This window comes from Roseivirga ehrenbergii, assembly GCF_001593005.1.
GTDB lineage: Bacteria > Bacteroidota > Bacteroidia > Cytophagales > Cyclobacteriaceae > Roseivirga > Roseivirga ehrenbergii.
The window spans coordinates 865073-922743 of the sequence record NZ_LQZQ01000045.1; the positions used below are offsets into that span (position 1 = coordinate 865073).

Sequence of the window (57671 nt, forward strand, 5' to 3'; positions counted from 1 at the left end):
ATGAAATTCTGTATCTACAACCAAAAGTAAAAATAGAAGTCAGTGCTAGATCATTAATAGAACCTTACCAAGACGTTGAAATCCAATCTTGGATAAACGAGCAATACCCAAGTGCCTTATTCTCAGATGGTGGATTTTCTGTAAGTGCCACCGATCCTCAAAAGACATTTTTGGAAAAACTGATGTTACTACATGAAGAGTTTCAAAAACCAACGGAAAAAATCAGACACTTTAGAATGTCTAGACATTTTTATGATATTGGACAAATTCTAAAAACAGAGCATGGAAAATTGGCATTGGAAAATCACGAACTTTTCGAAAGCATCCTTGCCCATAGAAAAGTATTAACGCCAATGAAAACAACCAACTACGACACGCTTACTTTAGAATCCATTAACATTGTTCCTCCAAAAGAACACTTGGCTAACTTTAAAGCAGATTATAAAGAAATGATGGCTACCATGATTCAAGGGGAATCTGAAGAATTTGAGGCGTTATTGAATAAGATATTAAAGAAATTGAACGGTTAATCAAATGACTAAAGAGGAGCGATGAATGCCGATGCATTCCGTGATTATATGCGTTCATTTTTGTTTCTCAGATACTTATCTCATAACTACGAGGAATCAGCGAAAAAAGAATTGGGTAGAGACTATCCTAAAAGTCCTTCAAAAGATGATAGGCCTGACTTTGTAGTTCCTCCACCATTAGAAATATGGTTTCAAAAAAAACGAAGGTGATATCGTTGAATTCGAGAAGCAAATGCGAAAAAAGTGCATTACGTAATCAACCAACTCCTACTCGATTGTATCGAGTAGGAACTACAAATCGGTTTCCAACCGATAGCTCCGTACTTAGTGAAAAACACCTTCAGGGCATAGAACCAAAAAAGGCTCATCCGCAATTGCGAATGAGCCCTTTTAATAAGTTTACACTCTGTTTACCTTAAACCACTTGGGTCAACTCTTGTTGGCGTTTGTGCGCCAGAGATCATTCCTTCTGCAGCTTTAGCAATGGCTTTGATGGTGTTGGTCATATGTGCCATATCCAAAGTACTTACTTCATCAGTAGCTTTGTGATAGTCCTGATCAATATCGATTTGCGTAGTACTGATTGAGTGTGCAGGAACGCCTAATCTAGCCAATGTAGCATTGTCAGATCTGTAGAATAAGTTCTGAGTTGGGTAAGGATCTGGGTAGAAAGTATATTCCGTTCCTTCCACCGCATCTTGTAATAATTTACCAAAGCTAGACTTCTCAAACCCCGTAATCCAAGCGGTGTTTGGTCCTTCTTTCGCTCCTTTTCCAATCATTTCAATATTGAACATGGCTACAATTTCATCTGGATTCAATTGCTCAGAGAAATGTCTTGAACCGTATCCGCCACTTTCTTCAGCTGTAAAGGCTACAAAAACAATGGTTCTTTCTGGCTTCTTGCCCGATGCGGCAAAGTATTTCGCCAATTCAATTACTGCTGTAGTTCCAGAAGCATCGTCATTAGCACCGTTGAAAAGGTTATCGCCTTCCATACCTTCACGAACACCTAAGTGATCATAATGTGCTCCAAAAAGAACGATTTCGTTGGCCCTGTTCCCTGTAATTTTTCCTGTTACGTTAGAAAGACTTTGTGCGGTTACCGCATTTTGCACTTCAATATCAACAGCTGTCACTGCTGTTAAATCAGATATTACCATTACCGTAGCATTGTCTGGGTCTAAAGCAACCACTCTGCTTCCACGTGATGAAAAGCCTTTGTAACGATTGAATAAATCTTTGTGTGCAGGATTTACCAATACCAAATTCTTGCCTGTTCCTCTTCTAATTTCATTGTAAGCGCTCTGAAAATTATCATCAGCACCGATAGTTCTTACATTCAGGTCGGCAACATTTGTCCAATCAAAGCCTTCTGAATTCGACATGGCCATCATATCTGCTGCGTCAACAGCTTTTCCATTCAATGTAGCCGCCATGCTTTCAGGAGCAATCGAGTAAATATTAAACTGCTGATTGTAGCTGTCCATTCCTTCCAAGTACTCTAAACCTGCCTTTTTAAATTCTTCCTGAATAAATTGAGAGGCTTTTTCAATTCCTGGGGTAAAAATCATTCGACCTTCCATTTCATCGGAAGCCAAGGTGGTAACAACTCTTGTCACTTCATCCTGAGTGATCTCATAAGGCGTTTGGCAACTCGTAAAGCTTAGCGAGGAAACGATAAAAAATGTGATAAGCGATAAAATGGGCTTTTTCATGGTGTAATAATCAATTTGTTTACGGGGTGAATTTAGGATAATTTTCATCAATCCTTGCTACCGCTGATGTCATTCAAAGCTTTTGCTTCAAAGGGTTTTAAGCTAAATAAAAGCAGCTTAATTTTGTTCACTCAACTCATCTAAAACTAATCAAGCTTTGTCATTCGATCCGCATTCCGTTCAGCTTCCAGTTACCGAAATTATTGAGGATGTGCGCCAGCACCTGAGCAAAGGAAATACGCTGATCGTAAATGCACCTCCGGGAGCTGGAAAAAGCACGCTTCTTCCCCTCGCCTTGCTGAATGAGCCGTGGCTAGAAGGAAAGAAGATATTGATGCTGGAACCTCGAAGATTGGCGGCTAGAACCATTGCAGAACGCCTCTCCTATTTTTTAGAAGAGCCTGTCGGAAAAACAGTCGGTTTTCGAATTCGGTTTGAAAACAGAACTTCTGAACACACTAAAATAGAAGTACTTACGGAAGGAATTCTCACCCGAATGATCCAAAGTGATAATGCTTTGGAGAATGTGGGCTTGGTTATTTTTGATGAATTTCACGAACGCAGCATCCATGCAGATGTAGCCTTGGCACTCTGCCGCGAAGCCCAACAAGTTTTGCGTAGCGATTTGAGGATTATGGTCATGTCGGCCACGCTGAATATGCCGCAATTAACTTCGCTATTGAAAGCTCCTGCCATAGTCAGTAAAGGCAAGCAATATCCAGTTGAAGTGCGTTACGAAAACGATATTGATGAATTTTCAATGGCCGAGCTTTGTGCCAGAACAGTAATTAAAGCCGCAAAAGCCCATGAAGGTGACATTCTGGTTTTCTTGCCCGGCCAGCGGGAAATCCATACCGCCAACGAAATTTTAAGGAGAGAACTACGTGGATTTTCTATTCACATGCTCTACGGTTCGCTGCCCCAAAGGCAACAAGCCGCAGCCATTTTACCAGATAGAAATGGAAATCGAAAAGTAGTTTTAGCCACTTCCATTGCCGAAACCAGTTTGACCATTGAAGGTATTAAAGTAGTGGTCGATAGCGGTTTTGGACGCACCTCTAAATTCGACCCTAACTCTGGCTTGTCTCGACTAGAAACGGTTCGTATTTCAAGAGATTCAGCCGACCAACGGGCAGGAAGAGCTGGCCGATTAAGTTCAGGCGTTTGTTATCGCATGTGGTCTACGGTAACCCAACAACGATTAACCGAGCACATTACCCCCGAAATTCTTGAAGCGGACTTGGCCTCTTTGGTACTTGACATGTCGCAATGGGGCATAACGGATGTGCAGCAAATGACTTGGCTTACGCCTCCTCCGAAAGGCCCTTTAGCGCAAGCCACCGATTTGTTGCATCAATTAGAAGCATTAGAAAACGGCAGAATCACAGCGCATGGCAAGAAGATGCTCCGTTTGCCTTGTCATCCACGAATTGCGCACATGCTGCTGATGGCTGAAGAAGATGATCAATTGGAATTAGCCACTGACATTGCCGCTTTATTAGAGGAAAGAGATCCGCTGGGTCGAGAGGCAGGCATTGACATCAACACCCGAATTGAGGCGCTGAGAATCCACAGGCGAGAACAACGAGACAATCGTAAAATGGGGAGGATTGAGAAAATTGCGGAGCAGTATCGTAGTCTTTTCAATATTGAACCCGACAATAGCAGTGTTGATCCATTTGAAACGGGCGTACTCATTACCCGTGCTTACCCCGAAAGAATCGCCTTTGCGCGCCCTGGCAACAATGCCCAATTCCAACTTTCCAACGGCCGCTATGCCATGGCAGGCCACCGAGAAGACTTGGCAAATGAACCTTGGTTGGCCATTTGCCATATTGACGCCCGTGAAGGTATGGGCAAAATTTTTATGGCTTCACCTTTGAACCCACGCGATTTATCGCCTTTGGTAAAAGAAACGGAAGTTATTACTTGGGATACCAGTGAAGGTGGCCTAATTGCCACCAAAGATTTACGCATTGGCAGCATAGTATTGCAAAGCAAACCTCTGCCATCACCAGATGAAAGTCATAAAGTAGCTGCCATTTCCGAAGCATTAAAAAAGGAAGGTGAACAACTTTTAGATTTTAACGAAGATGTTCAGCAATGGCAAAATAGAATTCTTAGTTTGAGGAAGTGGAATCCGCAAGAACAATGGCCAGAAGTAAGTGCATCTAGCCTCTTGCAAACCAATGCAGAATGGTTGAGTCCTTACTTGGCCAATGTAAAAAGGCCAGAGGATTTAAAGAAAATCAACTTAAAAGAAGTGTTGCAACACAGCCTCACTTTTGAACAACAACAAAAATTAGATAAGCAGGCTCCAACGCATTTGACCGTACCGAGTGGTTCTAAAATTAAGCTGATGTACCGCGACAATGCTGAGCCGCCTGTATTGGCCGTTCGCATTCAGGAAGTATTTGGTTTGGCGGAAACACCAAAGGTGAATGAAGGCAAGCAGTCTATTTTACTGCACCTGCTGTCCCCCGGCTTTAAGCCTGTTCAAATCACTTCGGATCTAAAAAGCTTTTGGTCAGATGCTTATTTTGAAGTGAAGAAAGAACTGAAAAGACGTTACCCTAAACACGTTTGGCCCGATGACCCTTGGAACGAACCTGCGATTAAGGGAGTAAAAAGGAAAAAATAAACGTCCAATGTTTATTCACTCCTCTCCTACTATCCATTTAATCTGTATTAGTGATTTTTTCACCCGACAACTCAGCCAATGGCTTTAAAGGCTCTATTTCCTTAATAACAATACGCGCCATGGCTGCTAAAGGCAAGAACAAGATCATTCCGGCTAAACCCCAAATGTAATTTCCAATAACCAAAGCCATAAGCGAAGCCAATGGGTTTAACTTCATGCTTCCTCCAACAATTTTAGGAGTCAGGAAATTACCCTCTAAGCTCTGAATGAGGACTATACAACCTATAAGACCTAAAGCGATATAGTGATTATCGTAAGTAATATAGGCGTAAATTACTGGTAACGAAGCGCCAAGTGTAGTACCTATATAAGGAATGATAGCCAGCGTAGCTGCCACAAAAGCAAACACGAGTGAATATTTGAGCCCAAAGGCATAGAAAGCAATTGTATATAGAGTAGTTAGAATCACAATCAGTAACCCAAGACCCGACATATATTGCTGTCCTGTTTTGGTCAGCCTTAAAAGCAATTCGGTATGTTCCTTGGCATTGGCCTTACTCCCCAAATGAGTGATTATATCTGCTATACCTTTTCGGTACAGTAAAATAAGAAATGTAAATACAAGAGCTAAAATACCATTACTCACTACCCAACCGGTAGCCTTAAAAGTTCCTCCGATTAACGGCATGCCCAAATTACCCAGCATATTCTTCATACTTTCAGAAACTTCCTCCTTATCCACCGACATCATTCCATCTGGCACTTTGTCGTTGAAGAACTCAGCAATTTTACCAGATGCATTATCAATATTAACATCAGAATCCATTGACTTAGCCACACCTACGATTTGTGAAACCATAAAGTAGCCAGCAAAAAAAATAATGATACTACCTGTAACCAAAGGGGTGAAAATAGACCAAAAGGAGTTGAACCCTTTTGATTCTAACCATTGTACAGGTTTTAAGTAAAAAGACACACCAATAAAGGCAAAAGCCAATGGGATAAACAAGAAGCCACCTTGCTTTAAAATAAGTACACCAAGTACAATGATTATAAGGGCATATGCTGTTTTTGAGAGAGAGAGTTTCATGAATAACGTATTTCTAAAATCTTGCCATGATCAAAAGCTGTAGAAAATACTCTAAAACCCACTTCTGATAAAGCAACATAGCGTAATTTCTCCACACATGGGTATTTTTATCAACCTAAAACAAAGATATCTAATCTATCGGCTAAAAATACAGTAGCCTTTATTTCAAGCAGATAGCGCTTTTGGTTGCTCTATGCCCATATAATGCTCAGTCCGATTTCTTGCTAATATTCATTTAATAAAGAAATCACAATTATTAATTGGGAATCCTTACCTTTGCGCCTTCAATTTTAAGCTGTCATGCAAAGCATAAGAAACATCGCGATTATCGCACACGTTGACCACGGTAAGACAACCTTGGTAGATAAAATCATCCACGCTTCTCAGATTTTCAGAGAGAATCAAGAAACAGGTGACTTAATACTGGATAACAACGACTTAGAGCGTGAAAGAGGAATCACCATTCTTTCTAAAAACGTATCTGTTGTTTATAAAGGCGTTAAGATTAACATTATTGACACTCCTGGTCACGCAGATTTTGGTGGTGAGGTAGAACGTGTTTTAAGAATGGCCGATGGTGTTCTTTTGCTTGTTGATGCTTTTGAAGGTGCAATGCCTCAAACTCGATTCGTATTGGGTAAAGCGCTTGAGCTTGGCCTTACACCAATCGTTGTGGTTAACAAAGTCGATAAAGAAAACTGTAGACCTGACGAAGTTCATGAGCAAGTTTTTGACTTAATGTTCAACCTTGACGCTACAGAAGAGCAATTAGATTTCCATACCATTTATGGTTCTTCTAAGCAGGGATGGATGAGTACAGATTGGCAAAAGCCAACAGAAGACATCTTCCCTCTTCTAGATAAAATATTGGAAGTAATTCCTGAAGCACCTTCACCAGAAGGTATTCCTCAGTTCCAAGTAACTTCTCTCGACTACTCTTCTTTTGTAGGTAGAATTGCTATTGGTAGAGTTTACCAAGGCAAACTGGAAGAAGGAAAAGCGATGGGCTTAACCAAAGCTGACGGTACGGTTAAAAGAGTTAGAATTAAAGAATTACAGGTGTTTGAAGGCTTGGGTAGAGCTAAAGTAACCGAAGTAAAAGCCGGTGACCTTTGCGCTATTGTAGGCCTAGAAGGTTTTGAAATTGGTGATACACTTACCGATTTTGATAATCCACAGCCATTAAAAAGGTTAAAGATTGATGAGCCAACAATGAACATGTTGTTTACCATCAACAACTCTCCTGGCTTTGGTAGCGAAGGTAAATTTGTTACTTCAAGACACTTAAGAGAAAGGCTTTATAAGGAAATTGAAAAGAATCTTGCACTAAAAATTCAAGACACTGATTCTGAGGATAAATTCTTGGTTTTTGGCCGTGGTATCCTTCACCTTTCTGTATTGATCGAAACCATGCGTAGAGAAGGTTACGAGCTTATGGTAGGTCAGCCGCAAGTGATTTACAAAGAAATTGATGGTAAGAAATGCGAACCAATCGAAACATTGGTAGTAGATGTGCCAGATAACGTTGCAGGTAAAGTAATTGAATTGGCTACCCAAAGAAAAGGTGAGCTTAAGATTATGGAGCCAAAAGGCGACCAACAACATTTAGAGTTCGAAATTCCTTCAAGAGGATTAATTGGTTTAAGAAACAACGTGCTTACCGCCACTGCTGGTGAAGCCGTAATGAACCACAGATTTAAAGAGTATCAACCAATGAAAGGTGAAATAAAAGGTCGTGCAAATGGCTCTCTAATTTCAATGGAAAACGGACCTGGTACAGCCTACTCTATTGATAAACTACAAGACAGAGGTGTATTCTTCGTTGCTCCTGGAGAAGAACTTTACACAGGTCAGGTAATTGGCGAACATAGCCGTGAAAATGACTTGGTAGTGAACATTCAAAAAGGAAAAAAACTGACCAACATGCGTGCGTCAGGCTCTGACGACAACTCTAAAATTGTTCCTCCGCGCAGATTCTCTTTAGAAGAAGCCATGGAATACATCCAAAAGGATGAATACTTAGAAATCACTCCTCAATCGATAAGAATGAGAAAAATATGGTTAGACGAGAGCACTCGTTTAAGAATGGCAAAAAAGGACTAATTCCTTTTTAACCACTAAAATTCAAAACTCCTGAAATCAATTTCAGGAGTTTTTTTTGTTTATACCTTTAGCACTCAAATAAGCATAAGGAAACCCTCCAAAAGTTAAGCTTAAACAAACATCTAAATCGAGATGAATTCGCATAACTTTATAATAACAACTTTTGGAGGGTTCTTTCATCTTGAAATGATTCATAAAGAAATAGCATGAAAAAGATACTAGTACTTACTGGAGGTGGCGACTGCCCTGGCCTAAATGCCGTAATCAGAGCTATTGTTAAAAGGGCCGATCATGAAGGCGATGTAGAAGTATATGGTAGTATCGAAGCTTATAATGGTGTACTTCGTGCTCCACAAGAAATCATTAAGCTCACTAATAAAACCGTAGCAGGTATTCATGTAAAGGGCGGTACCATTCTAGGTACTACTACTAAATCAGACCCTTTTAACTTCACCATTGCTAAAGAAAATGGAGAAGTTGAAACCATAGATCGTTCAGACGAAATGGTGCACATGATAAAGGAAATGGGTTTTGATTGTGTAATTAGCATTGGAGGCGATGGTTCTCAGCGTATCAGTAAAGCCTTGTTCGATAAAGGGATGCCTGTTGTGGGTGTTCCGAAAACCATAGACAACGACCTTTCTGCTACCGATTACACTTTCGGATTTCAAACTGCGGTGCAAGAAGCAACAGACTCAGTAGACAAACTGGTTTCAACTGCTGAAAGTCATCACCGAGTAATTATTCTTGAAGTGATGGGACGTTCTGCAGGTTGGATTGCACTGCATTCTGCCATAGCTGGTGGAGCTGAAATCTGCCTAATTCCAGAAATTCCTTATGATATTCAAGCCGTAAAAGAAAGAATTGAATCGCGATACAATAACGGTAGAGGATTTGTAAACATCGTAATAGCAGAAGGGGCAAAACCAAAAGACGGAAGCGTTACGGCTAGAAAAAGCGATGAGGCAGGCTATCAAAACTTACGTTTGGGAGGTGTAGCTTATCAGCTTACCCAACAGCTGAAAGATGTAGGCTGTCAGGCAGATATCCGCGAAATGGTGCTTGGCCATTTACAAAGGGGCGGCAGTCCAAATGCCTTCGATAGAGTTTTAGCAACCCAATATGGGGTGAAAGCCATGGAAATGGCTTTAGCAGGTGACTTCGGAAAAATGGTCACCTTCAAAAACAATGAGATCAGTTTAGTATCATTAGAAGCCGCTACCGAAGCCTATAATAATGTAGATCCACTCTCCTATTTGGTGCATGCTGCCAAAGGAATTGGGATTTCATTTGGTGACTAATTTATTCCACCGCTATACCCGAACTACAAATTTGAACACGCTAATCAATTCATAAATTGGTGAGAGGTAGAACTCTTTTCAAGCAATGTCCTTATCTTCTCATCAAAATCGACCTAATGAAAAAACTAGCCTTACTCTTCTTACTCTGTGTTTCAATTTATTCATGCAATGAAAACACAGCACTTAAAACCAACCTAAAACCTGAAAGTGTTGGTGTTTCTACTGATAAATTATCAGAAATAGATGGTCTCATCATGAAAGCCATTGATGAAAAAAGACTTCCTGGAGGAACCTTCCTATTAGCAAAAAATGGTCAAGTAGTTTATAATAAAAGCTTTGGTTACAGAACTTCTAAAAAAGAAAACGCTTACCAAAACGATGATATTTACCGAATTGCTTCCATGACCAAAGCCATAACTTCAGTTGGTATTATGCAGCTGTATGAACAAGGGAAAATTGACTTGGATGATCCCGTTTATAAATATATCCCTTCATTTAAAGATCAAGTAGTACTCGACACTTTCGAGCCTTCCGACTCAAGTTTTACAACAGTACCTGTAGAAAAACCCGTGACCATCCGCAACCTCCTAACCCACACTTCGGGTATTGTTTACGGAAGCTTTAACCCTGGAAAGTTGATGGCGGTTTACGAGAAATATAATATGAACGTAGGTTTCTCTCACCCTACTTGGAGCACAGAAGAGTGGATTGACAAACTGGCCAAAGTACCATTAGCACATCAGCCAGGTGCAAAATTTTCTTATGGCCTTAGCATGGATGTTTTGGGCAGGGTAATTGAAGTGGTTTCAAATCAGCCTTTAGACGAATACTTCAAGCAACACATTTTCGATAAGGTTGGAATGACAGACACCTATTTCTATTTGCCCAAAGAAAAATTCGATCGTTTAGTGCCCGTTTACACCAAAGCGCAAGGCCAACTCATTACTTTAGATGAAATGGGAATTGCTGCTCAAGCCAGTTATCCAATGGAAGGCCCCAGAAATATTTTCGCAGGAGGCGGTGGCCTTACTTCTACCGCTATGGATTACGCCAAATTCATTAATACGTTGGTATTGGGCGGTGGCGATATTTTAGGCGCAGAAGTCCTGAAAGAAATGTCGAGTGACCAAATGCCGAATGTAATTACAGACTACAAAGAGAATAACACAGGCCAATCCTTCGGGTTGGGCTTCACTGTCTACTTAGATAGCGAAAACAAAAGAAGCCCTAAATCGGCTGGCACTTACGAATGGAGTGGATACTTCAATACCAAGTTCTTTATTGACCCTAAAGAAGAAATGGTGTTCGTAGGTATGACTCAGGTTGTGCCTTTTAATGACAATGCCTTTTGGAATGATATGTACAAACTAATTTATGAAGCCATAGAAGAGTAAAAGAACTTCTGCTTAATCATCTGAATTCAAAATCAAAGTGAAGTACAACATTGAGGGAACTATTCATAGCCTCAAATTCTTTGTCATCTAAATCATAAGAATGAAAAACGTATTGGTCTTATTTGCTCATCCTAAATTCGAACATTCAAAAACGAATAAGGCTCTTGTGGATAAAATACAGAATCGTGAGGGTGTCACCTTTCATGATCTTTATGAGCGATACCCAGATTTCAATATTGATTTACCTAAGGAGAAAGAGCTTCTGAATACGCACGATGTGATTATATGGCACCACCCATTTTACTGGTACAATTGTCCTCCACTTATGAAGCAATGGATAGATGTTGTATTAGAGTTTAATTGGGCTTACGGTCCAAAAGGAAACGCACTTCAAGATAAGAAATGCTTAAATGTAATTACCACGGGTGGTACTCGAGAAGTATATTGTTCGAGCGGAAACAACCATTATTCTGTGAATGAGTTTTTAAGACCTTTTGAACAAACGGCACGCCTGTGTGGCATGGAATACCTACCTCCATTTACAGTGATGGGCACACATAATCTATCGAAAGAAGATCTAGAAACTCATGTAAATCAATACGATCGACTCATTAGTGCATTGCAAGAAGACAAAACATTTAAAATCACCAAGGAATGTGAGTTTTTAAACGATACACTTTTACTCAAAAACAAACAAGAATGAACGGTAGTATTCTCTTCAATGCAATTGTTCTTTTAGCGGGTGCAGTCATTTGTGTGCCTATTGCTAAAAGACTCGGGTTAAGTTCTGTACTTGGCTATCTGTTAGCAGGCATCCTAATTGGGCCGTACGTTTTGGGCTTTATTGGCAACGAAGGTGAAGACATCATGCATTTTGCAGAATTTGGCGTTGTAATGATGCTCTTTTTGATTGGCCTAGAAATAGAACCTAAAAATTTTTGGCAGATGCGCAAAACCATTGTAGGCATGGGAGGTGCTCAAGTTATATTGACGATGCTTCTCTCCTACTTTATCTTGATTTTGCTCGGTGTAAACTGGCAAGTGGCACTTACCATCTCCATGGCCATAGCTTTGTCTTCTACAGCCATAGCGCTTCAAACGCTAAAGGAAAAGGGCTTAATGGACACTACTTATGGTGCTTCTTCTTTTTCTATCTTACTTTTTCAAGATATTATTGTCATCGTTATGTTGGCGGTTATTCCTCTACTCGCCAAAACTGACGAAATTCCTCCTGCTGCAACGTCAGTTACAACTGAAGCTCACGGATCATTATTCGATAGTTTACCAATTGGATTACAAGCACTTGCTGTTTTCTCTTCAGTTATTCTAGTGGTAATTCTGGGGCGTTATGTAATAGTGCCAATGCTCAGATTAGTTGCTAAAGCAAGAGTAAGAGAGTTACTTACTGCATCTTCACTACTGATCGTAGTAAGTATTTCTTTCCTAATGGAATTAGTTGGTCTTAGCCCAGCATTAGGCGCCTTCTTAGCGGGAGTAGTCTTGGCTACCAGTGAGTTCAAACATGAATTGGAAAGCACCCTAGAGCCCTTTAAAGGATTATTACTAGGCTTATTTTTTATGGCAGTTGGTGCGTCTATTAACTTTGTGGTGTTAAGCGCTTACCCACTTACTATTACAGGCCTGCTTCTTGGTACTATTCTCTTAAAAGCTATTGTCCTGTTTATTGTCGGCTCTATTTTTAATCTCAAACTTGATCAAAAACTATTACTCACCGTTGGCTTGGCACAAGTTGGGGAATTCGCTTTTGTGCTGCTCTCCTTTGCCTTCGACTTAAATATTTTGAATACTGAACAGCTTGATATGATGCTGGTAGTTACCGCCTTAAGCATGACCATAGCCCCTATTTTAGGTATTATAAACGAGCGATTAATTTTACCTAAGGTAGGAACTAAGGAAACCGAAAAAAGACCTATTGATCATATTGCCAAGACCCATAAAGTGATTCTGGTTGGTTTTGGCCATTTCGGAAGTACTGTTGGCCGTTTTCTAAGGGCTTCAGGAGTTGAAGCTACTATCCTAGATCATGACTCAAACCGGGTAGATTTATTGAGAAAAATGGGGTTTGAGGTTTATTATGGCGATGCCACTCGAATAGACCTGCTTGAATCGGCTGGAATTACAGAAGCTAAAATTTTAATTTGCTCAATTGATAACCCCGATGTTGCTATTCCTTTTGCTAAAACGTTAATTAAGAAATACCCGCATTTAAAACTGATGTTTAGAGCGAAGAATCGTTACGATGCTTATGAACTTCTGGAACTTGGAATTCAAAATGTATATCGCGAATCGCTTGATACTTCCGTGAAAATGGCTGCTGATGTATTGACTAATATGGGGCATAGGAAATATACGGTACATCGTCAATCTCAAAAATTCATTCAGTACGATGAGGAAATGCTTAGAAAACTAACGGAAAAGCCTAAGGACACAAAGGAATATATTTTCAAAGTGCGTGAAGAAATTAAAAAACAAGAAGAACAACTAGAAGAAGATTTAAAGCGCGGTATTATTGATGATAGCCGCCAGTGGAATAGCGAAGAAATGAAATTGGCCGCCAAGAAAAATGAGAATGCTTGAGGCCCTCTCCTTTAATATGACTACAATATGATTCACTAAGCCATTTCCAGAACTTAGGTAATCGTCTCAAAATTCATCACGCCAATCAATTCTCACTCAGTAATTTGCATCGTAATAGAGTGTTTTTTTTTGATAAAAAGACTACTTCACCATCTGAATTAAGCGATTTATGGCGTGAATATTGCTCAAATGCCATTGAACGTTCATTATTGAATTATTCTATTTATTCATCTAAAATTAATTAAAATGAGGAGATCATTACTTTTACTTTTATCGCTTTTTATGTCCTATTGTTTAATGGCGCAAGAGCCTGTTAAACAACAAGAAGCAGGACTCACATTCTACAACATAGATGGTTTCGGGTTAACCTACAGAACAGGAACAGAGCGATCACTTTGGAGGTTTAACACTTTAATCATATCTGGAAACAACAGTGACAATAGCACGGGCACTACCATAAGTAAAGACATAAACACAGGCTTTAATTTTAAAGTGGGAAAAGAATACAGAAAAGAATTAGCTGATAAATTAGAGTTGCGGTATGGCGGAGATATTTCTTTCTCTTACAGACAAGTGAAAACTCAGTATGAGAATAAGTTAGTACCTAACGATTTTAGGTCAAGTAACAGAACAATTTATGAACCAGGTGTCAATATAGTGGTTGGTTTTAATTATATGCTGAAAGAAAACCTCATTCTTGGTGCTGAAATCTTACCTAGCTTTAATTATTTCTCTGTAACGTTAACTGAAAAAGACTCTAATACCAACAACGGAATTGAAATGAAGGCAGATACTTCAGGCTACAATTATGGTTTATCAAATGGATCAGCTCTGCTTTCGATAGCATTTAGGTTCTAAGTCGTAATACAAGAAAGGCTGCAACGCCCACAAAAAAATCCCGACTCTTGCGAATCGGGATTTTTGTTTTATCTGAAACTGGTATTGATTACGCTAAGTTATCCAATACATTCATTACTTCTTTTACGTGACCTTCTGAAACTTTCAATAGCTCCATCTCTTCAGCGTTCAAATCAAGCTCAATTACTTTTTCGATACCGTTTTTACCCAAAATTACTGGTACACCTAAATAGCAATCTTTAATTCCGTATTCACCTTCTAGCTTAACGCAAACTGGGAATACTCTTCTTTGATCTCTTGCAATCGCCTCAACCATTTGAGCAGCTGCCGAACCTGGCGCATACCAAGCTGAAGTACCCATAAGTTTTACCAATTCGCCACCACCAGTTTTAGTTCTTTCGATGATTGCGTCTAGCTCTTCCTTACCGATCAACTCTGTTACAGGAATACCACCAACAGTAGTGTAACGCGGAAGTGGCACCATAGTGTCACCATGCCCACCCATCAATACTGCTTGAATGTCTTTTGGAGATACGTTTAAGGCCTCAGCTAAAAACGCTCTGTATCTTGCGGTATCTAAAATACCAGCCATACCCATTACTCTAGTTCTTGGAAATTTAGAGGTAATGTGTGCTTGGTAAGTCATTACGTCCAAAGGATTTGAAACGATAATGATAATTGCGTTTGGAGAATGTTTTACAACATTTTCAGTTACACTTTTAACAATACCAGCGTTGGTTTGAATTAAATCATCTCTGGTCATACCCGGTTTTCTTGGTAAACCCGAAGTGATAACTACAACATCAGAATCTGCTGTTTTAGCATAATCGTTGGTAGAACCAACTGTTCTTGTGTCGTAAAGATTGATAGGAGCTTTCTGCCAAATATCTAGTGCTTTTCCTTCTGCAACACCTTCTTTAATGTCTAAAAGCACTACTTCGTTGGCAATTTCTCTATAGGCCAAAACGTCTGCGCAGGTTGCGCCTACATTTCCGGCACCGACTACTGTAACTTTCATAGGGTATACTGGATTTGATTTAAATTAATTAGATGAACAAAGATAACAAGCGAAACGTCTAAATGAAACTTAGAGGCTACGGTTTCTTTCCGAATTGTGATGATCGGAATAGGCCTGTTTTAATTCGAAAAATCCGAAGGACTCTTTGTAGGCCTTAAACAAGCTTTCTGTATAATGATTGTAGCGTTCCATCAAGCACTCTAAGATTGAAGCTTTAATTTCTGGATAGGATTCAAAAATATCCATAATGTTACCTTGAGGCAGAACAAAAATTTCAGCTTCCTCGCTCAACACAATAGCACTGTAAAGTCTATGATTATCTAAAACGAAGGCATTATCGCCAAAACACTCCTTTTTCCCAGCTTGGTCTAACTCTTCAAAAGAACCATTGCGCTCTAAACTCAAAGAAACCACACCATGGTTTACAATATATACTGCCTGACTCGGGTCTTTAGCGAAGAAAACCGCCTCATTCTTTCTGTATTTTCTGGTGTACAAATAAGGCACAAAAACAAAAAGCTGATCATCCGTAAGTTTTCTAAAAGGCCCTACTCCTTTCAAAAAGTTGATTTGTTCCTTTTCGGACTGGCTGTATGTTTTCTTAAATGGATTATACATTATCTAATATGGGCTAATGCTTAAAACTTCTTTTGTGTGTTCGGTAATTTTATATCGGTCGTCAATTCTGTAACCAATCACCCAAACAATATTTCCTTCAGAAGTTAATACTCTTATCTGGTCTTTTAAGTTTAGAGGAATTTTCTGGTCAATCATAAAGTCGCTTAGCTTTTTTTTGCCTTTCATACCCAAAGGAAAAAAGTGATCGCCCACTTTCCAAGCCCTCACCTCTAAAGGAAAAGTCAGTTTATTAAAGTCTAGAAAAGCTTTTGCTGAATTTCTATCTACCTCAATATTACCGTTCAATCGTTCCACTTTATAAGTTTGACCTGAAAGGCTGAACTGCCCCTGCCCTTCTTCAATTAAGAATGGCTCCAATTTATTGGGTTGATGAAGCGTAATAAAAACATACGCTCTATCCACAGTAAACTGATGCGAATTGGTGGTGAAAATCTTTCCAGAAATTCCTTCTAAAGCCAATAAAAGCTCTTTGCTTTGCTCATAATTTAATCCAAAAGGTTTTAGCAGCTCAGAAAGCTGAAAAGCGCCAATCCCACTCTGTATAATTTGGTCTTTGGAAAATCGGTAACCACCCTCTACTTTTTCGATATAAGATTTTAAGGCATTAATCTTCTCTTGAAAAACCTTCTCAACTTCTAGGTTCTTTTCGAGCGTATTTTCAAAAGTAGAATAGAAACCTTTGTTGAGTTGAGTGAACAAAGGAATTACCTGATGACGCAAGTAATTACGTTTGTAATTATCCGAAGCATTCGAACTATCTTCTCGCCATTGAATATTTTCTTGCTTCGCGAAGTTTTCGATTTCGTCTCTTTCAAAGCCTAAAAGTGGACGAACTATATTTCCTGATTTTGGTAGCATTCCCCTCAAACCAGAAATAGATGTGCCTCTGGCTAGGTTGAGCAATACAGTTTCTAAATTATCTTGGGCGTGATGTGCCACCGCCAATTTATCCAAATTCTGTTCCTTCAAAAGTTCATTGAACCACGCATACCGTAAATCACGAGCTGCCATTTGGGTAGAAATCCCATGCGCTGAAGCATACGACTTTGTGTCAAAGTGTTTTTCAAAATAGGGTATTTTAAGCCTAGAACAGGTATCTTTCACAAATTGAGCGTCTACATCCGACTCTACTCCCCTCAAATTAAAATTGCAATGCGCAACCGAAATATTAACCCCAGCCTGATGACAGAGGTTTAAAAGCACCATGGAATCCATGCCACCACTCACCGCCAACAGCCACTTTTCCCCTTCCAAATTGAGGGCATGCTTTTTGATAAAACTCAAAAACCTATTCAACATGAATCAAAATTAGCATAAATCGATAATTTTGCACTTTCGAAAACATGATCAGACCCTTATTTTTACTTTTATTTCTAATTACTACAACCTGGGCTTCTGCCCAAAAAAGGGTGCGAGTCGATACTGCTGTATACCTACATTATGGAACCCAGAACGGAGAGCCGCTTCAGCGGCTGATTAGTGCTGTAAAATTAGTACAAGGCAGTACCGTGATTTATTGCGATTCGGCCTATTTATACTCAAGTACGAATAGAGCTATTGCTTACGGTAATGTAAGAATTATCGACACAGAAGACTCTTTAGACCTTTCTGGAGATTACATGGAGTATTCAGGAAGTACGGGCATAGCTAAAATGCGAAAAAATGTAGTACTAAAAGACGACAGCACAAATCTCTACACCAATTTTCTGGATTATGACAGAAACACACAAACAGGGTATTACTATAATGGCGGTAAGTTGGTAGACAGCACTAATGTATTGAAGAGCAAACGAGGTTACTATTATTCAGAAACCAAATCGGCACTTTTTCTAGATTCCGTTAACCTCAGTAACCCAGACTTTACACTCGACACCGATTCGCTAGAGTATACCACAGTGCAAAAAGTATCCATTACCAAAGGGAAAACACTGGCGGTTTCAGCGGATGGGGACTCGCTTTCAACCAAGGTTGGTTTTCTTTATAAGTCGCTTGAAAAATACAGTGAAGTTTACTTTGGATGGATCAAAACAGCTGACTACCGCATTTACGGAGACAAACTTATTGCTGATGATAGCACCAAATATTATCAAGGAGACATGAATGTGAAAATGGAATCCTTTGCCGATTCAATTACTGCTTTCGGTGATCACGTTCGGTACAACAAAATAGAAAGCACTGCCATAGTTTATGATAATGCGTATCTGCGTAAAATTATGAAAGGTGATAGCCTTTTTATTAAAGGTGACACCTTGAAGTCTGTACAAAATGAAGAGCTCGGAAAGAAATACCTCACCGCTTTTAATAATGTTCAACTATATAAATCTGATTTTCAGGGTGCGGCCGATTCACTTTCATACAATATGATGGATTCGACCATTTATATGTATAGCTCACCCCTAATTTGGAATGCTGATAGCCAAATTTCTGCCGATTCTATTAAAATTCAGTTGGCAAATAATCGGATCTCGAAAATGTTTTTGAACCAAAATTCTTTTGTGATTTCTCAAGACTCAGCCCAAAACTATAATCAGGTAAAAGGCAGAGAAATGGTTGTCGACTTTAAAGAAGGCATAATTAGTAAAACAGATGTTTTCGGAAACGGAGAAAGCATATATTTCGCTTTCGATAAAAATGGTGCTGTAACCATGAATAAATTGAGTTGTTCAAACATGGCACTCTATTTCGATCAAAATGTAGTAACCGAATTAAGAACATATCGCGAAGTAGACGGTAGACTTATCCCCGAACCCCAAATTGTCCAACCCGATCGAAGGCTTAGAGGCTTTAAATGGCTAATTGATCAAAAGCCCACCCTTGAGGGCATCACTGGAAATCAGAAACATATAGAAAGGGAGGAAATTAAACAGCGTTAAAAAAGGTTAATCGCTCAATAGAAGCCAAAAAACTCGTTTTATTTGTTCCAGTAAGAGAGTTCAATAAGATTGGAATTATCGGACTTTACTAATAACTTTGCAGGCTTATGAAAAAAACGGTATTTCTAACCCTTTTAGCAGTAATCATTTCACTATCAAGTTGCGCTAACAGTTTGGCCAAGCTTGAAAAAAGCGATGATTACGAAGAATTATACAAAGGGGCTATTGCTTTTTATGAACAAGGTAAATACAGCAAAGCGCAAATACTTTTTGAAAAAATATCTCCTTATTATCGTGGAAACATTGAGGCAGAGAAAGTTCAGTTCTACTGGGCCTACAGTTTATATTACCAAAGACTTTATCAGTTAGCATCTTTCCGTTTCAAAAACTTCTATCAAACTTACGGAAGAAGCCAATATGCAGAGGAGTCGGAGTACATGGCTGCTTATTCACTTTATAAGGACGCCCCAGATGCGAACCTAGACCAAACAAGTTCTGAAGAAGCTGTAGTAGCAATGCAGAACTTTTTGAACAGATGGCCGGCCTCTCGATACTATGATGATGCTAACAGAATCATAGATGAACTACAAGTAAGGTTCGAAACCAAGGCTTATTTGAAGGCCAAACTTTACCACAAACTCACTACCGGATTATCATACAGAAACTATTTAGAGGCCGCTATCGTTACAATTGAAGCTTTTAAAAATGACTATCCAGATTCAAAGTATAATGAAGAATTACTTTATCTGGCGGTTGAAACAGAATTTAAACTGGCAGACAACAGTATTCAGTCTAAGAAAAAAGAGCGATTCAATAAAACCGTTGCTTTCTATAAAGAATTTTCAGAGAAATACCCTGATAGTAAGTACATGGACAAAGTATCTGACTGGTATAACCAGTCGTTAGAAGAATTAAAAGAACTTAATAAAACGCAATAATTATGGCCGCAAGCGCATCAATCATCACTAGAGACACAGATAAAATCGGTGAATCAACTGGTAACATTTACAAATCAATTGCTGTGATCTCTAAAAGAGCAAAGCAGATTGCTACTGATATGAAAGAAGAGCTAAACGGAAAACTTTCAGAGTTCGCTTCTACAGTAGATAATCTTGAGGAGATTTTCGAAAACAGAGAGCAAATTGAAATTTCTAAATTCTATGAAAGAATGCCAAAGCCTACTGCAATGGCCATAGAAGAATTCGCCAATGACGAGATCTATTGGAGAATGAATGAGCCTGAAAAAGCTACAGAATCAAAATAACACCCAATGTTATTAAAGGGTAAGAAAATTATTCTGGGAGTATCCGGAAGTATAGCAGCTTACAAGGCTGCTATTTTCGTTAGGTTACTAGTGAAAGAAGAGGCGGAAGTTAAAGTTATAATGACAAAAGCAGCCACTGATTTTATTACACCCCTTACCCTTGCTACGCTTTCCAAAAACCCTGTTTTGATTGATTTTCAAAAAGACAAAACAGGCGAATGGAATAATCATGTTGATTTAGGGCTTTGGGCAGATGCAATCATTATGGCACCTGCTAGCGCTAACACTATTGGCAAAATGGCCAATGGGCTTTGTGATAACCTGCTTTTGGCAACTTATCTGTCGGCAAGATGCCCAGTATTTTTCGCTCCAGCCATGGATTTAGACATGTACCAACACCCATCGGTTTTGGCCAACATTCAAAAGTTAATTTCTTTCGGAAATCATTTGATTGAAGCTGAACATGGTGAATTGGCCAGTGGGCTTATTGGGCAAGGCCGAATGGCTGAACCAGAAAACCTAGTCACTTTTCTTTCAGATTTCTTCTCAAAAAAATCTGCATTGAAAGGCAAAAAATTAATGATTACCGCGGGCCCAACTTACGAGGCTATTGATCCGGTTCGCTTTATTGGTAACCATTCTACTGGTAAAATGGGCTATGCCTTGGCGGAAGAAGCTGCTAATCAAGGTGCTGAAGTAACTCTAATTTCGGGGCCAACACATTTGACGATTGAACATGCTAATGTTAAGCTTATTCGAGTAAAATCAGGCAATCAGATGTATGAAGCATGTTCCATGGCTAATGAAGCTTCCGACATAAATATAATGGCTGCTGCCGTAGCTGATTACACCCCTAAAACTGTAGCCGATCAAAAGATTAAGAAAAAAGGAAGTGAAATGACTGTGGAATTAGTGAAGACCACAGATATAGCTAAATCACTGGGGGCTATAAAAAAGGAAAACCAGCTTAACATTGGCTTTGCGCTCGAAACAGAGGCAGAAATAGAACACGCTCAACAAAAAATAAAAAGTAAAAATTTCGACCTCATTGTACTTAACTCTCTGAATGACAAAGGAGCTGGGTTTGGGCACGACACGAATAAGGTTACCATCATTGACAATCAAAATAATATTCAGCATTTTGAGTTAAAGTCAAAAAGGGAAGTTGCCAAAGACATCATCAATGCTATCGTTCAAAAACTGGAAGCTTAGTTTTTTCGGGCTATTTATAGCCACCCTCCCACTCCAAATGGTCGCTCAAGAGCTAGACTTTACAGTGAGTGTTAATGCATCGAATGTACAAACTACCGAGAGGGCCATTTTCTCTGAAATGGAAACAGCAATGCAGCGCTTCTTCAATGATAGAGTTTGGACAAACGATAACTTTCAGGCCAACGAAAAGATTAAAGGTAACCTCATTCTCAATATTCAAGATCAGCCTTCCATAGGCCAGTTTAAGGCCAATGCTCAAATTCAGATTGTTCGACCAGTGTATGGAGCTTCTTATGAAACCCTACTATTGAATTTTGCCGACCGAGATTGGGAATTTCAATTTACCCAAGGCCAAAACATGGATTTTAGTGAAAATAGATTCCTCAATAACATCACTTCCCTTCTGGGTTTTTATGCATACATCGCCATTGGCTTAGATTACGATTCTTTCAGTCCTTTAGGAGGAACTCCCTACTATAGAGCTGCTTTAAATGTAGTGAACAATGCACAGACTAGTGGCGGTACGGGTTGGGGGCAATTTCAAAGCAGAAGAAATCGCTATTGGCTAGTTGAAAACCTAGCTATTAACAGTCAGTATGAGGCCGTCAGAAAAGGGCTTTATGATTACCACATTAATGGGTTGGATAAATTCAAAGATGATCCAAAGACGAGTAGAGAAACAATCAGTCAGGTGATTAAAAACATCCAAGCTGTAAATGAGATACTTCCCAACGCAATTTTGATTACTGCATTTCTAGATGCCAAAAATGATGAAATCACCAGTATTTTTTCAGAAGGACAAACCAACATCAGAAAAGAGGTTTACAATGAGTTATTGAAACTCGATCCCACACGCAGAAACAAATACCAGAAAATCGTGCAAAACTAGTATTGTCACAAGCCCATCTAATTGATACATTTGTGATATGCTTCAACGCCTGAGTATAGAAAATTACGCACTGATTCAGCAGCTGGAAATCAATCCAGATGCGCAATTGAATATCATTACGGGTGAAACCGGTGCAGGAAAATCTATTATTCTAGGAGCTTTAGGTTTGCTTCTTGGCAATCGTGCGGATAGCAAATCGCTACTCGATCAAGAGAAGAAATGCGTAATCGAAGGTGTTTTCGATATTTCTGCCTATCAGCTCAATTCTCTTTTCGAAGAAAACGACATGGATTATGATGTTGAGTGCATTATTCGAAGAGAAATAAGTCCAAACGGAAAATCTAGAGCTTTTATTAATGATGGAGTCACCAACCTTGACTTTCTGAAACTGCTCGGAAAAAGGTTAATGGACATTCACTCTCAGCATGATAATTTGCTATTAGGTTCAAATGGCTATCAACTAAGTTTGGTTGACGCTTTTGCTCAGAATAATGCCTTTTTACAAAAATACAGCAAAGCTTTTTCTGACTATCGCGAAAAGTATGAGATTCTGGAACAGCTCAAATCAGAGTCTGCCGAATTAAGGAAAGAAGCCGACTATCATCAGTTTCTATTTGATGAATTGGATAAAGCTCAACTTCAAGCGGATGAGCAAGAAACCTTAGAGGCTGAACTCAATAAACTTGAAAACGCTGAAGAAATTAAGCTCAAGCTAAATGAGGCTTTGAGCGCATTAGATCAATCCGAATTTAATGCTAACCAAATGCTGCAAGGCGGTAAAACAGCTTTGGGCCAAATCAATAAGTTCGCGAAAGAATACGAAAGCCTTTTTGAACGATTGAACAGCAGTTGGATTGAACTAAAGGACATTATTGCCGAGCTAGAAGCCGAGGAAGAACAAGTTGAGTACGAACCTCAAAGAGCAGAAGAAGTACAAGAAAGATTGAGTCTAATTTATAAACTCCAACAAAAACATCAAGTATCAGATATTGCTTCCCTCCTTTCTATTTATGAAGAGCTTGGGGATAAAGTGCTAAAAGTTGGCAATTTAGACGATGCTATTGAGGCAGCAGAAAAGCAAACGAATCAAGCGTTTGAGTTGGTTGAAATTTCTGGTGAAGCCTTAAGCCAATCGAGAACCAAAGTATTCACTGCTTTTGAAAAGCAAATTGGTGCGCTACTCGATGACCTCGGAATGCCACACGCCAAACTGGCCATTCAGCATGAAAAACAAGCACCTTCAGAATCAGGCGTTGACAAAATCAATCTATTATTTTCTGCCAATAAAGGAATTGCACCACAGCCTTTAAAGCAAGTGGCTTCTGGTGGTGAATTTTCAAGACTGATGTTTGCCGTGAAATACATTCTGGCAGACAAAACCGCCTTACCTACAATCGTATTCGATGAAATTGACGCTGGTATTTCAGGAGAAATATCCATTCAAATGGCAGAAATGATGAATAAGATGGCGCAAAACCATCAGGTGATTACCATTACGCATTTGCCACAAATTGCCGCAAGAGGAAAATCACATTACTATGTGTATAAGGACAATGCGCAAGATGTGACGGCAAGTAACATCAGAAAGCTAAATTATGACGAACGCTTATCTGAATTGGCGCAGATGATAGGTGGTAAGCAATTCTCTGAAAGTTCGTTAGAGAGTGCGAGAGAGCTTATGAAGTAAGCCTTTCTTTATCACTTAAAACAAAAAAGTCGGTCTGGAAACCAAACCGACTTTCTCATATCTCTATCTCATATTTTTAATTCTTCTTAAACTCTCCTGCTTTGTGGCGGGCAAAGTAAGACTTTGTAGCCTGCATTACTTTAGGCGCCAATATTAATGCCGAGACCATGGTTGGAATCGCCATCAAAGCGAAACTTCCATCAATCAAATTCACTACAAACCCCAAAGAAGCCACGGCTCCAAGAATAATTGTACCGATGTATACATAATTATAAAGCTCTCCTTTTTTGGCTCCGAATAAGTAGGAAACACTCTTCACTCCATAATAAGAATAAGAAAGCAAGCTAGACACAGCGAATACCAAAATACAAAGTCCTAACAAATAACCACCAACGCCTGGAATAGCAGCGTTAAAAGCCTTCAATGTTAATGTAACACCAAGCAAGCCTGTATCGGCCGCACCAATAAACTCATGATGAACTCCAGTTCCTAAAATCACCAATGCTGTAAGTGTACATACTAAAAGTGTATCAATCGCTGGGCCGAGCATAGCCACAAGCCCTTCGCGTACTGGCTCTTCTGTTTTAGTATCGCCATGTACCATTGGTGCAGTTCCAATGCCTGCTTCGTTAGAAAAAGCAGCTCTTTTTGCCCCTACAATAATTACAGCCCCAATTCCACCGCCTAAAATGGCATTACCTGAAAATGCTTCTTCGAAAATAGAAGCGAAAATATCGGGAATCCCACCTATGTTCTGAAGTAGAATATAAATTACCAATCCAAAATAAAGCACTACCATAGAAGGCACCAACTTAGCAGCTACACTACTAATTCTTTTAATTCCGCCAAAAATAACAATGGATACCAAGGCCATTAAAATAAGTCCCGTAATAAATGAGGCAATTCCAACAGGTGCACCAAATAGACTAAATGTTGCTTCGGTATTGTAACCAACGGTTGGCCCTAAAACAGCATTCATTGCTGCAGTAAGCTGGTTTGCTTGAAAAATAGGTAAAGCGCCAATCAGTGTAAAAACGCAAAAGAATACGGCCATTGGTTTCCATTTCTTCCCTAAACCTTCGGTAATCACATACATAGGCCCGCCTCTTACTTCTCCTTCACTATCTTTTCCTCGGTACATCACCGAAAGTGTACAAGTGAAAAACTTTGTAGCCATGCCTACAAATGCGGAAACCCACATCCAAAAAATAGCACCTGGACCACCCATGGTAATAGCCACTGCCACTCCACTGATATTCCCCATACCTACTGTGGCGGCCAAAGCAGTAGATAGTGCTTCATAATGCGTTATTTGCCCTTCCTCTTCATGAGTATCATATTTTCCTCTTAAAACATTGACGGCATGGCCAAGGTATTTAAATGGTAAAAATCGAGAATAGAGCATAAATATTAAGCCTCCACCCATTACCAATATTAAGAGGGGAACTCCCCAAATCCAGCCACTAAAACTAGATACAGCGTCTTCTATATAACCCAAGTCAGTAATTTTTTAGTTAAGCTACTATATTAGTTCAATCCGCGTAACCGTACAAGAAGTATAGTCATTTTGTAGACTAACGGTAGATTGGCCGACATACATGGCCATAAAGAATGAAGAGGAAATAATAATTATTTCCTCTTCATTGATTTAATTTTATAATCGTCTCATTTAGGCAGAAGCCAAAAATACATTTACATTAACTCGTTTTAATAACAAAGGTGATTTCCCCTCTGGATATATTGGCCGCCATTTTTGATGGATCTGTTTGAATAAAGGCCAGCTTCTCCACTTGTTTTTTATAGAACTCGATAATGGTGTTATCGCTAATGGTAGTACCTGGGATTTTAGTTACGTTAATCACCGTTCCTCGGTCATCCACTTCTATTCTAAACTTAATCACTCCTTCTATTTGCGAATCGTCTTTTTCGGCTGGTGGTCTCTCCCATTTCCAGCCATCAAGGCTCAAGCTAACACCTAAATCGGCACCACCAGGCTGTGTACCATTGGCGGTTGTCTTCCCTTTAGGGTCGCCCATATTGCCTCTTTTATCTACTTCCTTACCTTGATTGTTCGAAGCGGCTTCCTTGCTGTCAGATTCGGCTTTCTTACCGCCCCCCATAATAGCACGCTGGTCTACTACGGGTACTGGTTTAGGTTTTACCTCTTCTTTTTTTTCCTCAACAGGCTTAGTCACCTCTTTTTTCACCTCAACTGGTGGTTTCACTTCTTCCTTCTTCTCGACAACCTCTTCTACTTTCTTTTCTTCCGTCTTAACTACGCTCTGCTTTTCTTGAACCACTTCGGCTTTCACTTCTTCCTTCGGCTTAGGAGTTTCTTTGGCTACTTCCTTGACCACCTCCTGCTTGGGTGGCACCACTTCTTTAACTTCCTGCTCAACAGGAGTTTCCTCTACAGGATCCTCTTCTGATTCCTGCTCAGATTCAGGTGGAATGTCATTTTCAGTTTCTTCAATTTCGGCTTCATTTTCCCTTTCGATATCGCCAGAACCAGCCTCTTCGAAACCGAAATTCAATTCAATACCATATTCTGGAATTGGCGGATCGGGTTGACGCCAAGCGACTAGAAATAAAAGAAAAGTCAGTATTGTTCCATGTACGATTACCGACATGATCATACTGAACTTCTTATCTTTTTTTTCTTGATCTGACATTCTTACTCTGGTTTTGTAACGATTGTCACTTTTTGCTTTAATAGTGCTGCTATGCCCGCCACTTTCATAAAGTATTCGGCATCTACAGTTTTATCTACATGTAAAGTAACCGAGCCGTCTGGCCCGCTTATTACATTACGCAATTCTTGTTCCAAGTTTGAAAGTGTTACTTCCTTATCATTCACATAATAGCGTAGATTTTCAGTAATGGTAACGCTATTTTTCTGCATTACTATATTTGAAGCCGCTGAGGAAGGTAAGTTTACTGGCAAACCAGAAGGAGTAATAAAAGAAGCCGTCAACATAAAGAAGATCAACAACAAGAACACAATGTCTGTCATTGATGACATACTGAAGTTGGCGTCTACTTTAAGTTTCGATTTTATATCCATTATTGAGGCTCTTGAAGTAAATCAATAAAGTCTACCGAAGTGTACTCCATGTAATGAATGGCCTTTTGAACCCTAGAAACCAGGTAATTATACCCAAGGTAGGCTATAATTCCGACCACCAAACCTAAGGCGGTTGTAATCATAGCTTCGTAAATACCAGTAGATAAAAGCTTAGGGCTTACCGAACCTTCTTCTTGCGCAATGGCAATAAAGGCTTGAATCATACCCGTTACCGTACCTAAGAAACCGACCATTGGTGCTGCTCCTGCAATAGTAGCTAGCATTGACAAGTTCTTTTCAAGCTTATACACTTCAATTTTACCTACATTTTCGATAGAAGCCTCAATGGTTTTTAGTGGGCTTCCAATTCTGTGAATCCCTTTCTCAATCATTTTGGCAATTGGTGATTCCGTTTGAGAACAAAGGAGTTTCGCTCCATTGATATCGCCAGCTAAAACCAAGTTTTTAATCTTGTCCATAAACTCAAAAGGAGTTTTAGACGCTCTGTTGATATTTCTATATCGTTCAAAAAATATATAAATCGCTGTAACCCAAAGTGCTAATAAAGGAATCAACCAGATTCCGCCTTTTAACAATAAATCGAACCAAAATAAAGCTCCACCATCGCCACCTGAAACGTTCAATGAATCAGATGCTGCGAGTTCTTGAATAAATGTCATTTTAATATTTAAGTGCCCAGACTTCTTTTCCGTATTTTTCTCTGTAGGATGCCAATGTGGCCTCCGCTTCTTTTATTGAACTCACATTCGGAATCATGATTCCTACCCTGTGGAAACTCACATCTCCAATAGGTTTTAGAACATAAGCCGTAATTCCAGAAGCAACCAATTCGTTTCCTTTATCTTCTGCCAAGTCGCCATCGAAGAAGCTACCGACTACGGCAAAATAACGTCCTTCACGTGCAGAAATTGTAATTAATTCAGCTTTTGGCGCCTCAACCTTTACTGGTTCTGGCTCAGGCTGTGGTTCTACTTTAGGTTGCTCCGTTTTAGGTTTTTCAACAGGAGCTGGCTTAGGTTCTTCTTTATTATAGAAACCAAAATAGTAAATGGCAGCAGCCACAATCAATAATACTATTAGGACTATCCAAAAACCACCACCCTTTTTTTCTTCTTCCTCTTTCTTTTCTTCCATAACTACCTTTTTTTCAGGAGCCGGAGCTTGAGTTTCTTCTTCTACGATAACCTGAGCAACTACTACTGGAACTGGCTCTTCTTTTTCCTCTTCTACCAACGGCTCTTCCACGATAGCTTCTTCCTCTGCAGGAGTCTCAATTGGAGTTTCGTTTTCTTCTGTAAGATCTAATTCTTCGGTACCATCTTCAATGGTGTTCAAATCATCAATATCATCTAAACCAAAATCATCGTCAGACACCTTTGGTTCTTCTTTTTTAGGAGCTCTTTTTTTACCTGCGTTAGCTGATGCTCGGCCTCCTTTTTTATTGTTGTCTGAAGAACTGTTCTTCTTTTTAGCAGCCATAAGAAATAGTTATTGGTTGATATTTGTTCAAATTAACAAAATATAGCCGCCATATTAAAGGCGTGGCTCATGCGAATCTACAAAATTAGAAGGATACTGTAATCCCACCTAGCACTTGAATACCTCTGCTTGGGTAATTCAAGTATCGCTCATACTCTTTTCCAAAAACATTTTTGAACTGCAAAAACACAGAAACCCTTTCATTCAGATCATAATCGCCACCCAAGTTCATATCGACAATATCATCCATTTCCACCCTAGTACTACTTTCTCTGTTTAAGCCTACAAGTCCTCCCATATAATAGAGGTCCGCAGTTACTTTCAAATTTTGCACGGGGTAAAAGATGTTATTAAAAACCGCTTGATACTGTGGCTTATGATAAGGATCGGCTAAAGTGCTCAAAGTGTAATCGAAGTAATCAAACCTCAAACCGCTTCTCACATTTCCAGTCTTCTCAAAAACCACTTCACCATATACATTGGTACGATCTACTGCATCAGTATCATACAATACCTCAAAACGAGTAGAGTCAGTTATGCTATTAGTAAAAAACGGCATACGCTGAATAGAAGCCATTGAAAGCCCTGCGTTCAACCTAAGTTCATTGGTCAGGTCTAAATTTATTCCTGCAAAAATATCGCTTTCCTTATCCGTATTTAATAGAATAAAATCTCTCTGTAAAAAGGCATTCTCCATAGCAAAGCCTTGGAACGAATTGTATTCCAAATCTCCTTGATAACCTCCATAAATATTGATGGTATTGGTTGGGTTAACATCCAATCGAGCATAAGGGTAAACTTTAAAACCATCATCAGCAGTGGTAGTGATTTGCGTTAAATCATCATTATCACCAGCAAGATTTGCCCCAACACTTACTTTAAAACTATTTGTTGCATACTCTAAGCGCGGCTTAGCATTGAAAAAATTTCTTCCAATTTTCTCAGTGTCTTCACGGCTTGAGAAGGTTGCTTTCCCTCCTACTTTAAAGCGAAGTTCTTCTGAAAACTTGTAGCCTAAACCCAAATCGAAATTAAATCGGCTTTCTTTTGCCTCGAAGTTATCTCTGAAGAAATCCCAGTTGGTTTTAAAATGGTAAGTAGTTACTTCATCTAAAGCGGTTTTTTCTACTCCAGCCCTAGCAGTAAAGCTATTAAACTTTCTTTCTACCATATCCGGACTAAGGTCTAGAGCAGGGTTATAGCCATAGAAATGGACTTTTCTTTCGCCATACTGAATATCGCCAGAAATGGTATTCTTTCCATTAAAGAACTTTCCGCCCAATACAACATCTGTTTTGGCGTCACCTGAATTTTTATCAAAGACAGGACCTCTGGCAGAAGAACGATGTCTTACATACAGATTATACAGGTAATTAGGATTTCTGGTTGATCCTAAATAAGCTTCACCCAGCAATGTTCCATAGTTGCCATAACCAAGTTTGAAGTAGTTACCTGTTATGGCCTTTTCGGCTTGATTGATGGTCAGGTTAACTGCCCTAAAATTGGGTTGAATTGGGGTTAAGCTCAACACGTATTCATGAAAAGTATAGGTTTGATGCGACTGTGCCTTTTGTACAGGCAACTGAGGAATTTTTTCAAAATTTCTAGTAGCTGGCGGAAGGGTTATCTTCCTGTCCTTTCTAATTACAATTTCTGATTCTTCCAACTCACCTTGTTGACCATAAGCAGTAATAGCGAACAGTCCAAAAACAAGAGCTATAATATATCTGAAGTCTTTCATCTTAGTTCCCTCCCTTTCTTGTGGTGTCTGCATTTACTTCTTCTTGCGATGGCGCCTCTGCCTCCAACTTCTCTATCTGTTTCAGCTTGGCTCTTGCATCTTCTTTAATATTATCTAATTGAGAGTATTGAATGATTGAATTCACCGTGGCTTTAGCTTGGAAAATCTCATTCAGAGCAATATAGTTATCAGCAATCAACAAGAAAGCTTTACCCAACCATTCGTCATAGGCCGAGAAGTTTTCATTCATCTCAAAAAGTGTATTCAACGACTGTTGATATTGCTTTTGTTGGTAGAAAATTTTACCCACCATAAATTGTGCTTCGGCTCCATATTGGTTTTTAGCTGTATTCAGGGTGGTCAAAAACTGATCAATGGCTTCATCAAAATTACCTTCTGCATAGGCCGCTTTGCCTAAATAAAGCTGTGCTTTATCGGTGGCTTCTTGCGTTACAGCCCCTTTAGTAATGATATTCTTAGCATAAATTCGCATTTGAGCATATTCACTCAATTGATAATGGGCTTCTAACAAACCTAACCAAGCATCGTTTTCTTGCCTTTTGCTTTTGGCTACCTTTTCTAGCTGACCATAAAAGTTGGTTGCTTCCTTAAAATCACCTGCTTTCAATTGAAGTTCACCAATACGTTCGTATACACGATCCATTCCAGTGATTTTGCTGTCACGATTAATTTCATAGAACATCTCCAAGGCTTTTTCAGTGTCACTCAAACGGTAATAGCTTTCTGCTTGGTAGTATTTAGCTTCGTGCACTAAACCACTGTTTGGATAATTCTTTCTATAATCTTCTAAAGCACCAATGGCAGCACTATATTCTTGTCCAAAGAATAAGTTTTTGGCCGATTCAAATTCAATGTTCTCCAAAGCCTGATTCTCAGGGTGTGCATTCTTATAACGTGCCAAATATTGATCAAACTGAATAGTTTTATTCTGAAGCTTTAGAGTATTCTGCAAACCAAGCAAGGCCGAATTAGAAACCGAACTGGTGATATAATTGTCCAAAATAGTTTTGTAGTCACGCTCTGCCTGATCGTAGTCTTCTAAATTGAAGTAGGCCAAAGCTCGGCTTTCGTAAGCATAAGGAATAAATGGGCTTTGACTTAATCTGTCAATAATTCGATTAAAACCTTGAATCGAATTTCGGAACTGACGGTCTTCTAACTGAATCTGCGCCTTTTTATAAATGGCATCATCGTAATAACGTGAATCAGCAAAACGATTGATTACCACATCTAAACTAGCAATTGCCTCTGATGGCTTTCCTTCAAAGTCATATACTACTCCTTTCTGGAAATAAGCATAATCGATATTGGGGTTATTTGTACCAATGGCTTTATCATAATATGTAATGGCACTGGCATATTCCTTATCTACATAATAGCAGTCGGCAAGCCTAATCAACGCATCGTTATAATTTTGTTTATCGCGTGCATTTTCAAGCGCATCTACATAACGCTTAAAGTAAGTTCTGGCTTCGGTATATGATTTGCCATTATAGTAAGCGTAGCCCAAACCATAATTGGCCTTCACCAAATATTCTGAATTTCTACTTCCCGAGGTCATTACCTTCTTATAAGAAGCAATCGCTTGAGGGTAATTACGAGCAGTGGCAAAAGCCTCTCCTTTCCAGAAGTAAGTGGCAGTGGCCAAATCCTTATCTATTGGATATTGTAATGACTTATCGAACAACTGCACCGCGTTATCATACTTTCGGGCATTGTAAAACTCGGTTCCTTTAAAGAAGGTCACTTTTTGATAGGCTTCTTTTAATCGGTCAGATTTGTTTTCAATTCTTTCAATAAACGTAATGGCCCTCGAATAATCATTTGTATTCAAAAAGGCTTCGCTCAACAAATTGTTAGCCTCAGGAATGTAATCACTTGTTGGATAATCTCTCATAAACTTATCCAAAGCAATAATGGACTGAGAGTATTTACTGGCTTGAAAATTCACTTTGGCCGAATTGAAAGCAGCCTCTTCTTGAATTTCTTTATTGAAACCTAAACTTGCCGCTTTATCGAAAGCAGCGATGGCAAAAAGGAAATTTTCTTGTTCTACATAAAGCCTTCCTAAATAATAAGAAGCGTTTTGAGCAAGCGTATCGCTATTAAGCGCCACTTTCTTAAACTGCTCAATGGATTCTTCAGCCTGACCTGTGCTGTAATAAGCAAAGCCCATTCTGTACAAAGTCTCTTGTGTTACGTTTTGCTGCGCCAGTTCGCTGTACAAATCATAATACTCTAAACTCTCTTTATACTGCCCTTGATTGTAGTAAGACTCAGCAGTCATCTGATAAATCTGATACAGATAATCCAGCTTTCTATTTTCGGCTATTGCTGTTTTAAACTGTGAAGCATATTGCACCAATTCCCCATAACGCTTCTGTTGATAATAGGCACTGGCCACCATAATTGGCACCCTGTTTTTATACTTTTCAGTTGTTCCAGCATTTTTCAGATCCACTAAAGCCTTATCGTACTCCTTATAAGCATATGCCAAATAACCAGCATAGTAATTAGCATCTGCAAAGTAAGGCCCTTTACTCCCTTTGGCTTTATCGAAATAAGGAACAGATTCCTCGTATCGCCTTAAAGCATACAGCGAATAGGCAATTTTAAAATTGGTTTCAACCCTTTCTTCCCCGTTTAGGGCGGAAGGATTTACCAGTTTAAAATATCTTTCAGCAGTAGTAAAATCACCATTTTTAAAACTCACTACCCCTAAATTATAATAGGCTTTTGCCGCCTTTGGGTGGTTAGGTCTGTTTCTTACAAATTGTGATATTAATTGTGCCCCATCGCCATTATCGAGGTTGAGGGCGCAAAATGCCATATAGTATTCGGCATCTGCCTTTTTAATTTCGTCATCGCCTTGGGCCAAGTATCGCTCAAACTGATCACGGGCTGCGCTATACTTCTCCATCTCCAAAAGTTCTAGTCCCGAAGAAAAATAAATATTCGGGTTAGATGGATGTAGTGTATTTTGTGCGTTTAATGACCCGTGAAGACAGAACAGTGTGGCGATCAAAAGAATTTTGTGCTTCATTTATCTCTGTTTGTTCACTCTTTATCTAAACTCTAATCTCTTATGAATATTGCTGTCGAACAATTACCACCAAGAATAATTTCTTCAACCTATTTATTAATGCATCAACCGATACACCAATTCCTTAAAAATATCTCCATCCGACATACTGCCGGCTCCTACTCCCTTACTCCTTAAATCTGCTTCGCGAAGAATACTCACATTCTGCATCACCTTTCCTACGGGGTAATTTCGCGCAGCAAGCTTATATTCCTTTATAAAGAAAGGGTTTGTACCCATAGCAGCCGCCAAGCCTTTATCCGACTGGTCTTTACTTCCGTGAAGAATCAGCAGTTTGGCATAATAAGAATACAAAGCCGCCACCATTGGAATAATAGGGTTGGCCTTTGAATTGGCGGCAAAATAATTCACCATCTTATTGGCCTTTAATATATCGCGCTGCGAAATGGCCTTTTGCAATTCAAAAACATTGTACTCTTTACTGATGCCAACGTACTTCTGAATCAGGTCTTCGTTGATTGTTTTCCCTTCTCCAAGGTTCACAATCACTTTGCTGATTTCATTGGAAAGCCTTTCTAGGTTCGTTCCAATGTATTCGGCCAGCATTTGCACCGAGTTCTGATTGATGCTGTAGCCCTGAGACTTCACATACTTATCAATCCAAGCAGGCAACTCATAATCTCTTAAGGGTGTAGTGGTTACCAACACCGATTTATCTTTCAAGGCTTTCGCCAAAGGCCGTCTGCCATCTACTTTTTTATGCTTATGCCCAAAAACCAATACCGTACTGGGCACAGGTTTTTCTAAATATTGAATCAATAGCTTTTGGCCGTCTTCTTTATTCAAATCCTGAATATCCTTGGCCTCTTTTACAATGACCACTTGCCTTTCGGCCATCATCGGAAACCTTCGGGCGTGGGTCAGCACCTCGGCCATACTCACATCCTTACCGTAAAGAATGGTTTGATTAAAGCCTTTTTCAGCTTCTTGAAGACAGTTGTCCTCGATATAATCTAAGATTTGATCGATGTAAAAAGGTTCTTCGCCCTGCAAAAAATAGACGGGTTTGAAGTCACCGGATTTTAATGATTGTAAGACCTGATCAGGATGCAAACTCATGGAATCAATTTGTCACGAATATACAATTCGCATTCCGTTTTAACATATACAAAAGCAAGTATCTGTTGACTGGTTTTAGAAATAAATGGCAAGCCACGGCCACAAATCTAAATATTCCAATCATCTCTAAGAAAGAGTATGAAAAGCATGCTGAAAAAGGAAAAACTAGTGAACAATGGAATCAATTTGGGGAATGCTTGGGTTGACTGATTATATTTGCACAAAATGAGAGAAATGGTTGAAAAGTGGATTGAAGAAGGGGTTAAACACTGCGAGAATGCAAAGTTTGAAGAAGGCGTAAAATGCTTTAACAAAGCGCTGCAAAAAGAACCGAACCATACCACAGGTTTGCACAACCGCGCCAGAGCCCTTTCTAGAATTGGCCAATTAGAGGCTGCTTTAGCCGACTTCGAAAAACTGACCGTACTCTTCCCTACCCATGCTTCTTTCATTGGCGACTATGCCGTTGCCCTCCACCTCAATGACAAAAATGAATTGGCCTTATTTCATTTTGAGAAAGCACTCCAACTTGAGCCTACCAATCCTTATCGTTACTCTAGCCGTGCCTTTTTTAAAGACAGAACGGGTGACTTAGAAGGCGCCATTGCCGATTATGAAAAGGCCATTGAACTAGACCCAGAAGATGCCATTGCTTTGAACAACAAAGGTTTGGTAGAAGAAAAATTAGGCTATAAAGACCAAGCAAAACAAAGTTTTGATCGGTCAAACGATCTTGTGGGCTACGACCCAACCAAGACCAATCCGCTGCCTAAAGCAGAAAACAAAGCACCAAAACCTACTCCCGCAAATCCCACCACCCGCTGGGAAGTAATCAAATCTGTGTTCACCAAAGAGGGTTTTAAAGACTTCGCCAAATTTACCAAGGGTTTGGTGAGTGGAAAGAAGGGGTAGCTTTTAGCCTCTGCTGTTTTATGGTAAAAGCAAACGGATCCTGAGTCAGACTCAGGATGACTGTCCAAAAAGACCTAATCGGAGCGTCATTCTCTCCGAAGCTATGGAGAAGAGGGACGGGTAATTGTAACCACTTCAGAAATCAATTCATTTTAGGTTATTATTGAAGTTTTAGTCAGATTCATTTTATATAAAGAGTTTGATTAACTTGAGATACAAACCCTAAAGTACAACACATGACCGACACAAGCCACCACGATGAGCGTATTGCGAAAATGTCATTCGCCTCGGTTTACCCACATTATGTTACAAAAGTTGAGAAGAAAGGACGAACAATAGAGGAGTTGCACGAAGTAATAGAGTGGCTAACTGGCTATGACAAAAAACAACTACAAGCACTCATTGACAAAAAAGTAACTTTCGAAGAGTTCTTTCAAAAGGCCGCATTAAACCCTAATGCTCCACTTATTACTGGTGTAATCTGTGGTTATCGAATCGAAGACATTGAAAACCGATTGACACAACAAGTAAGGTATCTAGACAAGCTGGTAGATGAGTTAGCCAAAGGCCGTAAGATGGAGAAGATATTGAGGGTTGCGTAAATGGTTCATCCGGAGTGTCATTCACTACTAATAAATCAGGCTAACACCATCTTCTCCATGACTCTCAAAAAGATCCATTCAGGTCAACTTAGCGAATACTCGTTTAACAAAAACTTACTAACTCTCTTCTATAATCATACAGGAGTCAATTAAAAAAGAAACACAAATACCTTATCTTTGATTTATGGCAACATTAAAACTCAAAGTCAGCGACAAAATTCTTGACAAAGTTCTTTGGCTACTCAGTCAATTTAAGAAGGAAGATCTTCAGATCCTTGACGCTGAAGGCACGTTTGAGACCGACAAACGCTATGTCCAAAACGAGCTTAAAAGACTTGAATCTGGAGAATCCAAGGCTTACTCTATCGAAGAAGTAGACAACTTATTAGAAAATTCTATTCGCAAATATGAAAATTGAATTTCGCGACTCCTTCGTCAAAAAACTCAATAAGCAAGTAGACTACATTGCAGCAGACAAGCCAAAAGCAGCTCGCAAATTTAAAACAGACATTCTTGATAGATGTAAACAACTAACGAATCAGCCATTTAAGTATAAAAAATCAATCTACTTTGATAGAGACGAAATAAGGGATATGACTTTTAAAGGTTATACAATCGTTTATAAAGTCGATATTAATGCCAACTTAATTTCTGTGTTTTCCCTCGTAAAACTTGAAGACGGGATAAAGAACTAACTCCCTGTCGAAGGTTCTCAGAACCTGTGACGATTTAAAATCAAGAACTCTGACCTATCTACACAGCATAAATTCATCACCTAATTTCCTTCAAAAAACAAAAAAGGTGGTTCCTTTGCAGAACCACCTTTCAGTATTTACTCTGGGTATTTCACCCTTTAAATCAAGCCAAATCGAAACGATCTAGGTTCATTACTTTGTCCCAAGCAGCGACAAAGTCCTTCACAAACTTTGCTTCTGAATCTGAAGAACCATACACTTCTGCTAAAGCTCTTAATTCAGAGTTAGAACCAAAAATAAGGTCGGCACGAGTGCCTGTCCATTTTACTTGGCCAGTTTTACGGTCGCGTCCTTCGAATTCATTTTGTTCGTCAGAAGTAGCGCTCCATGTAGTACTCAAATCCAGCAAGTTCACAAAGAAATCATTGGTCAATGTACCTGAACGCTTGGTGAATACTCCATGATTAGACTGATCATAATTAGTGTTCAACACACGCATACCACCTACTAAGGCCGTCATTTCAGGAGCAGTAAGTGTTAACAATTGAGCTTTATCAATAAGCATTTCTTCTGCTGTTACTTTATGTCTTGGCTTAAAGTAATTACGGAAACCATCTGCGGCTGGCTCAAGCGCACCAAACGACTCTACATCGGTTTGTTCCAGTGAAGCATCTGCCCTGCCTGGTGTGAATGGTACGGTAATATGATGCCCAGCTTCTTTAGCCGCCTTTTCAATTCCAGCGCATCCACCGAGAACAATCAAATCAGCCATAGAAACGGGTTTAGCAAAGGTTTTCTGAATTCCCTCAAGGGTTTTCAACACTTTAGCCAATTGACTTGGGTTATTCACTTCCCAATCCTTTTGCGGAGCAAGACGAATTCGTCCACCATTGGCACCACCGCGCATATCTGAACCACGGAAAGTCGAAGCGGAAGCCCAAGCAGTTGACACCAATTCTGAAACAGAAAGTCCTGAATTTAGGATTTCGTTCTTTAAATCTGTTACATCTTTATCATTGATCAATTCGTGGGTAACCGCAGGAATTGGATCTTGCCAAATCAGCTCTTCTTTAGGTACTTCAGCACCCAAATAGCGAGATATTGGCCCCATATCTCTGTGCGTTAGCTTATACCAAGCACGTGCAAAGGCATCGGCAAACTCTTCATGATTTTCATGAAAACGTTTTGAAATTGGCCCATAAATCGGATCCATCTTCAAAGCCATATCGGCTGTAGTCATCATTAGCGCTTGAGTATTGGCAGGGTTTCCAGCAGCTGGAGCTTGACGTGCATGAGATGCAGCCGTTGGTGTCCATTGGTGTGCTCCTGCCGGACTTTTTGTTAACTCCCAATCGTAATTGAGCAACACATCGAAATACTCGTTATCCCATCGGGTTGGATTTGGCGTCCACGCTCCTTCGATTCCACTCGTTATAGTATCATCACCATGGCCAGTACCGTAAGTGTTCTTCCAGCCTAAACTCATTTCTTCAATACCGGCTGCAGCTGGCTCTCTACCTACATATTTTGCAGGGTCAGCAGCACCATGCGCTTTACCAAATGTGTGTCCGCCTGCAATTAAAGCTACAGTTTCCTCATCATTCATGGCCATACGACCAAAAGTTTCACGAATATCAATAGCAGATTTCAACGGATCGGGGTTGCCATTCGGACCTTCTGGGTTTACATAAATAAGCCCCATTTGCACAGCACCAAGAGGATTCTCCAATTCACGATCTCCGGTATACCTTTTATCGCCTAACCATTCGGTTTCGGCACCCCAATAAATATCTTGTTCTGGTTCCCAAACATCTTCTCGTCCACCGGCAAAACCAAAGGTTTCTAAGCCCATTGATTCTAGCGCGCAATTCCCAGCTAAAACCATTAAATCCGCCCAAGAGATTTTATTGCCATATTTCTGCTTAACTGGCCAAAGCAGTAAACGAGCTTTATCTAAGTTGCCGTTATCGGGCCAGCTATTCAATGGAGCAAAACGCTGAGAGCCTGACCCCGCTCCACCGCGGCCATCTTGAATTCTGTAAGTACCCGCGCTATGCCAAGCCATACGAATAAAGAATGGTCCATAATGACCATAATCGGCAGGCCACCAATCTTGAGAGTCGGTCATTAAATCATAGAGATCTTGCTTAATGGCTTTTAAGTCAAGCTTTTTGAACTCTTCAGCATAATTAAAATCTTCACCCAAAGGATTTGAAAGCGAAGAGTGTTGACGGAGGATGTTAAGGTTTAATTGGTTAGGCCACCAATCTCGGTTTGAAGTGCCGCCACCTGCTGTTCTTTTCATTGTACCGCCATGAAAAGGGCACTTGCCGCCACTGTTCATGTCATATACTTTTGCGTGTTCGTTGTTTTCCATTTTCGATAGGTTTTATTGTTAACGAATACAATTTAAGAAAACCCTTGAGATAATTTTTATTTATAGTTTTTATGAAGATATAGACAAAGACTATATCGATCTAAGATTGCACTTTAGTTCCTTCGCTGCCACTCAGGATGAAAAGCAGTGTGCACACAATTGGTTTATAGGATAAAATATAACTCTCTTTAAAATGTATAGTAAACACCTGAAGTATACTTACCGATTTCTTTTCCTGAGTGAAACGAAGGATCTAAATCCATTTTCGCAAACAATTCTTAGTTCCTTCCCCCGAAGCGCTCGGGGTCAGGATGAAAAGCATTGTGCATACAACTACTTCACATGGTTATAGCATTTATAGCCTATAAAACAAAAAACCTCCAGACGAATCCAGAGGTCAATAAAGCCTTTTATGGAAAAGCTGAATTAGTTGAGGACATTCTGATCTACCCAATGCTTGCCCCACTCATTCTGTTCTTCTTTATTCCATAATTCAGGAAAGAACATCACTTTCTGGAATCTTGGCGGTAAATACTTCTGCCAATTAGTTCCCCCCGTAGCTTTAATATCTTCTGGATTACGCTGCAAATAACGTACGGCCGACTTATAATGCACCAAAGGCCAATCAACATTGGCGAGCAAATCGTAACGTTTCAGTTCGGCAACAAGCTCTTCCGTTCCTTCTAATTCTTTATAGAAACGGATATAAAGCTGGTTCAAATTGGTGGACTTCACCTCATTGGCCAACTGAACAAATTCTTTAGAATATTTAGCTTCAAATTGATCCAAAGTCAAAGTTTTTTTGCCTGTTTTTAGTTCGGTAGCTCCTGTCTTCCAGTAAATAGAATCATAAAGCTCTTCGATTGAAGCATAAGGGTCGAAGTCATCGCGCTTTTCATGATTAACCAAGTTAATCATGTCTGTTGATGCAATTTCAATCATTCGATACTGAGCCGATTGAAAACCCGAGGCTGGCAAAAGCGACATTCTGAACTGTAAAAATTGCTCCTTTTCCATGCCTTGAATCATGATGGAAAAAGAATGACAAAGGTGTTCGAAGTAGTTATTAATACGCTTTACGCGGGCCGTGAAAAATTCAAGGTTTGGGTGTTCAGCCGATTGCATTTGTTTCATTTCCCACAGAATCAGTTTGAAATACAGCTCTGTAGACTGATGATAAACAATGAAAATCATTTCGTCAGGAAAATGTGTTTTGGGATGTTGAAGTGCCAAAAGCGACTCTAAATTGATGTATTCCCAATATTTGAGGTAATCAGCGTGGAGTAAACCATCAAGGTATGAAGCCATATCTTGCCCCATTGCTTCGTATTTGGCTTCAAGTTTTTTAATTCTATCTAATATCCCTTGGTCGATTTCCTTGTTGTTCATACGTTTGTATTGTACTGAAATACGTGCAAATTTGAAAGATAATATTTAGAAACCAAAGAAGATATGAACACCGATAACCACGCTAAAATCCAGAAATCGTCTAAGCAAGATACTTTTGAACACCCTGATTTCTACGGAATGGATTCGCTGCTTACCGAAGAGCACATCATGGTGCGTGGTGCGGTGCGTGATTTCGTAAAACAAGAAATCTCTCCTTACATTGAAAGCTGGGCGCAAAACGCACATTTCCCGCTCGAAATGGTGAAAAAATTTGGGGATATCGGAGCATTTGGGCCTCAGTTACCTACCAAATATGGTTGCGGTGGTATGGACTATATTTCTTACGGTTTGATTATGCAAGAAATTGAGCGTGGTGACTCAGGCATGCGTTCTACGGCTTCGGTACAAGGCTCTTTGGTGATGTACCCTATCTACAAATTTGGCAACGAAGAGCAACGCCATAAATACTTACCAAAACTGGCTTCTGGCGAATGGTTGGGTTGCTTTGGTTTGACAGAGCCCGATCACGGTTCTAACCCTTCTGGCATGACCACCAATTTTAAAGACATGGGCGACCATTACCTTTTGAATGGCGCGAAAATGTGGATTTCAAATGCTCCTCATGCCGATGTGGCTGTGGTTTGGGCGAAAAGTGAAGAAGGAAGAATTCACGGACTGATTGTAGAGCGTGGTATGGAAGGTTTCTCTACCCCTACTACACATGGCAAATGGTCTTTACGAGCCAGTGCTACTGGTGAATTGGTATTCGACAATGTGAAAGTGCCGAAGGAAAATCTATTGCCGAACAAAAGCGGTTTGGGTGCGCCAATGATGTGTTTGGATTCCGCTCGTTATGGCATTGCTTGGGGTGCTATTGGTGCTGCTATGGATTGCTATGAGTCGGCTAGAAAATATTGCGCAGAGCGTATCCAGTTTGATAAGCCCATCGGTTCTTTCCAATTGCAGCAAAAGAAATTGGCAGAAATGCTTACAGAAATTACCAAAGCGCAATTATTGAACTTCCGCTTAGGCCAACTTTTTAATGAAGGAAAAGCCACAACGCCTCAAATTTCTATGGCCAAGCGTAATGCAGTAGAAACTGCATTGAATATTGCCCGCGAAGCAAGACAAATGCATGGTGGAATGGGCATTACAGGCGAATACCCAATGATGCGCCATATGGCCAACTTAGAATCTGTAGTTACTTATGAAGGAACACATGATATTCACTTGCTAATTCTCGGTGCCGAGATTACAGGGATTCCTGCTTTTAAGTAGGAATCTAAAAATGAAGTTCATGCCTCATATATTAAGTGTAAACGTCATAAAAATTCATCTATTCATTGCTATGCGTCACTTTTGTGACTCATACATAATGTTGGCAATAATTTGAAAATCAGCAATGGAAATTGACAAATCACTTATCACAACAATTAGCGAGAATGGAGGAACTGATATTTTATCGGAACTTGGTGAAATAACCTTGGATTTAATAGTCGATAATGATGCAATTAATCAAATCCCTATAATTGGAACTTTAAAAAGTATTTACAAAATAACAAACAGTATTTCTGACCATTTGTTTGTTCAAAAAATTCTTAAATTTTTACGTGAGTTAGAAACTCTTTCTGATAAAGAAAAGAGTGAAATGAAGTCAAAAATAGATAATGAAAGTGATAATAAAGTCGGAGAAACTCTCCTTGAAATAATTAATAAGATTGACGACAATAACAAACCAAAAATAATTGCTGTAATTTTCAAATCTTATATTAATGGAGAAATTGACTTTAAAACATTTCAAAAATTTTCTCAAATAGTCAATAAAAGTTACCTTCCAGATTTATTGAAACTAACTATTTTTTTTAGAGGGCAACCAATAACAAATGAATATAGTAGTTCATTATTGAGTATGGGATTAATAAAAATTTCAGAAAAAAAATATAGTGGACAAGTTAGTTTAAGAAGCTTGTCAGAGCGTCAAATGTTTGAGTATAAACTTAATGATGATGGAAAGAAATTGATGTATATTTTGTATCCTCAATTTGAGGTTATTAGTTAAAAACCATTGCCAACAATGCATAAAAATAATTGCTCAATTTTGGGCTTAATCAAAGGTCTTTGTAAGCTTAATACGTTTGATTCCACCCTTGTTAATGTTCTTCGCCAACAAACCACTTAAACTATGAATTAACCGCTTCCATCCTGTTACCATCTATTCATTCCGGACTCTGTCCATTTTACCTGCTGGTTTAAATGGTAAAAACCATTCTTTACAATACATTTAACAAATAGCCCACGGTTTAAACCGTGGGCTATGGAATTAGCCAGTATTAACCGTTTTAACGGTTTCACCTGATTGATTAATACTTACCGAAGTGTAGATAGACCTAAACCAATTCCTCTTCTGGTTTTGCAACAGATACATTTTCTGGTCTTAAACCTCTTACCGCCCTGCCAGCTTGCCACATTTCAGAATTGCGAATAGCTTCCAATTCTACCTCAAGCTTCTCACGATAATCTGACTGAGAATTAGAATCGATAGAATTTTTGGCCTCAACTCCATCTGTAACCGATTTATACAACTGCTCAAAAACAGGTTTTGTAGCAGCATAGAATTTATCTTTCCAATCCAAAGCACCGCGCTGTGCGGTAGTCGAACAATTAGCATACATCCAATCCATACCATTATCAGCAATAAGCGGATAGAGGGACTGCGTTGCTTCTTCTACCGTTTCGTTAAAGGCCTCAGAGGGTGAATGTCCATTCGCCCGAAGCACTTCATATTGTGCTTGGAATAAGCCTTGAATGGCGCCCATCAAAGTACCTCTTTCGCCCGTAAGGTCAGAGGTTACTTCTTTGTAAAAAGTGGTTTCGAAAAGGTAACCCGAACCCACTGCAATACCCAAAGCAATTACGCGATCTCTGGCTTTACCGGTAGCGTCTTGGTGAATAGCAAAGGAAGAATTCAATCCTTTTCCTTCTACAAAAAGTGAGCGCAATGAAGTACCAGAACCCTTTGGTGCTACCAAAGCTACATCAACACCTGACGGAGGAACAATGCCCGTTTTGTCACTGTAAGCAACTCCAAAACCATGAGAGAAATAAAGCATTTTACCCGCAGTGAGGTGCCTTTTCACCGTTGGCCAAACTGCAATTTGAGCCGCATCGGACAACAAATAGCAAATAATTGTTCCTCGTTCTAGCGCTTCTTCAATTGGAAAAAGTGTTTCTCCCGGCACCCAACCATCGGCCACAGCTTTGTCCCAAGTTTTAGATTCCTTTCTTTGCCCAACAATTACATTAATGCCATTGTCTTTCAAATTAAGCGATTGCCCAGGGCCTTGAACGCCATAACCAATTACCGCAACCGTTTCGTTCGATAATACTTCTTGTGCTTTTGATAGCGGAAATTCATTGCGGGTCACTACGTTTTCTTCTACCCCGCCAAAGTTGATCTTTGCCATTATTATTGTTTTTAGTGTTTCTAATTTGTTTAAATCCTCCCCTCTTCGAGAAGGTGATTTTTGTCATTATGTTCGTCATTGCGAGGAAGTAGGCTTGTCGATAGACAAGGTTACGACCGCGGCAATCTGTCTTGACTAAGCTCGAGACTGCCACGCTCTTTATCTCCCTATGGTCGATAAAGAACTCTCAGTGATGGTTCGAACCATCATTGCGAGAAATTAAGCTTTGCTAGAAGCTTGATAACGAAGTAATCTCTCTGCTCACTCTAAATCCCTTCCAATTCCCCCATAGGTTTAATTACCGAAACTCGCCCTGAACGGACAAACTCCAGCACACCATACGGACTCAGAAAGTCGAGCAGCTCCTGCGTTTCTTCTTTATGCCCTGTTTTCTCTATAATCATGAAATCCGATTCCACAGAAAGTATCCGAGCATTGTTATCTCGAATGAGCTTTTCCACCAGGTTTCCTTCTGAAATCGACTTGGTGGATATTTTATATAGAGCGATCTCCTGAAATACCGTATCACTATCGGTATGGTACACCGCCTTCATTACCTCTACTTGTTTTTCAAGTTGAAGCACAAGTTTCTTTACCTGAGCCTCGGTGGTTTTCACTACAATCGTAAACCTATAAATTCCCGAACTCTCTGATTCAGAGCTGTTAATACTATCAATATTTAAATGTCTTCTGGTCAGTATGGAAGTGATGCGGTTCAATAACCCAACACTGTTTTCCGAGAAAATTGAAAGTGTATATGCTTGCTCCATATTATTCTAATCTGATTTCTGACACCGAAGCGCCCGTGGGCACCATCGGAAATACATTATCTTCTTGGCCTACGTGCACTTCTAATAAGTAACTGCCGTCATGCTGAAGCATTTCACTAACAGCGGCTGGCAGATTTTCTCGTTCACTAATTGATTCCCCTTCAATGCCATAACCCTTGGCAATGGCCACAAAATCAGGGTTTTCCATTTCGGTAGAAGAATATCGCTTATCGAAAAAGAGCTGTTGCCACTGGCGCACCATGCCTAAAAATGAATTGTTGAGAATGATGATTTTAACTGCCACTTTGGTCTGAAAAATGGCACCCAATTCTTGAATGGTCATTTGAAAACCGCCATCACCAATAACTGCAATCACTTCGCGCTCGGGCGCACCCAGTTTAGCCCCCAAAGCCGCTGGCAAACAGAAACCCATCGTGCCCAAACCACCCGAAGTAATATTACTTTTGCTTTGTTTAAACTGCGTATACCTGCTGGCCACCATTTGATGTTGCCCTACATCCGTGACCAAAACCGCATGACCATCGGTTTGTACATTCACCTGATAAATTACTTCCCCCATAGAAATTGGGCCAGAAGTGGGCTTTAAGTCCTGTTCGATGACTTTAGTTTGCTCCACTCCTTTCAATGCCTCGAATTCCTGCAACCAGCTTTGATGAGAGCGTTCATACACCAATGGAATCAGCGCTTGTAAACTTTCCTTGCAATCGCCCAATACGGCTACATCGGCTTGGACATTCTTATTAATTTCAGCAGGATCAATGTCAAAATGAATCACCTTGGCTTGCTTCGCATAGCGACTCAAATCCCCCGTAACGCGATCGTCAAAGCGCATGCCTACAGCAATCAAAACATCACATTCGTTGGTCAACACATTGGGTGCATAATTGCCGTGCATTCCCAACATTCCCACATACAAAGGATGATCTGATGGAAGCGCAGAAAGCCCTAAAAGTGTGGATGCGGCAGGTAAATTGGCCCTTTCAATCAGTTGTTTAAATTCCTTTTCAGCATTGCCCAAAATCACCCCCTGTCCAAAAACCACCAATGGCTTCTTGGCTGAATTGATCAAATCAGCAGCCTCTTCCACTCGGTTTAAATTCAGCGTTGGAACGGGCGTATAGCTTCTAATCTGCTTGCATTTACGGTAAGCAAAATCAAACATTTCAAATTGCGCATCTTTGGTAATGTCAATCAAAACTGGGCCAGGTCGGCCAGAACGAGCAATGTAAAACGCACGTGAAAGTGCTTCTGGCAATTGTTCGGCTTTTGTTACCTGATAATTCCATTTGGTGGCTGGCATGGAAATGCTGATGATGTCAATTTCTTGAAAAGCATCTGTGCCCAATAACTGCGACCCAACTTGCCCGGTAATGCATACCAACGGAGTTGAATCAATCATTGCATCTGCAATTCCGGTGATTAAGTTCGTAGCTCCTGGACCCGAAGTGGCGAGTACCACCCCTACTTTTCCTGTTACACGGGCATAACCCTGTGCTGCATGAATGGCACCTTGCTCGTGCCTAGTTAACACATGTTTAACTTGTTCCTGATAATGATAAAGGGCATCGTAAACGGGCATAATCGCACCGCCTGGATAGCCAAAAATCAAATCAACATCTTCAGCAATAAATGACCTGGGCACAGCATCCGCGCCAGAAGTACGCATCGTTTCCTTTACTGGTGGAGTAAGTGTAGCTTCTAAATACATATCATTGATCGGTTATGCAGCCTTCTGAAGCAGAGGCTACTGTTTTCGCATATTTATACAAGGCTCCTCGGCTTACTTTTAAGGCTGGGACTTTCCACTCGGCTTTCCTTTGGGCTATTTCTTCGGAAGGAATGTCCAGTGAGATGCTGTTTTGAATGGCATCGATAGTAATCGGGTCACCATCTCGAACCACGGCAATGGTGCCGCCTTCTTGGGCTTCAGGCGTAACATGACCTACCACAAAACCATGACTTCCTCCGGAAAATCGTCCATCGGTAATCAATGCCACCGAACTCCCTAAACCAGCACCCATAATGGCGGCAGTTGGCTTTAACATTTCTGGCATTCCTGGGCCGCCTTTTGGTCCCTCGTACCGAATGACCACGACATGACCCGCCTTCACTTTCCCTTCTTGAATTCCTTGAATTGCTAAAAATTCGTTATCGAAAACAATGGCTTTGCCTTCGAATCGTTCGCCCTCTTTCCCTGTGATTTTCGCAACAGCACCCTCTTCAGCCAAATTGCCAAAAAGCATTTGCAGGTGGCCTTGTGGTTTTATTGGGTTTTCAGTTGTGCGTATCACTTGCTGATCGAAGTTCAATGAAGGAACATCAGCCAAGTTCTCGGCTACCGTTTTACCTGTTACAGTCATGCAATCTCCATGAAGTATACCTTTTTCAAGCATATACTTCATGACTGCAGGCACCCCGCCTACTTGGAAAAGGTCTTCCATTAAGTACTTCCCACTGGGCTTTAAATCACCTAATAGTGGAGTGGAATCGGATAATCGCTGAAAATCAGCTAGAGTTAAATCCACATCAATGCTTTTGGCGATGGCCAATAAATGCATTACCGCATTGGTAGATCCGCCCAAAACAATCACCACCCGAATGGCATTTTCAAATGACTTTTTGGTCATGATGTCCTTGGGTTTCAAGTCCAGTTCGAGAAGATTTTTAATGGCTTTGCCAATGGCCTCGCACTCCTGATTTTTCACATCACTTACCGCAGGGTTTGAGGCACTGAAAGGCAATGACATCCCCAAAGCTTCTATGGCAGACGACATAGTGTTGGCCGTGTACATTCCACCACAAGCACCCGCTCCTGGACACGAATTTTTGATTACGCCTTTATAGTCTTCGTCTGATATATTTCCTGAAAAACGTTCTCCCAAGGCTTCAAATGAAGAAACAATATTCAGCTTTTTGTCTTTATAGCAGCCCCAGGCTATAGTTCCACCATAGAGCATGATGGAAGGGCGGTTGAGCCGAGCCATGGCAATCACCGAGCCCGGCATGTTCTTATCACAACCAGCCACCGCAATAATGGCATCGTAATAATGCGCACCAGCCACTGCTTCAATGGAATCGGCAATTATTTCTCTGGAAACCAGCGAATAGCGCATACCTTCAGTACCATTAGCAATGCCATCGCTTACGCCTATGGTGTGATAGATTAGCCCCACCAAATCATTATTCCATACACTTGCTTTGACCTGGCTAGCCAGTTGGTTCAAGTGCATATTGCAAGTGTTGCCATCGTAGCCCATGCTCACAATTCCCACTTGTGCCTTTTTCATATCAGCTTCTGTGAGGCCAACACCATAAAGCATGGCTTGCGAAGCAGGCTGGGTTTCGTCTTGCGTTAAGCGTTTACTGTATTTATTGAGTTCCATCAGGTATTTACTAATTGTGTTTTTGAAGGCTGTCGTACTAAATTTTGATAGACTTTCGCCACTTGATAGCCGATGGTTTCTTCCCAAGGCAAGCGAAAAGGGTTCCCATCCAGCAAACCAATTCCTGCTACTTCTACCGCTGTTCCTGTAAAGAAAGCGCCATCGGTTCCCTTCACTTTTTCAGGAGGGAAATAGGCTTCAACCACCTCATAACCTAAATCTCTAGCTATGTCAATGGCCGTTTCTCTTGTTATTCCTGGAAGAATATTTCCCAATGGCGGTGTGTAAAGCACTTTATCTTGTTCAAAGAAGAAGTTGGCGCCACTTCCTTCAGCCACCGAACCATTTTCGTCTAAAAGCAATGCTTCATCAAAGCCTTTGCGCTTGGCTTCGGTTGTGGCTAAAATAGAGTTGGTATAATGACCAGTAACTTTGGCTGCAACAGGAACAGAACGGGGATTCGGTCTTTCGTAGGAAGAAACCATCACATTCAGGCTTTTATCGCCTAAATATTTACCCCATTCCCAAGCACAAAGAAACAGATGAGATTCCTCAACGGTGCCTAATGCCATGTTCTCACCCAAATAAATCAAAGGACGGATATAGGCATCTGTCAACTGATTTCTTTCAAGCAACTCATAAGTGAGCGCTGTTAATTCCTCAATCGAGTAATTACAAGGAATATGCATTGACGCTGCTGAAGTCAATAGCCTTTCATAATGTGCTTCCGCTTTGAATACCGATGGAGCCCCATCGACATCGTATGCCCGAATGCCTTCGAAGACACCACTTCCGTAGTGCATACTCTGGTTGTACAAACTAGCGCTGGCCTCTGAGGCTTTCAGCCATTGGCCATCTAAAAAAACTGTGGTATTTGATCCGTAATACATCATTTTATGGTTTAAAATTATCTTGGCTCTTTTTCATTCTGGTTATGAATTTTTCTTCTTCTACAATCTCAATACACTGTCATTATTTTTAATAAGCCCTGTATATCAACACCTTACATCAACACTACTTACAACTTCAACATCCTGCTTTCTGACCGTTTTTAGCTACTGATTTTGGCATTAAGGCATAAAAAAGCCTTTCTCACGAGGTGAAAAAGGCTTCTAATGCATTGACAATAGTATCCTATTTCACCCCGTCCGGGTGGTAATAATGACTACTGTAATAATGGTTGTGTACTTGAACATCTAATCTTAATCTCTTTGTTTTTTATCTACTTCTCTATGTTTCTGTTTTTCTCACGGATCCTGAAACAAGTTCAGGAGGACACAGGAGGACATAAAAAAAGCCTTTCCGGTTGGGAAAGGCTCTCGATATTTTAAACTATACCATCCCCTCCCATCATGTATTCACGACAGTAATAATTTGGGTGATAATAATAGTATTTGCTCTCATTGTTGGCTCAAAGGAAATTAGATTGTTTTTCTAATCAAAGAATTTTTAAATTCAATTTTCACAAAACACGCCTTTAGGGAAATAAATCTGACTGTGTTCATAAGTCATTAAACCCTTTTTCACTAGCTCGTGAGCAGCAAAATCAGCTTCTATCCCTCCTTCAATATTAGACTGGTAAAAAATCAGTTGCCCTTCATTTTCGTTGAGGTTTAAAGCTCCTATTATGGTGTTTTGGCCACTTTTATGGGAAACAGACCTGATTAAATTTTCAGTAAAACGGTTGGTTTTAACAGCGGCAATGTCTTCATTTTCCTTATTAGATTTGTACCGAACAAAATAATAGTTCATTGCCATTTCTACATCGGCTTCATTTTTATCCCAAAGTGTGCAAAGTGTTTTCTTTACAGCATTGTGAGGGATAGGATCGGTGGAGAAAACCTCCAATATATAGCGATCAGCAGCAATAGCAGGGTCTGAATTGAGAATGGTTTTGGTTTCTTCCACATTGGTATCAAATAAGAAAACGCCACCTCCCGTAAAGAACGGTCCAGCCGCAATCATCTTCTTATCCTTCACCAAGCGGTTGATATTATTCATATGTCCGGTTTGTAAAGAGTCAATAGCCGCCTGAGAAATTTCAGCTTTGTTCGGGTTAGTATTCAGAAAAACGAAAGTGTATCGCCCATTTCCGTATTGCGCTGACAATGAAAATGACAAACAAAAAATAAAGGCTGTTAATAAAATACGTGTCATGGTGGGTTTCATAAATACATGCTAAATATAAGTGCTTATTTATAGCTGTTCATACTGCTCAAGATATCAAAGGTATTTTTTTAAAAAAATTATGATGCGAAAGGTAGTCCGATAGATCGCTTCGCACTTGCAGTCTCTAGCAAGCAACTTAGGTAATTTGAAATTGAGATTGCTTCATGGGACAGTGAGATTGCTTCACGTAAATACCTCCACTCCGAATAACATCTGCAGGTTCGCAATGACGGTCTCAATCACACATTATTCTTGAATGCAAATCACCTCAAACGCCTCATCGGAGCGTCACTGCGAGGCACAGGCCATGCGGTAGCAATGGACTGTAACGAAGCAGTCTCTAGTAAACAGCTTAGGTAATTAGAAATTCAGATTGCTTCACGGGACAGTGAGATTGCTTCACGTAAATACTTCCACTCCGAATAACATCAGCAGGTTCGCAACGCTTGCGCTGAAGCTACAGCGAAGGAGCAATGAGGGATAATGCAGGTATTTCCTGTTAATAATAGTTTAATCACACATTATACTTCAATGCAAATCACCACAAACGCCCCATCGAAGCGTCACTGCGAGGCACAGGCCATGCGGTAGCAATGGACTGTAACGAAGCAGTCTCTAGCAAGCAGCTTAGGTAATTTGAAATTGAGATTGCTTCACGTAAACCTGTTCACTCCGATAAACCGTAGCAGGTTCGCAATACCCTACCCCATTCCTTTGCTCCTCTTTGCGTGCTTTGCGGTAAAATCAAACCTTCTTGTATTGCTGCAAAAAACCTCTACGAGGTGACTGAAAATAGTAAACTTCTACACTCATTTTTAAAAACTAGTTATCATCATAATTTTATTTTAACATATTTTTATATGTTAATTATTTAATATATAAAATTTCAAGCTCCAATTCACCCATCGGTAAATTTTAGGCGGTTCATCCTAATAATATTTTCTATCTTTTGCTGACGAAACAACCACAACTATGCGCACCAACAAACTCATTCTCTTAGCCTTGCTTCTTATTGTCCCACTATTCATCAATGCTCAAAACAGTCTAGATGACCAATTCGGATCACAACGTTTTCGGTTTATTGGACCAGAAGGCAACCGCGCCATTGCCATTGCTGGCGAACCGGGTAACCCCATGGTTAATTACATTGGTGCCGCTTCTGGCGGACTTTGGAAAACTGAAAACGGAGGTCTCAACTGGCGTCCTATCTTCGATGATCAAGACATTTCCTCTATAGGCTCAATAGCTTTAGCCCCTACCGACCCCAAGCAAATTTGGGTAGGAACAGGTGAAACTTTTATCATCCGTCCTGCTCATGCTATGGGCAATGGTATTTACTTTTCACCAGATGCTGGGAAAACTTGGGAACATAAAGGTTTGGAAAAAACAGGCCGCATCGGTCGCGTAATTGTTCATCCTACCAATGCCAAGATAATTTATGCGGCATCATTAGGTCACACTTACGGCCCACAGCAAGAGCGAGGCATTTACCGTAGCAAAAATGGTGGTGACACTTGGGAGCGTATTCTTTTCATTGACGAAAACACAGGCGCTTCCGATTTAGCCATCGACCCTAAAAACCCAAACATTCTCTATGCCGCCATGTGGTCTGTGCACATAAACTCTTGGGGTTTGAACAGTGGTGGTAACGGTGGTGGCATTTACCGCTCTACCGATGGTGGTGACACTTGGGAGCCGATGAACTTAAAAGGCCTTCCCGGAGGAGAAAAAAGACCCGTAGGGAAAACCGCAGTGGCTGTTTCTTACAGTAATCCAAATGTGGTATATGCCCTATTTGAAATCAACAGCCCAGAGCTTTGGAGGTCAGATAATAAAGGCGAAACATGGACTTTAATGAGTCAGGACCATGATTGGAATGAGCGCGCACCCTATTATACCCGAATTGCTGTGGGCACAGGAAACCCAGATGAAGTCTACTCGCTGAGTGTGCGTTTTGTGCAATCACTAGATGGTGGAAAGACAAGAGAAAGAAGGCCTCCGAGCGGTGGTGGCGACAATCATGACATGTGGATTGACCCGACCAATCCTGACAGAATGATGGTAGCCCACGATGGCGGTGCGAGTATTACACTTGACCACGGGCGCTCTTTTCAGCGCGTAGTATTACCGATTGCACAGATGTATCACGTTTCTGTAGATGACCAAATTCCATACAATGTATTCGGAAATCGTCAAGATGGCTGGTCCTATATGGGGCCTAGCAATTCGCTTCAAGGCTACATTCCTTTGGGTTTATGGAAAGGTGTGGGAGGTTGCGAAAGTGGCTTCGCAAAGCCAGATCCGAATGATAATAATATTGTTTGGTCGGGTTGTTATGATGGCGGATTGGAAAGACATGATTTACGTACTGGCTACTCTAGAGAAGTGCGGGTTTGGCCAGAAGCAGGTTATGGTTGGGCACCAAAAGACATGAAATACCGCTGGCACTGGAACTTCCCTTTGAGTTTTTCAACCCATGTAAAACATCGCGTATATGTGGGAAGTCAGTTTGTACATCAATCTGACGATGGCGGCCAAAGCTGGCAAATCATCAGTCCGGATTTGACATTGAATGATAAAAGCCACCAAGAAAGTTCGGGTGGTGTTGCTATTGACAACTTGATGACTTTTGATGGTGCTACCCTTTTTGCTATTGAAGAATCGCCTTTAGAAGAAGGGCTAATTTGGGTAGGAACAAATGACGGCCAAGTGCAATTGACCCGAGATGCTGGTAAAAACTGGACGAACCTTACGACCAATATCAAAGGTATGCCCGCTTGGGGAACCATTGCCAATATTCAGCCTTCAAAATACAATGCAGGTACGGCTTACATTTCGGTTGACCTTCACCAAATGGGTGATTTCGATCCATACATTTATAAAACAACTGATTACGGTAAGACTTGGACGAAAATATCGGATGGTATTCCGAAGTCAGAATCGAGTTTTGTGCATGTAGTGAAGGAAGACCCAAAAAGAGAAGGAATGCTTTACGCGGGCATCGACAAGGGAATTTACATCAGTCATAACGATGGAAAAACATGGTCACGATTGAAAAACAACCTACCTCCTGCCCCGGTATACTGGATGGAAGTGCAAGAGCATTTTGACGATTTGGTAGTAGCAACTTATGGCCGTGGTTATTACATTTTAGATGACCTAGGCGCAATTCGAAACGCAGACAAACTGGGCAACGAAGCACAGGTTTTTGAAATGCGCGACACTTACCGTTTCAATTCAAGAGAAAGCATTAAAACCGATGGGCCAAGCAATAATTCAGGGCAGAACCCGCCTAATGGCGCCATCATCAATTACTATTTACCGCAGAAACATGATGGCAAATTGCTATTAGAAATTCAGTCAATGAATGGAGAGGTGATCCGCACCATGGAACCCTCTAAAAATGCGGGTGTGAACCGAACGGTATGGAACCTCAGGTACGAATCTACATACCGCCCACAACTGAGAACACAGCCTCCTGGTCGTCCTTGGGTGGAATTGAATGGTGAAGGCTGGCGTCCGCTTACTACTTGGGATTTAGACCTAAATGCTGGTCAGTTAGGGCCAAGAGTAGTGCCGGGCAAATACAAAGCAGTACTGAAGATGATCGACAACAACGATAACCTGCAAAAGGAGATCGTCCAAGAGTTCAATGTGCTGAAAGACCCATTCTCTGAAGGAACCATTGCCGATATTCAAGCACAAGTGGACTTCTCTTTACAGTTGCGCGATGCCATGAACATAGCAGTAAGCAGCATTAATGCAGTGGAAGTTTTGCGCAGTGAGCTAGAAGCCATTATTGCTGAAGAAAGCGATAAGAAAATCCAGAAAGAGGCCATTCGTCTGAAAGCTATTGCTGAAGATATTGCCAGTAAGCTTTACGACATCCATTTGACAGGAGCACGTGAAGATGCCTTCCGTTCTCCGATGAAACTTTATGGACGTTTAAGTGCCTTGGCCAGCGACATTAATGGCAGCGGCATTGATTTCAAACCTACCGATCAACAAGGAGAAGTTTCTGAAATTTTAAATGAACGCTTGCAAAATGCTGTAAAACAGTTCGAGCAAATCAAGGAAAACGATATCGAAAAATTCAACAAAGCCCTTGAGAAGAAGAACAGAACCTTGACAATTGAGAAGACTGGGGGGAGGTAGTGGTTAGTTATTGGTGATTAGTTATCAGTTATCAGTTATCAGTTATCAGTTATCAGTTATCAGTTATCAGGAAACGGGTTAATACATTTATGAGTTTATGAAAAACGAACCAAACAGGTTTTATTCTACATTCAATTCCAAAAAAGACAAAAAGGAATTTCAAATACGTGAATTAGGCAAAGACACTTTTCGTGGCATGGGAGTATCAATTTTATATGGCAATGGTGAATCCTATGGAAGAGAAGTACACTCCTCTCCAACAACTGAAAGTGACTATGATGAGCATTTCACAAAGGAATTACTAAGAATAAAACCCGCATACATAGTAGAGGACTTCCTTGATTTTCATTTTAAAGAGTATTGTAATCTTCCTGATTATGATCCTGATTTATTTTGCAAACATATGAGGTATGTTATTCTCGATAGAGTTAAAAGGTCAAACCGAGAACCATATATCGAAATAGTTTCAAACTGGATAGCCAATACTCAGGACACTTTAAATTCTATAGGTTCTCAAGTAATAATAGATGGTTTTACGAGTGATGAAATTTTAACCATTTCTCACAATCTTGATGAACTTCTGTTGAGAATATCAAAACTTGAACTGGGTCAAGAAATCATATATCAAGACGTTGTTGAGCAAATTGAAGAGTTGAAACAACTTTCTCATAAAATGAAGAAGAAAACTTGGGTTGACTTATTAAAAAGGAAGCTAATATCATTTGGCTTGGGCAAGTTGACAGAACAGGGATTCTCTTTAATAACGAGCATTTTTGGGGATAACAAACTTCTAGGAAAAGGTGATATATTCTGACAATCAAAAAAAGAGTAGAGATTTAAAGTATGAAGCTTGAACCACTATTTTTTACATAGAACTAATAACTTTTCGAAACCCAGTCTTTGGTTTAGCAGAGCATTCATTGCCTCGGTTTTGACTATTCAATTGTTTATTTGGGAGTTTGAAGCGTCATATGAATACATCCGGTATGTGTTGACAATCATTATTTTACTAGCCACTATATTGGCTCGTAAAGCAGATATCGCTGTGGACGGAGAATACTTCTATTGCCTAAACACCTCTATCCTACCCCAACTATCCAGTACCAATAAATTTAAAATTAGCGAACTCACTTCAATTAGAGGTAGATCATATGACTCCTCTTTTCTGGCTTTCTATCATAGAAGATCCTTGAAAGGATTAGACTACGGCATTGAGATGACCTTTAAAGATGGAACATCAGAGAGTCTTGATGTGAACATTTATAAAATAGAATTACAAAGAATATTAAGCAAAGTTCGTGAATTGATGACCGATTAGGAAGCAACAGACTTATCCTTCCAAATCCATCATCAATAAATCAAGACATGAATAGGCTTTATACCTTTCATTCGTATTTTCACAATTTTCAAAATCACTTTCGCAAATGAAGTCGTGACTTAAAAATAGATTTATGGAAAACCCTATTCAAGCTTGGATCAATGAAGACAAAACACTTTCTGACCTCTTGGTTGAGATTCAATCTCTAGACATTACGGTATTAGAGCAAGCAGAAGTTGCATTCGATAAACTGTGCGAGTTATATGATTTACCAAAAATGCCAGAAGACATTGAAAAGTATAAAGCATTTTTTGAGGAAAAGGGTATTGAAGAGCCAAGTTCAGTTTTTAAAGAACATGCCTTATTAAAGTTTCTAGAACCAAATAATGATCCACGCGGATTAGTACTAACTGCTGTTTACCATGTAAAAAATGGATTACGCGTGGATTACGAAGAGATAGCGGAGAAAGAGTTCGGAAAAAACATACCGAAAGATCTACAGGTTGGCATTAGAGGAACTGGTATTCAGGGTGAAGTGGTTTTCCCTACTATTGAAAATAAGAGTTGGGTTGAGTTAGGCTGTAAAGTTAATGCTAAACTCAGCAGATAAAACATCGATCTCAATCGTCCTGAAGTATGTTGATTTCTAAATCATCTCACACGAGCAGGGTTTAAAACCCAATTGTATTTTCACCAAACTTCCAAACCTATAAAGCATAGAGATATAGCGTTTCGATAAGAGTCATATTTTGTTAATGAACACTAACCAATCGCCCTGAAAGGGCACAATAACATAACGAAGGGTGAAGCCCTTCGAGACACAACAAATCTACTTCCTTATTATAGTCCTGTAGGGACGATCAAATCCTCCATGATCTTTGCAGTTTAATCCTCTTCCCAACTTTATTAAGACTTAGCTAAAAATTAAAAACCTCGTAAAACATTTAACATGTGCTTTCGAGGTTTTCATAATTCTAAAATGTAAACTGAGTTCAGACCCTTAATTACACTTCTTGAATGTGAGTAATATGTGCAGCACCCTTAAGTGGTTTGTAAACACTTACAATGGCAGCTCCATTGTTTGGATACCTTGTTGCAGCTTGAGTGTTACAGAAGAACTTGTAATTCATTCCTGCAACAACTTGCTGAGAAACGGCTACTGGAGAATAGGTTACACCTAAAAGCCCATCTACTGCCTCTTTAAAAGCTCCTTCGGCTTCTGCGCTCATTTTACAAGTATATGGAGAAAAAGCGCCTACTAAATTGGTTGAATTTGACATGATTATTTGGTTTAAGTTTATGAATGATTTACAGAGGTTAACAACCTCTTATGCAATCATGAGTGAGATTGTAGCTACTAAACCGATAAACCCTCTAGTGATTACATTGTAAATTTCATTGATAAACAATCCTTATCAATGACTAGAAAGCGTGACTTTAAATACTAATTATAAATAGGTACTATTCTACAATTAAATGGTATTTAATAAAATTATTTAATTATTTTAATTTTATATATTTCTATGCAATATGTAAAATAGCCGTTCAGATAACTAAAAAGTCATCTTCACTCCTTTCTACAAATGTTTTCAAACCGCCAGCCAATTTTATTAACTCATATCATTGATTTATGAATGACTTTTTAACATCTTCCGCGCTAAACTCAAATAAGATCATATCACAAAATTTCATGCAGAAAACAACAACACTATTACTGTCATTGCTCTTCATCACCTTATTGGGCTGCGACCAAAAGAAAACTTCTCAGACACCAGTTGAAGCAACTCAGGAAGCTTCGGACAAAATCAAAGTACTGAATGTGGCCACCTTCCACTTTGGTTATACCACAGATGCCAACAAGGTGGATTTTGACGAAGAAGACCGTAAAACACAGGAAGAAATCCGTACTCTTTCCAAAATGCTAGCCGAGTTTAAACCCACCATTATTTGCATAGAAAACCATCCTCAATATGATGCAGAAATCAATCAGGTATATCAGAAATACTTAAATGATCCATCTCAATTGAACACCAATTATGGCGAAAGAAGCATGGTCGCTTTTGATGTAGCCAGATTGAATAACGTAGCTCAGTTATATGGAATCGACAGTTAT

Annotated in this window: 48 protein-coding genes (2 of these 48 running past the window's edge); 26 read left to right on the forward strand and 22 right to left on the reverse strand. The window is 40.0% G+C overall.

The window, feature by feature from the left end; translation table 11 throughout:
• Both MB14_RS13985 and MB14_RS19105 read left to right on the forward strand, forming a co-directional pair.
• A protein-coding gene (locus MB14_RS13985) for a nucleotidyl transferase AbiEii/AbiGii toxin family protein (RefSeq protein WP_062592587.1) crosses the window boundary here: on the forward strand, window positions 1–530 show its 3' portion. It extends 463 nt beyond the left edge of the window; only the last 530 of its 993 coding nucleotides appear in the window; its start codon lies beyond the left edge, outside the window; the stop codon is at window positions 528–530.
• Between the two features lie 48 nt (window positions 531–578).
• On the forward strand, window positions 579–740 hold the full coding sequence (locus tag MB14_RS19105) for a hypothetical protein (RefSeq protein ID WP_246032593.1): 162 nt from the start codon (window positions 579–581) through the stop codon (window positions 738–740).
• Window positions 741–940: 200 nt separating this feature from the next.
• Here MB14_RS19105 and MB14_RS13995 read toward each other — a convergent pair whose 3' ends face one another.
• On the reverse strand, window positions 941–2248 hold the full coding sequence (locus MB14_RS13995) for a M28 family metallopeptidase (protein ID WP_062592783.1): 1308 nt from the start codon (window positions 2246–2248) through the stop codon (window positions 941–943).
• A gap of 157 nt (window positions 2249–2405) precedes the next feature.
• Between MB14_RS13995 and hrpB the strand changes: the two genes are divergently transcribed.
• Window positions 2406–4889, forward strand: coding sequence for an ATP-dependent helicase HrpB (gene hrpB, locus MB14_RS14000; protein WP_062592590.1), 2484 nt, complete (start codon window positions 2406–2408; stop codon window positions 4887–4889).
• A 37-nt stretch (window positions 4890–4926) separates the two neighbouring features.
• On the opposite strand, the gene MB14_RS14005 is transcribed toward hrpB, so the two are convergent.
• The gene (locus MB14_RS14005) at window positions 4927–5979 is read right to left on the reverse strand and encodes an AI-2E family transporter (protein ID WP_062592592.1); all 1053 of its coding nucleotides are present in this window, start codon (window positions 5977–5979) and stop codon (window positions 4927–4929) included.
• A 300-nt stretch (window positions 5980–6279) separates the two neighbouring features.
• Between MB14_RS14005 and typA the strand changes: the two genes are divergently transcribed.
• The 6 genes from typA to MB14_RS14035 all read left to right on the forward strand — a co-directional run bounded on the left by typA (window position 6280) and on the right by MB14_RS14035 (window position 14233).
• Complete coding sequence (gene typA, locus MB14_RS14010) at window positions 6280–8082, forward strand: translational GTPase TypA (protein WP_062592594.1); 1803 nt, start codon at window positions 6280–6282, stop codon at window positions 8080–8082.
• 206 nt (window positions 8083–8288) lie between these two features.
• Window positions 8289–9383, forward strand: a complete 1095-nt coding sequence (locus MB14_RS14015) for a 6-phosphofructokinase (RefSeq protein WP_062592596.1) — start codon at window positions 8289–8291, stop codon at window positions 9381–9383.
• Between the two features lie 116 nt (window positions 9384–9499).
• On the forward strand, window positions 9500–10777 hold the full coding sequence (locus MB14_RS14020; RefSeq protein ID WP_062592785.1) for a serine hydrolase domain-containing protein: 1278 nt from the start codon (window positions 9500–9502) through the stop codon (window positions 10775–10777).
• 100 nt (window positions 10778–10877) lie between these two features.
• Window positions 10878–11480 (forward strand): glutathione-regulated potassium-efflux system oxidoreductase KefF, encoded by a 603-nt coding sequence (gene kefF / locus MB14_RS14025; protein ID WP_062592598.1) that lies wholly within the window; start codon window positions 10878–10880, stop codon window positions 11478–11480.
• On the forward strand, window positions 11477–13375 hold the full coding sequence (locus MB14_RS14030; RefSeq protein WP_062592601.1) for a monovalent cation:proton antiporter-2 (CPA2) family protein: 1899 nt from the start codon (window positions 11477–11479) through the stop codon (window positions 13373–13375). Before kefF ends, MB14_RS14030 begins: the two co-directional genes overlap by 4 nt.
• Window positions 13376–13621: 246 nt before the next feature.
• Window positions 13622–14233 (forward strand): BT1926 family outer membrane beta-barrel protein, encoded by a 612-nt coding sequence (locus MB14_RS14035; protein WP_132643976.1) that lies wholly within the window; start codon window positions 13622–13624, stop codon window positions 14231–14233.
• An 88-nt stretch (window positions 14234–14321) separates the two neighbouring features.
• Here the strand turns inward: MB14_RS14035 and mdh are convergent, their stop codons facing one another.
• The 3 genes from mdh to tilS form a co-directional block, all read right to left on the reverse strand.
• Window positions 14322–15251, reverse strand: coding sequence for a malate dehydrogenase (gene mdh, locus MB14_RS14040; RefSeq protein WP_053222033.1), 930 nt, complete (start codon window positions 15249–15251; stop codon window positions 14322–14324).
• Between the two features lie 69 nt (window positions 15252–15320).
• Window positions 15321–15869 carry a Crp/Fnr family transcriptional regulator gene (locus MB14_RS14045; RefSeq protein WP_062592605.1) on the reverse strand — a complete coding sequence of 183 codons (549 nt, stop codon included), beginning with the start codon at window positions 15867–15869 and terminating at the stop codon, window positions 15321–15323.
• Window positions 15870–15872: 3 nt separating this feature from the next.
• The gene (gene tilS, locus MB14_RS14050) at window positions 15873–17189 is read right to left on the reverse strand and encodes a tRNA lysidine(34) synthetase TilS (protein WP_062592607.1); all 1317 of its coding nucleotides are present in this window, start codon (window positions 17187–17189) and stop codon (window positions 15873–15875) included.
• A gap of 44 nt (window positions 17190–17233) precedes the next feature.
• On the opposite strand from tilS, the gene MB14_RS14055 reads away from it, so the two are divergent.
• The 6 genes from MB14_RS14055 (at window position 17234) to recN (ending at window position 23815) form a co-directional block, all read left to right on the forward strand.
• Entirely contained in the window at window positions 17234–18763 is a 1530-nt protein-coding gene (locus tag MB14_RS14055) for an OstA-like protein (RefSeq protein ID WP_062592609.1), read from the forward strand.
• Window positions 18764–18870: 107 nt separating this feature from the next.
• Window positions 18871–19701, forward strand: coding sequence for an outer membrane protein assembly factor BamD (locus MB14_RS14060; protein ID WP_071426679.1), 831 nt, complete (start codon window positions 18871–18873; stop codon window positions 19699–19701).
• Between the two features lie 2 nt (window positions 19702–19703).
• Complete coding sequence (locus MB14_RS14065) at window positions 19704–20027, forward strand: DNA-directed RNA polymerase subunit omega (RefSeq protein WP_062592611.1); 324 nt, start codon at window positions 19704–19706, stop codon at window positions 20025–20027.
• Between the two features lie 6 nt (window positions 20028–20033).
• On the forward strand, window positions 20034–21239 hold the full coding sequence (gene coaBC / locus MB14_RS14070) for a bifunctional phosphopantothenoylcysteine decarboxylase/phosphopantothenate--cysteine ligase CoaBC (RefSeq protein ID WP_062592613.1): 1206 nt from the start codon (window positions 20034–20036) through the stop codon (window positions 21237–21239).
• On the forward strand, window positions 21211–22128 hold the full coding sequence (gene porD / locus MB14_RS14075) for a type IX secretion system protein PorD (RefSeq protein WP_084376082.1): 918 nt from the start codon (window positions 21211–21213) through the stop codon (window positions 22126–22128). The genes coaBC and porD overlap by 29 nt, the downstream gene beginning before the upstream one ends.
• Window positions 22129–22165: 37 nt before the next feature.
• Window positions 22166–23815, forward strand: coding sequence for a DNA repair protein RecN (recN, locus tag MB14_RS14080; RefSeq protein ID WP_062592617.1), 1650 nt, complete (start codon window positions 22166–22168; stop codon window positions 23813–23815).
• A 76-nt stretch (window positions 23816–23891) separates the two neighbouring features.
• On the opposite strand, the gene MB14_RS14085 is transcribed toward recN, so the two are convergent.
• From MB14_RS14085 to holA, 8 genes are all read right to left on the reverse strand, one after another.
• The gene (locus tag MB14_RS14085; RefSeq protein ID WP_062592618.1) at window positions 23892–25313 is read right to left on the reverse strand and encodes an alanine/glycine:cation symporter family protein; all 1422 of its coding nucleotides are present in this window, start codon (window positions 25311–25313) and stop codon (window positions 23892–23894) included.
• Window positions 25314–25512: 199 nt separating this feature from the next.
• Complete coding sequence (locus tag MB14_RS14090; protein WP_062592620.1) at window positions 25513–26487, reverse strand: hypothetical protein; 975 nt, start codon at window positions 26485–26487, stop codon at window positions 25513–25515.
• Window positions 26488–26489: 2 nt separating this feature from the next.
• Window positions 26490–26879, reverse strand: a complete 390-nt coding sequence (locus MB14_RS14095; protein WP_053222024.1) for an ExbD/TolR family protein — start codon at window positions 26877–26879, stop codon at window positions 26490–26492.
• The gene (locus tag MB14_RS14100; protein ID WP_062592622.1) at window positions 26879–27559 is read right to left on the reverse strand and encodes a MotA/TolQ/ExbB proton channel family protein; all 681 of its coding nucleotides are present in this window, start codon (window positions 27557–27559) and stop codon (window positions 26879–26881) included. Before MB14_RS14100 ends, MB14_RS14095 begins: the two co-directional genes overlap by 1 nt.
• Before the next feature lies 1 nt (window position 27560).
• Complete coding sequence (locus MB14_RS14105) at window positions 27561–28379, reverse strand: SPOR domain-containing protein (RefSeq protein ID WP_062592624.1); 819 nt, start codon at window positions 28377–28379, stop codon at window positions 27561–27563.
• Window positions 28380–28464: 85 nt separating this feature from the next.
• Window positions 28465–30153: a TonB-dependent receptor gene (locus MB14_RS14110; protein ID WP_062592625.1), complete on the reverse strand. Its 1689-nt coding sequence runs from the start codon at window positions 30151–30153 to the stop codon at window positions 28465–28467.
• A complete protein-coding gene (locus tag MB14_RS14115) occupies window positions 30122–33184 on the reverse strand; it encodes a tetratricopeptide repeat protein (RefSeq protein ID WP_084376083.1) in 3063 nt (1020 codons plus the stop codon). Before MB14_RS14115 ends, MB14_RS14110 begins: the two co-directional genes overlap by 32 nt.
• Before the next feature lie 96 nt (window positions 33185–33280).
• On the reverse strand, window positions 33281–34303 hold the full coding sequence (holA, locus tag MB14_RS14120; protein ID WP_062592629.1) for a DNA polymerase III subunit delta: 1023 nt from the start codon (window positions 34301–34303) through the stop codon (window positions 33281–33283).
• 234 nt (window positions 34304–34537) lie between these two features.
• Here holA and MB14_RS14130 point away from each other — a divergent pair, with 234 nt between their 5' ends.
• The 4 genes from MB14_RS14130 (at window position 34538) to MB14_RS14145 (ending at window position 36512) form a co-directional block, all read left to right on the forward strand.
• Window positions 34538–35215: a tetratricopeptide repeat protein gene (locus MB14_RS14130; protein ID WP_084376093.1), complete on the forward strand. Its 678-nt coding sequence runs from the start codon at window positions 34538–34540 to the stop codon at window positions 35213–35215.
• Window positions 35216–35451: 236 nt separating this feature from the next.
• Window positions 35452–35817, forward strand: a complete 366-nt coding sequence (locus MB14_RS14135) for a DUF2200 domain-containing protein (protein ID WP_062592635.1) — start codon at window positions 35452–35454, stop codon at window positions 35815–35817.
• A 184-nt stretch (window positions 35818–36001) separates the two neighbouring features.
• Window positions 36002–36235, forward strand: coding sequence for a hypothetical protein (locus MB14_RS14140; RefSeq protein ID WP_062302528.1), 234 nt, complete (start codon window positions 36002–36004; stop codon window positions 36233–36235).
• Window positions 36225–36512: a type II toxin-antitoxin system RelE/ParE family toxin gene (locus MB14_RS14145; protein WP_084376084.1), complete on the forward strand. Its 288-nt coding sequence runs from the start codon at window positions 36225–36227 to the stop codon at window positions 36510–36512. The genes MB14_RS14140 and MB14_RS14145 overlap by 11 nt, the downstream gene beginning before the upstream one ends.
• 163 nt (window positions 36513–36675) lie before the next feature.
• On the opposite strand, the gene katG is transcribed toward MB14_RS14145, so the two are convergent.
• Both katG and MB14_RS14155 read right to left on the reverse strand, forming a co-directional pair.
• Window positions 36676–38889 carry a catalase/peroxidase HPI gene (katG, locus tag MB14_RS14150; protein ID WP_062592637.1) on the reverse strand — a complete coding sequence of 738 codons (2214 nt, stop codon included), beginning with the start codon at window positions 38887–38889 and terminating at the stop codon, window positions 36676–36678.
• Between the two features lie 426 nt (window positions 38890–39315).
• Window positions 39316–40278: a tryptophan 2,3-dioxygenase family protein gene (locus MB14_RS14155; RefSeq protein WP_062592639.1), complete on the reverse strand. Its 963-nt coding sequence runs from the start codon at window positions 40276–40278 to the stop codon at window positions 39316–39318.
• Between the two features lie 63 nt (window positions 40279–40341).
• Between MB14_RS14155 and MB14_RS14160 the strand changes: the two genes are divergently transcribed.
• Both MB14_RS14160 and MB14_RS14165 read left to right on the forward strand, forming a co-directional pair.
• Window positions 40342–41556 (forward strand): acyl-CoA dehydrogenase family protein, encoded by a 1215-nt coding sequence (locus MB14_RS14160; protein WP_062592641.1) that lies wholly within the window; start codon window positions 40342–40344, stop codon window positions 41554–41556.
• A 124-nt stretch (window positions 41557–41680) separates the two neighbouring features.
• Complete coding sequence (locus MB14_RS14165) at window positions 41681–42337, forward strand: hypothetical protein (protein ID WP_062592643.1); 657 nt, start codon at window positions 41681–41683, stop codon at window positions 42335–42337.
• A 328-nt stretch (window positions 42338–42665) separates the two neighbouring features.
• On the opposite strand, the gene ilvC is transcribed toward MB14_RS14165, so the two are convergent.
• The 6 genes from ilvC to MB14_RS14195 form a co-directional block, all read right to left on the reverse strand.
• Window positions 42666–43742, reverse strand: coding sequence for a ketol-acid reductoisomerase (gene ilvC, locus MB14_RS14170; protein WP_062592646.1), 1077 nt, complete (start codon window positions 43740–43742; stop codon window positions 42666–42668).
• Window positions 43743–44008: 266 nt separating this feature from the next.
• Complete coding sequence (ilvN, locus tag MB14_RS14175) at window positions 44009–44512, reverse strand: acetolactate synthase small subunit (protein ID WP_062592648.1); 504 nt, start codon at window positions 44510–44512, stop codon at window positions 44009–44011.
• A gap of 1 nt (window position 44513) precedes the next feature.
• A complete protein-coding gene (gene ilvB / locus MB14_RS14180) occupies window positions 44514–46241 on the reverse strand; it encodes a biosynthetic-type acetolactate synthase large subunit (RefSeq protein ID WP_246032567.1) in 1728 nt (575 codons plus the stop codon).
• Window position 46242: 1 nt separating this feature from the next.
• Window positions 46243–47916, reverse strand: a complete 1674-nt coding sequence (gene ilvD, locus MB14_RS14185) for a dihydroxy-acid dehydratase (protein WP_062592650.1) — start codon at window positions 47914–47916, stop codon at window positions 46243–46245.
• Complete coding sequence (locus MB14_RS14190; RefSeq protein ID WP_246032566.1) at window positions 47916–48809, reverse strand: branched-chain amino acid transaminase; 894 nt, start codon at window positions 48807–48809, stop codon at window positions 47916–47918. The genes ilvD and MB14_RS14190 overlap by 1 nt, the downstream gene beginning before the upstream one ends.
• 562 nt (window positions 48810–49371) lie before the next feature.
• Window positions 49372–50073: a YciI family protein gene (locus tag MB14_RS14195; RefSeq protein ID WP_062592654.1), complete on the reverse strand. Its 702-nt coding sequence runs from the start codon at window positions 50071–50073 to the stop codon at window positions 49372–49374.
• Window positions 50074–51057: 984 nt separating this feature from the next.
• Between MB14_RS14195 and MB14_RS14200 the strand changes: the two genes are divergently transcribed.
• From MB14_RS14200 to MB14_RS14215, 4 genes are all read left to right on the forward strand, one after another.
• Window positions 51058–54240: a WD40/YVTN/BNR-like repeat-containing protein gene (locus MB14_RS14200; RefSeq protein ID WP_062592656.1), complete on the forward strand. Its 3183-nt coding sequence runs from the start codon at window positions 51058–51060 to the stop codon at window positions 54238–54240.
• Between the two features lie 97 nt (window positions 54241–54337).
• A complete protein-coding gene (locus MB14_RS14205; protein WP_062592657.1) occupies window positions 54338–55054 on the forward strand; it encodes a hypothetical protein in 717 nt (238 codons plus the stop codon).
• 117 nt (window positions 55055–55171) lie between these two features.
• Window positions 55172–55558 (forward strand): hypothetical protein, encoded by a 387-nt coding sequence (locus MB14_RS14210; protein ID WP_132643975.1) that lies wholly within the window; start codon window positions 55172–55174, stop codon window positions 55556–55558.
• Between the two features lie 133 nt (window positions 55559–55691).
• A complete protein-coding gene (locus MB14_RS14215) occupies window positions 55692–56168 on the forward strand; it encodes a hypothetical protein (RefSeq protein ID WP_062592661.1) in 477 nt (158 codons plus the stop codon).
• 394 nt (window positions 56169–56562) lie between these two features.
• On the opposite strand, the gene MB14_RS14220 is transcribed toward MB14_RS14215, so the two are convergent.
• Window positions 56563–56838, reverse strand: coding sequence for a hypothetical protein (locus tag MB14_RS14220; protein ID WP_062592663.1), 276 nt, complete (start codon window positions 56836–56838; stop codon window positions 56563–56565).
• A 410-nt stretch (window positions 56839–57248) separates the two neighbouring features.
• Here MB14_RS14220 and MB14_RS14225 point away from each other — a divergent pair, with 410 nt between their 5' ends.
• Window positions 57249–57671, forward strand: partial view of a DUF5694 domain-containing protein gene (locus MB14_RS14225; RefSeq protein WP_062592788.1) — the start only. Its footprint extends 429 nt past the window's final position; the window shows 423 of its 852 coding nt (coding positions 1–423); it begins with the start codon at window positions 57249–57251; its stop codon lies beyond the right edge, outside the window.

What these genes read in the sequence shown, in the direction of transcription:
- MB14_RS14110 (WP_062592625.1), bottom strand. Translation starts at nt 30,153, where the DNA reads ATGCAGACACCACAAGAAAGGGAGGGAACTAAGATGAAAGACTTCAGA.
- MB14_RS14215 (WP_062592661.1), top strand. Translation starts at nt 55,692, where the DNA reads ATGGAAAACCCTATTCAAGCTTGGATCAATGAAGACAAAACACTTTCT.
- katG (WP_062592637.1), bottom strand. Translation starts at nt 38,889, where the DNA reads ATGGAAAACAACGAACACGCAAAAGTATATGACATGAACAGTGGCGGC.
- MB14_RS14005 (WP_062592592.1), bottom strand. Translation starts at nt 5,979, where the DNA reads ATGAAACTCTCTCTCTCAAAAACAGCATATGCCCTTATAATCATTGTA.
- MB14_RS14220 (WP_062592663.1), bottom strand. Translation starts at nt 56,838, where the DNA reads ATGTCAAATTCAACCAATTTAGTAGGCGCTTTTTCTCCATATACTTGT.
- MB14_RS14155 (WP_062592639.1), bottom strand. Translation starts at nt 40,278, where the DNA reads ATGAACAACAAGGAAATCGACCAAGGGATATTAGATAGAATTAAAAAA.
- MB14_RS14045 (WP_062592605.1), bottom strand. Translation starts at nt 15,869, where the DNA reads ATGTATAATCCATTTAAGAAAACATACAGCCAGTCCGAAAAGGAACAA.
- MB14_RS14105 (WP_062592624.1), bottom strand. Translation starts at nt 28,379, where the DNA reads ATGGCTGCTAAAAAGAAGAACAGTTCTTCAGACAACAATAAAAAAGGA.
- holA (WP_062592629.1), bottom strand. Translation starts at nt 34,303, where the DNA reads ATGAGTTTGCATCCTGATCAGGTCTTACAATCATTAAAATCCGGTGAC.
- porD (WP_084376082.1), top strand. Translation starts at nt 21,211, where the DNA reads ATGCTATCGTTCAAAAACTGGAAGCTTAGTTTTTTCGGGCTATTTATA.
- MB14_RS14115 (WP_084376083.1), bottom strand. Translation starts at nt 33,184, where the DNA reads ATGAAGCACAAAATTCTTTTGATCGCCACACTGTTCTGTCTTCACGGG.
- MB14_RS14020 (WP_062592785.1), top strand. Translation starts at nt 9,500, where the DNA reads ATGAAAAAACTAGCCTTACTCTTCTTACTCTGTGTTTCAATTTATTCA.
- MB14_RS14065 (WP_062592611.1), top strand. Translation starts at nt 19,704, where the DNA reads ATGGCCGCAAGCGCATCAATCATCACTAGAGACACAGATAAAATCGGT.
- MB14_RS14055 (WP_062592609.1), top strand. Translation starts at nt 17,234, where the DNA reads ATGATCAGACCCTTATTTTTACTTTTATTTCTAATTACTACAACCTGG.
- ilvB (WP_246032567.1), bottom strand. Translation starts at nt 46,241, where the DNA reads ATGTATTTAGAAGCTACACTTACTCCACCAGTAAAGGAAACGATGCGT.
- MB14_RS14060 (WP_071426679.1), top strand. Translation starts at nt 18,871, where the DNA reads ATGAAAAAAACGGTATTTCTAACCCTTTTAGCAGTAATCATTTCACTA.
- ilvC (WP_062592646.1), bottom strand. Translation starts at nt 43,742, where the DNA reads ATGGCAAAGATCAACTTTGGCGGGGTAGAAGAAAACGTAGTGACCCGC.
- MB14_RS14035 (WP_132643976.1), top strand. Translation starts at nt 13,622, where the DNA reads ATGAGGAGATCATTACTTTTACTTTTATCGCTTTTTATGTCCTATTGT.
- MB14_RS14160 (WP_062592641.1), top strand. Translation starts at nt 40,342, where the DNA reads ATGAACACCGATAACCACGCTAAAATCCAGAAATCGTCTAAGCAAGAT.
- kefF (WP_062592598.1), top strand. Translation starts at nt 10,878, where the DNA reads ATGAAAAACGTATTGGTCTTATTTGCTCATCCTAAATTCGAACATTCA.
- coaBC (WP_062592613.1), top strand. Translation starts at nt 20,034, where the DNA reads ATGTTATTAAAGGGTAAGAAAATTATTCTGGGAGTATCCGGAAGTATA.
- MB14_RS14140 (WP_062302528.1), top strand. Translation starts at nt 36,002, where the DNA reads ATGGCAACATTAAAACTCAAAGTCAGCGACAAAATTCTTGACAAAGTT.
- MB14_RS14130 (WP_084376093.1), top strand. Translation starts at nt 34,538, where the DNA reads ATGGTTGAAAAGTGGATTGAAGAAGGGGTTAAACACTGCGAGAATGCA.
- MB14_RS14165 (WP_062592643.1), top strand. Translation starts at nt 41,681, where the DNA reads ATGGAAATTGACAAATCACTTATCACAACAATTAGCGAGAATGGAGGA.
- recN (WP_062592617.1), top strand. Translation starts at nt 22,166, where the DNA reads ATGCTTCAACGCCTGAGTATAGAAAATTACGCACTGATTCAGCAGCTG.
- ilvD (WP_062592650.1), bottom strand. Translation starts at nt 47,916, where the DNA reads ATGGAACTCAATAAATACAGTAAACGCTTAACGCAAGACGAAACCCAG.
- MB14_RS14030 (WP_062592601.1), top strand. Translation starts at nt 11,477, where the DNA reads ATGAACGGTAGTATTCTCTTCAATGCAATTGTTCTTTTAGCGGGTGCA.
- ilvN (WP_062592648.1), bottom strand. Translation starts at nt 44,512, where the DNA reads ATGGAGCAAGCATATACACTTTCAATTTTCTCGGAAAACAGTGTTGGG.
- MB14_RS14135 (WP_062592635.1), top strand. Translation starts at nt 35,452, where the DNA reads ATGACCGACACAAGCCACCACGATGAGCGTATTGCGAAAATGTCATTC.
- MB14_RS14100 (WP_062592622.1), bottom strand. Translation starts at nt 27,559, where the DNA reads ATGACATTTATTCAAGAACTCGCAGCATCTGATTCATTGAACGTTTCA.
- tilS (WP_062592607.1), bottom strand. Translation starts at nt 17,189, where the DNA reads ATGTTGAATAGGTTTTTGAGTTTTATCAAAAAGCATGCCCTCAATTTG.
- MB14_RS14090 (WP_062592620.1), bottom strand. Translation starts at nt 26,487, where the DNA reads ATGTCAGATCAAGAAAAAAAAGATAAGAAGTTCAGTATGATCATGTCG.
- MB14_RS19105 (WP_246032593.1), top strand. Translation starts at nt 579, where the DNA reads ATGCGTTCATTTTTGTTTCTCAGATACTTATCTCATAACTACGAGGAA.
- mdh (WP_053222033.1), bottom strand. Translation starts at nt 15,251, where the DNA reads ATGAAAGTTACAGTAGTCGGTGCCGGAAATGTAGGCGCAACCTGCGCA.
- MB14_RS14205 (WP_062592657.1), top strand. Translation starts at nt 54,338, where the DNA reads ATGAAAAACGAACCAAACAGGTTTTATTCTACATTCAATTCCAAAAAA.
- typA (WP_062592594.1), top strand. Translation starts at nt 6,280, where the DNA reads ATGCAAAGCATAAGAAACATCGCGATTATCGCACACGTTGACCACGGT.
- MB14_RS14195 (WP_062592654.1), bottom strand. Translation starts at nt 50,073, where the DNA reads ATGACACGTATTTTATTAACAGCCTTTATTTTTTGTTTGTCATTTTCA.
- MB14_RS14015 (WP_062592596.1), top strand. Translation starts at nt 8,289, where the DNA reads ATGAAAAAGATACTAGTACTTACTGGAGGTGGCGACTGCCCTGGCCTA.
- MB14_RS14095 (WP_053222024.1), bottom strand. Translation starts at nt 26,879, where the DNA reads ATGGATATAAAATCGAAACTTAAAGTAGACGCCAACTTCAGTATGTCA.
- MB14_RS14200 (WP_062592656.1), top strand. Translation starts at nt 51,058, where the DNA reads ATGCGCACCAACAAACTCATTCTCTTAGCCTTGCTTCTTATTGTCCCA.
- MB14_RS14145 (WP_084376084.1), top strand. Translation starts at nt 36,225, where the DNA reads ATGAAAATTGAATTTCGCGACTCCTTCGTCAAAAAACTCAATAAGCAA.
- MB14_RS13995 (WP_062592783.1), bottom strand. Translation starts at nt 2,248, where the DNA reads ATGAAAAAGCCCATTTTATCGCTTATCACATTTTTTATCGTTTCCTCG.
- MB14_RS14190 (WP_246032566.1), bottom strand. Translation starts at nt 48,809, where the DNA reads ATGATGTATTACGGATCAAATACCACAGTTTTTTTAGATGGCCAATGG.